40 protein-coding genes and 1 tRNA gene are annotated in these 41,245 nt (G+C 52.1%); 26 read left to right on the plus strand and 15 right to left on the minus strand.

Annotation, left to right across the window (positions count from 1 at the left end; translation table 11 throughout):
- Nucleotides 1-139: 139 nt before the first annotated feature.
- The gene (locus EDI29_RS11500; protein WP_137741021.1) at nucleotides 140-436 is read right to left on the minus strand and encodes a hypothetical protein; all 297 of its coding nucleotides are present in this window, start codon (nucleotides 434-436) and stop codon (nucleotides 140-142) included.
- A 215-nt stretch (nucleotides 437-651) separates the two neighbouring features.
- Between EDI29_RS11500 and EDI29_RS11505 the strand changes: the two genes are divergently transcribed.
- Entirely contained in the window at nucleotides 652-2,706 is a 2,055-nt protein-coding gene (locus EDI29_RS11505; protein WP_137741022.1) for an NADPH-dependent 2,4-dienoyl-CoA reductase, read from the plus strand.
- Nucleotides 2,707-2,847: 141 nt separating this feature from the next.
- On the opposite strand, the gene rlmG is transcribed toward EDI29_RS11505, so the two are convergent.
- Nucleotides 2,848-3,987 (minus strand): 23S rRNA (guanine(1835)-N(2))-methyltransferase RlmG, encoded by a 1,140-nt coding sequence (gene rlmG, locus EDI29_RS11510; protein ID WP_137741023.1) that lies wholly within the window; start codon nucleotides 3,985-3,987, stop codon nucleotides 2,848-2,850.
- 161 nt (nucleotides 3,988-4,148) lie between these two features.
- Here rlmG and EDI29_RS11515 point away from each other — a divergent pair, with 161 nt between their 5' ends.
- From EDI29_RS11515 to sstT, 3 genes are all read left to right on the plus strand, one after another.
- The gene (locus EDI29_RS11515) at nucleotides 4,149-5,147 is read left to right on the plus strand and encodes a Gfo/Idh/MocA family protein (protein ID WP_137741024.1); all 999 of its coding nucleotides are present in this window, start codon (nucleotides 4,149-4,151) and stop codon (nucleotides 5,145-5,147) included.
- A gap of 272 nt (nucleotides 5,148-5,419) precedes the next feature.
- Nucleotides 5,420-6,373 (plus strand): TerC family protein, encoded by a 954-nt coding sequence (locus EDI29_RS11520; protein WP_137741025.1) that lies wholly within the window; start codon nucleotides 5,420-5,422, stop codon nucleotides 6,371-6,373.
- A 340-nt stretch (nucleotides 6,374-6,713) separates the two neighbouring features.
- Nucleotides 6,714-7,961 (plus strand): serine/threonine transporter SstT, encoded by a 1,248-nt coding sequence (sstT, locus tag EDI29_RS11525; RefSeq protein ID WP_137741026.1) that lies wholly within the window; start codon nucleotides 6,714-6,716, stop codon nucleotides 7,959-7,961.
- Between the two features lie 72 nt (nucleotides 7,962-8,033).
- Here the strand turns inward: sstT and EDI29_RS11530 are convergent, their stop codons facing one another.
- From EDI29_RS11530 to uxaC, 4 genes are all read right to left on the minus strand, one after another.
- Nucleotides 8,034-8,564, minus strand: coding sequence for a YgjV family protein (locus EDI29_RS11530; protein WP_137741027.1), 531 nt, complete (start codon nucleotides 8,562-8,564; stop codon nucleotides 8,034-8,036).
- 88 nt (nucleotides 8,565-8,652) lie between these two features.
- Nucleotides 8,653-10,143: a UxaA family hydrolase gene (locus EDI29_RS11535; RefSeq protein WP_107170141.1), complete on the minus strand. Its 1,491-nt coding sequence runs from the start codon at nucleotides 10,141-10,143 to the stop codon at nucleotides 8,653-8,655.
- Between the two features lie 19 nt (nucleotides 10,144-10,162).
- Nucleotides 10,163-11,629, minus strand: a complete 1,467-nt coding sequence (locus tag EDI29_RS11540) for a tagaturonate reductase (protein WP_137741028.1) — start codon at nucleotides 11,627-11,629, stop codon at nucleotides 10,163-10,165.
- Between the two features lie 203 nt (nucleotides 11,630-11,832).
- Entirely contained in the window at nucleotides 11,833-13,242 is a 1,410-nt protein-coding gene (gene uxaC, locus EDI29_RS11545) for a glucuronate isomerase (protein WP_137741029.1), read from the minus strand.
- Between the two features lie 417 nt (nucleotides 13,243-13,659).
- On the opposite strand from uxaC, the gene EDI29_RS11550 reads away from it, so the two are divergent.
- The 10 genes from EDI29_RS11550 to EDI29_RS11595 all read left to right on the plus strand — a co-directional run bounded on the left by EDI29_RS11550 (nucleotide 13,660) and on the right by EDI29_RS11595 (nucleotide 20,896).
- A complete protein-coding gene (locus EDI29_RS11550; protein WP_137741030.1) occupies nucleotides 13,660-14,961 on the plus strand; it encodes an MFS transporter in 1,302 nt (433 codons plus the stop codon).
- A 207-nt stretch (nucleotides 14,962-15,168) separates the two neighbouring features.
- On the plus strand, nucleotides 15,169-15,945 hold the full coding sequence (gene exuR / locus EDI29_RS11555) for a transcriptional regulator ExuR (protein WP_039303063.1): 777 nt from the start codon (nucleotides 15,169-15,171) through the stop codon (nucleotides 15,943-15,945).
- 492 nt (nucleotides 15,946-16,437) lie between these two features.
- Complete coding sequence (locus EDI29_RS11560) at nucleotides 16,438-17,121, plus strand: DedA family protein (protein ID WP_137741031.1); 684 nt, start codon at nucleotides 16,438-16,440, stop codon at nucleotides 17,119-17,121.
- Between the two features lie 2 nt (nucleotides 17,122-17,123).
- Nucleotides 17,124-17,519, plus strand: coding sequence for an EnvZ/OmpR regulon moderator MzrA (gene mzrA / locus EDI29_RS11565; RefSeq protein ID WP_137741032.1), 396 nt, complete (start codon nucleotides 17,124-17,126; stop codon nucleotides 17,517-17,519).
- A gap of 5 nt (nucleotides 17,520-17,524) precedes the next feature.
- Nucleotides 17,525-17,929: a DUF1090 domain-containing protein gene (locus EDI29_RS11570; protein ID WP_137741033.1), complete on the plus strand. Its 405-nt coding sequence runs from the start codon at nucleotides 17,525-17,527 to the stop codon at nucleotides 17,927-17,929.
- Between the two features lie 190 nt (nucleotides 17,930-18,119).
- The gene (locus EDI29_RS11575) at nucleotides 18,120-18,425 is read left to right on the plus strand and encodes an ElaB/YgaM/YqjD family protein (protein WP_005971326.1); all 306 of its coding nucleotides are present in this window, start codon (nucleotides 18,120-18,122) and stop codon (nucleotides 18,423-18,425) included.
- A gap of 13 nt (nucleotides 18,426-18,438) precedes the next feature.
- A complete protein-coding gene (locus EDI29_RS11580) occupies nucleotides 18,439-18,834 on the plus strand; it encodes a phage holin family protein (protein WP_137741034.1) in 396 nt (131 codons plus the stop codon).
- Complete coding sequence (locus tag EDI29_RS11585) at nucleotides 18,831-19,121, plus strand: YqjK-like family protein (protein ID WP_137741035.1); 291 nt, start codon at nucleotides 18,831-18,833, stop codon at nucleotides 19,119-19,121. Before EDI29_RS11580 ends, EDI29_RS11585 begins: the two co-directional genes overlap by 4 nt.
- Before the next feature lie 276 nt (nucleotides 19,122-19,397).
- A complete protein-coding gene (locus EDI29_RS11590; protein ID WP_010298854.1) occupies nucleotides 19,398-19,793 on the plus strand; it encodes a DoxX family protein in 396 nt (131 codons plus the stop codon).
- A gap of 107 nt (nucleotides 19,794-19,900) precedes the next feature.
- Complete coding sequence (locus EDI29_RS11595; RefSeq protein ID WP_137741036.1) at nucleotides 19,901-20,896, plus strand: glutathione S-transferase family protein; 996 nt, start codon at nucleotides 19,901-19,903, stop codon at nucleotides 20,894-20,896.
- 58 nt (nucleotides 20,897-20,954) lie between these two features.
- On the opposite strand, the gene EDI29_RS11600 is transcribed toward EDI29_RS11595, so the two are convergent.
- Complete coding sequence (locus EDI29_RS11600) at nucleotides 20,955-21,851, minus strand: LysR family transcriptional regulator (RefSeq protein ID WP_005971317.1); 897 nt, start codon at nucleotides 21,849-21,851, stop codon at nucleotides 20,955-20,957.
- A 115-nt stretch (nucleotides 21,852-21,966) separates the two neighbouring features.
- On the opposite strand from EDI29_RS11600, the gene EDI29_RS11605 reads away from it, so the two are divergent.
- Both EDI29_RS11605 and zur read left to right on the plus strand, forming a co-directional pair.
- On the plus strand, nucleotides 21,967-22,665 hold the full coding sequence (locus EDI29_RS11605; RefSeq protein ID WP_137741037.1) for a pirin family protein: 699 nt from the start codon (nucleotides 21,967-21,969) through the stop codon (nucleotides 22,663-22,665).
- 106 nt (nucleotides 22,666-22,771) lie between these two features.
- Nucleotides 22,772-23,281, plus strand: coding sequence for a zinc uptake transcriptional repressor Zur (gene zur / locus EDI29_RS11610; protein ID WP_137741038.1), 510 nt, complete (start codon nucleotides 22,772-22,774; stop codon nucleotides 23,279-23,281).
- A 30-nt stretch (nucleotides 23,282-23,311) separates the two neighbouring features.
- On the opposite strand, the gene lexA is transcribed toward zur, so the two are convergent.
- Nucleotides 23,312-23,920, minus strand: a complete 609-nt coding sequence (lexA, locus tag EDI29_RS11615) for a transcriptional repressor LexA (RefSeq protein WP_005971310.1) — start codon at nucleotides 23,918-23,920, stop codon at nucleotides 23,312-23,314.
- Nucleotides 23,921-24,029: 109 nt separating this feature from the next.
- Nucleotides 24,030-24,395, minus strand: coding sequence for a diacylglycerol kinase (locus EDI29_RS11620; protein WP_137741039.1), 366 nt, complete (start codon nucleotides 24,393-24,395; stop codon nucleotides 24,030-24,032).
- A 127-nt stretch (nucleotides 24,396-24,522) separates the two neighbouring features.
- Between EDI29_RS11620 and plsB the strand changes: the two genes are divergently transcribed.
- Nucleotides 24,523-26,991 carry a glycerol-3-phosphate 1-O-acyltransferase PlsB gene (plsB, locus tag EDI29_RS11625; RefSeq protein ID WP_137741040.1) on the plus strand — a complete coding sequence of 823 codons (2,469 nt, stop codon included), beginning with the start codon at nucleotides 24,523-24,525 and terminating at the stop codon, nucleotides 26,989-26,991.
- A gap of 139 nt (nucleotides 26,992-27,130) precedes the next feature.
- On the opposite strand, the gene ubiA is transcribed toward plsB, so the two are convergent.
- The 5 genes from ubiA to EDI29_RS11650 all read right to left on the minus strand — a co-directional run bounded on the left by ubiA (nucleotide 27,131) and on the right by EDI29_RS11650 (nucleotide 31,618).
- A complete protein-coding gene (ubiA, locus tag EDI29_RS11630; RefSeq protein WP_137741041.1) occupies nucleotides 27,131-27,994 on the minus strand; it encodes a 4-hydroxybenzoate octaprenyltransferase in 864 nt (287 codons plus the stop codon).
- Nucleotides 27,995-28,006: 12 nt separating this feature from the next.
- A complete protein-coding gene (gene ubiC / locus EDI29_RS11635) occupies nucleotides 28,007-28,540 on the minus strand; it encodes a chorismate lyase (protein WP_137741042.1) in 534 nt (177 codons plus the stop codon).
- Nucleotides 28,541-28,924: 384 nt separating this feature from the next.
- Complete coding sequence (groL, locus tag EDI29_RS11640; RefSeq protein ID WP_039470609.1) at nucleotides 28,925-30,571, minus strand: chaperonin GroEL; 1,647 nt, start codon at nucleotides 30,569-30,571, stop codon at nucleotides 28,925-28,927.
- Nucleotides 30,572-30,616: 45 nt separating this feature from the next.
- Nucleotides 30,617-30,910, minus strand: coding sequence for a co-chaperone GroES (locus EDI29_RS11645; RefSeq protein WP_005971295.1), 294 nt, complete (start codon nucleotides 30,908-30,910; stop codon nucleotides 30,617-30,619).
- Between the two features lie 237 nt (nucleotides 30,911-31,147).
- Complete coding sequence (locus tag EDI29_RS11650; RefSeq protein ID WP_137741043.1) at nucleotides 31,148-31,618, minus strand: FxsA family protein; 471 nt, start codon at nucleotides 31,616-31,618, stop codon at nucleotides 31,148-31,150.
- 479 nt (nucleotides 31,619-32,097) lie between these two features.
- On the opposite strand from EDI29_RS11650, the gene aspA reads away from it, so the two are divergent.
- The 7 genes from aspA (at nucleotide 32,098) to EDI29_RS11685 (ending at nucleotide 39,374) form a co-directional block, all read left to right on the plus strand.
- Nucleotides 32,098-33,537 carry an aspartate ammonia-lyase gene (aspA, locus tag EDI29_RS11655; RefSeq protein ID WP_137741044.1) on the plus strand — a complete coding sequence of 480 codons (1,440 nt, stop codon included), beginning with the start codon at nucleotides 32,098-32,100 and terminating at the stop codon, nucleotides 33,535-33,537.
- A 122-nt stretch (nucleotides 33,538-33,659) separates the two neighbouring features.
- Nucleotides 33,660-34,961, plus strand: a complete 1,302-nt coding sequence (locus tag EDI29_RS11660) for an anaerobic C4-dicarboxylate transporter (RefSeq protein WP_137741045.1) — start codon at nucleotides 33,660-33,662, stop codon at nucleotides 34,959-34,961.
- 131 nt (nucleotides 34,962-35,092) lie between these two features.
- Nucleotides 35,093-35,425, plus strand: a complete 333-nt coding sequence (gene cutA, locus EDI29_RS11665; protein ID WP_137741046.1) for a divalent cation tolerance protein CutA — start codon at nucleotides 35,093-35,095, stop codon at nucleotides 35,423-35,425.
- Nucleotides 35,401-37,131, plus strand: coding sequence for a protein-disulfide reductase DsbD (locus tag EDI29_RS11670; protein ID WP_137741047.1), 1,731 nt, complete (start codon nucleotides 35,401-35,403; stop codon nucleotides 37,129-37,131). Before cutA ends, EDI29_RS11670 begins: the two co-directional genes overlap by 25 nt.
- A gap of 42 nt (nucleotides 37,132-37,173) precedes the next feature.
- Complete coding sequence (locus EDI29_RS11675; RefSeq protein WP_137741048.1) at nucleotides 37,174-37,749, plus strand: transcriptional regulator; 576 nt, start codon at nucleotides 37,174-37,176, stop codon at nucleotides 37,747-37,749.
- Nucleotides 37,750-37,875: 126 nt separating this feature from the next.
- A tRNA-Phe gene (locus tag EDI29_RS11680) sits at nucleotides 37,876-37,951 on the plus strand.
- Nucleotides 37,952-38,114: 163 nt separating this feature from the next.
- Entirely contained in the window at nucleotides 38,115-39,374 is a 1,260-nt protein-coding gene (locus EDI29_RS11685; protein WP_137741049.1) for a tyrosine-type recombinase/integrase, read from the plus strand.
- Nucleotides 39,375-40,276: 902 nt separating this feature from the next.
- On the opposite strand, the gene EDI29_RS11695 is transcribed toward EDI29_RS11685, so the two are convergent.
- Nucleotides 40,277-40,498, minus strand: coding sequence for a helix-turn-helix domain-containing protein (locus EDI29_RS11695; RefSeq protein WP_010301503.1), 222 nt, complete (start codon nucleotides 40,496-40,498; stop codon nucleotides 40,277-40,279).
- A 120-nt stretch (nucleotides 40,499-40,618) separates the two neighbouring features.
- On the opposite strand from EDI29_RS11695, the gene EDI29_RS11700 reads away from it, so the two are divergent.
- Both EDI29_RS11700 and EDI29_RS11705 read left to right on the plus strand, forming a co-directional pair.
- On the plus strand, nucleotides 40,619-40,879 hold the full coding sequence (locus EDI29_RS11700) for a helix-turn-helix domain-containing protein (protein WP_107170167.1): 261 nt from the start codon (nucleotides 40,619-40,621) through the stop codon (nucleotides 40,877-40,879).
- Between the two features lie 103 nt (nucleotides 40,880-40,982).
- Nucleotides 40,983-41,243 carry a helix-turn-helix domain-containing protein gene (locus tag EDI29_RS11705; protein ID WP_107170168.1) on the plus strand — a complete coding sequence of 87 codons (261 nt, stop codon included), beginning with the start codon at nucleotides 40,983-40,985 and terminating at the stop codon, nucleotides 41,241-41,243.
- The last annotated feature ends 2 nt before the right edge of the window (nucleotides 41,244-41,245 follow it).

A 41,245-nucleotide genomic window follows, 5' to 3' on the forward strand; every position in this document is an offset into this window, starting at 1 on the left:
TGTGGAGAATGAGGAGGAATTGTGTAAGAAAGCGGAAGCATTGCGTTAACACCGCGCCGCGATATTGCTTTGCGACTCTACCCTTGATGCTTTTTTACAGCACCACGGGCTAAATAGCTGAAAAATACCGGCCGTGAAATTATCGAAGCGAGCGCCTAAAGGCCGTGGCCTCTTGTGCCAACACATCAAGATGGGCATGAATGACTTTCATTTTCTGAATCAGCGGATTTCGCTCCGGCGAGCTATCCATCGCGCTCAACTGCGCAGAGAGCCGTTCAATCTGCGTGCAAAGGTAAGCGTCACGCTCTCTCGCCTGAAGCAGTTGCTGATGAAGGGAGTGATGTTCCTGTCGCCACGTCTGCTGCTGACGCTGAACGCTTTGCTCTAACGCCCGAAGCGCGCTATCCAGCCGATATTCCAACTCTTCCACCCGCATAACGATACCTTTGCCCAATAAACCCGCGGATTATAATGTCACACGCCCCTGACAACAAACACTCCAGCACGCGATCCCTTGCCGACTCGTACTTCTCCCTACGATTAGCAATGACTTCACTCACAATAAACAAACATAAATTTCACAACTCACTCAATTACCGCTAGATTGAACACCATAACTCATCAGACCAGTTAACTTCACCGGAGAGTGCAATGACTGCCTACCCTATGCTGCTTGCCCCACTCGATCTTGGCTTCACCACGTTAAAGAACCGCGTAGTGATGGGTTCCATGCATACCGGTTTGGAAGAACACCCGGACGGCGCAGAAAGGCTGGCAGCATTTTACCGTGAGCGGGCGCTGGGCGGCGTGGGTTTGATTGTTACAGGCGGTATTGCGCCAAACGCCAAGGGAGCCGTCGCCAAAGGGGGCGCGACCCTACATAACGAAGCACAGGTGGCGCATCATCAGGTACTCACGCAGGCGGTACACGACGCAGGCGGAAAAATTGCGCTGCAAATTCTCCACGCGGGGCGCTACAGCTATCAGCCCGACCCGGTAGCGCCGTCCGCCATTCAGGCACCGATTAACCGCTTTGCGCCACGGGCAATGAGCACGCAGGATATTATGCAAACCATCGACGACTTTGCTCATTGCGCCGTGCTGGCGCAGCAGGCAGGTTACGATGGCGTGGAAATCATGGGTTCGGAAGGCTATCTGATTAATCAGTTTCTGGTGGCACACACTAATCATCGTGACGATGAATGGGGCGGTGATTTTCAACGCCGCTGCCGTTTTGCACTTGAGATTGTCCGTGCCGTGCGAGAGCAAACAGGGTCTGACTTCATCCTGATTTACCGCTTATCCATGCTCGATCTGATAGAAGAAGGTTCAAGCTGGCAGGAAATTGTGCAACTGGCGCAGGCCATTGAGCAGGCGGGGGCCACTCTTATCAACACTGGCATTGGCTGGCATGAAGCGCGCATTCCAACTATCGCCACGCTGGTGCCACGCGGTGCCTTCGGCTGGGTGACGCAGAAACTGATGGGGAAAGTCCGTATCCCGCTGATTACCACCAATCGTATCAACGATCCCGGCGTGGCGGAACAACTGCTGGCCGAGGGCTGCGCCGACATGGTATCGATGGCTCGCCCTTTTCTCGCCGATGCTGAACTGGTGGCAAAAGCGCAGTCGGGACGCGCCGATGAAATCAATACCTGTATCGGCTGCAATCAGGCCTGCCTCGATCAGATTTTCGCGGGTAAGGTCACATCTTGTCTGGTTAACCCGCGTGCCTGCCACGAGACTGAACTACCTATCCAGCTTGCGCGGGTCAGTAAACGCTTTGCAGTGGTCGGCGCAGGGCCCGCAGGCATGGCCTTTGCCGTCAACGCGGCCGCACGCGGCCATCAGGTCACACTGTTTGAAGCATCTTCCTATATTGGCGGGCAGTTCAATATTGCCAAACAGATCCCCGGTAAAGCGGAATTTTATGAAACGCTGCGCTACTACCGCCGCCAGCTAGAATTGCTTGGCGTCACGCTCCGCCTGAGCACGCAGGCAACGGCCACGGATTTGCTCGGTTTTGATGATGTAATACTGGCATCTGGCATTGTGCCACGTATCCCCGCGATTGCAGGCATCGATCACCCTAGCGTGCTGAGCTATCTGGACGTACTGCGTGATAAAAAGCCCGTCGGTAAGCGAGTAGCCATTATCGGCGCAGGCGGCATCGGTTTTGATACTGCACACTACCTTTTAACTGAAAAGCACCTTCCCAGCCGCCATCATCACCTTAATTCCCCTCCTTCTCAGCCTGAACACAATGATTTTTATGCGGAATGGGGTATCGATAAACAGCTACAACACCGGGGCGGTCTGCTGCCCCATCGATCTGGCGAGCTTCCTCACCAGCGGGACATGACCTTATTACAGCGGAAGGCGGGCAAACCCGGCGAAAACCTGGGCAAAACGACAGGTTGGATACACCGCACTACCCTGCTGCGCCACGGCGTGACGATGCTGGGCGGCGTGGAATATCACCGTATTGATGATGAAGGGCTGCATATTATCCATGACCAGCAAATGCGCTGCCTGCCCGTGGATAACATCATTATTTGTGCTGGTCAGGAGCCTAACCGAAAACTGTATGACCCCTTACTGGCTGCCGGGTGCCATGTTCATCTGATTGGCGGTGCTGATGTGGCACAGGAATTAGACGCTCGCCGGGCAATCGATCAGGCTACCCGGCTGGCGTTAACGCTATAATTTATACCCGTCATACTTCAAGTTGCATGTGCGTTGGCTGCGTTCACTCACCCGAATCACTTACCTGAGTAAGCTCATCGGGATTCCTTCGCTTGCCGCCTTCCTGAAACTCGAATTATTTAGGGTATAGACAAATTCAGCTTAGCGGGACGACCCCGTTTTCACCGCACGCAGCACGGCGAACTTGGTGTTGCTGGCAATGGTTTCACAGTTGCCGAACAGGCGCTTCAGCTTGTGGAAGTAATCCAGATGGCGATTGCCCACAATGCGTAGTTCACCACCAACCTGAAGGCAACGGCGGGCATCCATAAACATCTGCCAGGCGATTTCGTCCGTCACCGCCTGCTGCTGGTGGAAAGGCGGGTTACACAGCACCGCCTGCAACGTATCGCGCCTAACACGGGACAATCCGTTGTTCACTGTGAAGCTACAGCGATCGATATCCTGCGGACAGTTAACCTCAACGTTCATCTGGCTCGAGGCGACGGCCATGTAGGATTCGTCAAAGAAGCCGACGGTAGCCTCCGGGTTGGCTTTCAGTGCGGCCAGCCCAATGACACCGTTGCCACAGCCGAGATCGACGATCTTGCCGTCTATCTGTTCCGGCAAATGCTGCATAAAGAAACGTGCGCCGATATCCAACCCATTACGCGAATACACGTTAGCGTGGTTTTGAATGCGATAGCCGTAACCATCCAGCTCCCACTCAGTAGTAAGTGACTGCTCACTGACTTTGAGCTCCGCCCACTCACAGTGAACCAGACGCGCCTTTTTCCAGGCCAGCGAGGTTTTCGTCGGCCCCATCACGCGCTCAAACAATTGCAGCGTAGAGGTATGAATATCCCGCGCCTTCGCCCCGGCAATAATACGCGTTTGCGGCGTGACGACCTTACGCAACATTCTCAACTGATGTTCCAGCAGCGCGATCGTTTTGGGTATCTTCATTACCACCAGCGCGGGCGCATCGGGTAGCTCAGCCATGCTATCCAGCAGCGTTACCGCATTGGCATCATAGCCGTTCAGTTCCAGATTATGCCGCGTCGCCAGTTGGCTGAGATAAGAGTCGCTGATACTGACAGGTGATTGCGCCTGCAAGCCGCAGGCCAGCGCACCAAACGTATCGTTGAAAATCAGGCGCGGCCCCGGCGCGATCTCCATGCTAGCCAGCTCACGCAGCAGATATTCATCTGCGGCATCCCACGCCTGTAGCGCCGAGTTTTCAGCGACCTGAGGGTAACGCACCAACGTCAGGTTGCACGTTTCCAATTCGAGTTGGCTCATTCGCCTCTCCTACATCATAAAATTTGCGCTGTTTATCCCTTAAAATAGCCCATCAGTAAATGCTTTTCTCTGCCAGAAAAGGAAATGATTGACGTTGCCTTGTCATTTCACCGTGATAATCTGCCTATTCATCACCGATGCCCTCAGGATACCAAACATTTATGATTCGCTTCGCTATTGTAGGCACCAGTTGGATCACCCGTCAGTTTGTTGATGCTGCCCATGAAACCGGCAAACTGAAGCTCACCGCCATCTATTCCCGAACGGCAGAAAAAGCACAGCCGTTTCAAGCCGATTACATGGTGGATACGCTCTTTGATTCACTGGACGCCATGGCGAAATCCGACCTTATCGACGCGGTGTATCTGGCCAGCCCTAACTCACTGCATTGCGAACAGGCGCTGCTTTTCCTGAGCCACGGCAAGCACGTCATCTGTGAAAAACCGCTGGCATCCAACCGCCATGAAGTCGAACAAATGATCGCCTGTGCCAGAGAAAATCAGGTTGTGCTCTTTGAAGCGTTCAAAACCGCCAGCCTGCCTAACTTCGAGGTGATACAGCAGGCACTGCCGAAAGTCGGCAGACTACGTAAAGTGGTGCTGAATTACTGCCAATATTCTTCACGCTACCCACGCTATCTGGCAGGCGAGAATCCGAATACGTTCAACCCAGCGTTCTCCAACGGTTCCATTATGGATATCGGCTACTACTGCCTGGCCTTCGCCGTGGCCCTGTGGGGAGAACCATGCACCACGCAGGCTAGCGCGACGCTGCTGGAAAGCGGCGTAGATGCGCATGGCAGTATTACCCTGAATTACGGCGACTTCGATGTGACCATCATTCATTCCAAAGTCAGCCACTCTGCCATCCCCAGTGAAATTCAGGGGGAAGACGGCTCGCTGGTGATTGAAAAGCTCTCCGAGTGCCATAACGTGAAATTCATCCCGCGCGAAGGCAAGCAGTTGGATCTCAGCCAGCCGCAGCATATCAATAGCATGCTGTACGAAGCCGAAGTCTTTGCCACGTTGGTGAACGACGGCGATATTAACCATGCGGAATTGGCGCGCTCACGCACCGTCGCTGGGCTGCTGACAGAAATTCGCCGCCAAACCGGTGTCGTATTTCCAGCCGATGCCACAGCGCCGGGAAATGCCGAGTAAGACGGTGATAATTATTTGACCAAGATCATCTTTTCACCTATCTTCTGTCAGGCAAAGGGGAGTAACTTTTCCGCCAGCTAATCGTCATTACGATGCGTTTCGCATCCGGTTACTGGGCAACTTTGATGAAAAGCTTGATTCTTGATGAGACAGCTTCATTAACGTTGTAAGTGAGACCTTGCCGGAAGGCGAGGTGCATTTGCAGCTTTAATCATGAGCGGCCAGCGTCCTTCCGATGTTGGCCGTTTTTGTTTCTATTTTAGGAGCTTGCTATGCACACCATTGGCACACCCTGGTTATGGGGCAGCTTCGCTGCCATTGTTATTGTGATGCTGGCCATCGACCTGCTCTATCAAGGGCGTAAAGGGTCGACGGTCATGACGTTCAAACAGGCTGCCGTCTGGTCTATCATCTGGGTCACACTCTCTCTGCTGTTCAACGCCGGTTTCTGGTGGTATCTGGACGGCACGTTGGGCCGCGACGTTGCCAACGCCCAGTCGCTGGCGTTCCTGACCGGTTATTTGATCGAGAAAGCCCTCGCCGTCGATAACGTCTTCGTCTGGTTGATGCTCTTCGGCTACTTCGCGGTTCCCCCACAATACCAACGTCGCGTGCTGATTTACGGCGTGCTGGGTGCCATCGTTCTCAGAACGCTGATGGTGTTTGGCGGCAGTTGGCTGGTCACACAGTTCCAGTGGCTGCTCTATGTGTTTGGCGCGTTTCTGTTGTTCACCGGTCTTAAAATGGCGCTGGCTAAAGAGGGAGACGGGGCAATAGGCGATAAGCCGCTGGTGCGCTGGCTGCGTAGCCATCTGCGCATGACGGACAGCATCGAGAATGAACGGTTCTTCGTGCGCCGTAACGGTCTGCTGTATGCCACGCCGCTGTTTCTGGTGCTGATTATGGTTGAAATCAGCGACGTGATTTTCGCCGTTGACAGTATCCCAGCAATTTTCGCCGTCACGACCGATCCCTTCATTGTCCTAACGTCGAACCTGTTCGCAATTCTGGGCCTGCGTGCCATGTACTTCCTGCTGGCTGGCGTGGCTGAACGCTTCTCGTTGCTGAAATATGGTCTGGCCGTTATCCTGATTTTCATCGGTATTAAGATGCTGCTCATCGATATCTTCCATATTCCGGTAGCCATTTCTCTGGGCGTCGTCGCCAGCATTCTGGTCATTACTATGCTGATCAACGTCTGGGTGAACAAACGCGCCGAGCGTTAATCCTTTCCTTTATCTCCGCACGGTTCCCGCCGTGCGGAGATCATTTTCCTCATTTACTCATTTCTATACGCTGCGCAACGGCCGTAGGGTGACGGACAAGGATGTCCGTCATAAAAAAACGTCGGGAACGTTTTTCAACGTCGCTTGCGACGGCCCGTAGGGTGACGGACAAGGATGTCCGTCATAAAAAATCACATCACCGCTTTTCTCAAAAATAAATTTTCATATACTGATACACGCAAACACATTTAGTTACGGAAAGAAAAAGCCACCCGGCGCAGGCCAGAGGTGTCAGTCCGTGCACACAACCACTTAGCGGAACGGTTACGCCATCAAAATTATGGAAACTCAACACTCTCGTTTTTTGCACTACATTATTCGGGGCAGTCTGGTTCAGCAGATCCTTCTGGGGCTCGCGGCCGGTATTATTCTGGCTTCTCTGTCCACGCAGGCCGCGTTGGCCGCCGGTTTATTGGGAACGCTGTTCGTCGGTGCCTTGAAAGCCGTCGCCCCCATTCTGGTACTGATGCTGGTCATGGCTTCTATCGCCAACCACCAGCAGGGGCAGAAAACCAACATTCGCCCTGTCCTGTTTCTTTACCTCATCGGCACCTTCTCTGCGGCGCTGATTGCCGTCGTGCTAAGCGTTATTTTCCCTTCTACGCTGGCGCTCAACGCACAGGCAACTGACATCACACCGCCGTCGGGCATTGTCGAAGTGCTGGAAGGGCTGTTGATGAGCATCATCGCTAACCCGATTCACGCGCTGCTGAATGCGAACTATATCGGTATTCTGGTCTGGGCCGTGGGGCTGGGCATTGCGTTCCGTCACGGTTCGGACAGCACCAAGAGCATGATTAACGATGCCTCCAATGCGGTTACCATGATTGTGCGCGTGGTGATTCGTTTCGCACCGCTGGGGATTTTCGGTCTGGTCGCCTCCACGCTGGCGGAAACGGGCTTTGGTGCACTGTGGGGCTATGCCCACCTGTTGATGGTGCTGATCGGCGGTATGTTGCTGGTCGCACTGGTGGTCAACCCGCTGATCGTCTACTGGAAGATTCGCAGCAACCCTTATCCACTGGTACTGCGCTGCCTGCGTGAGAGCGGCGTGACCGCCTTCTTTACCCGCAGCTCCGCCGCCAACATTCCAGTGAATATGGAGCTGTGCCGCAAGCTGAATCTGGATGAAGACACCTACTCTGTCGCTATCCCACTGGGTGCCACTATCAATATGGCAGGCGCGGCGATTACCATCACGGTACTGACGCTGGCCGCCGCACATACGCTGGGCATTCAGATCGACGTGCCGACTGCGCTGCTGCTCAGCGTCGTGGCATCGCTGTGTGCCTGTGGCGCATCGGGCGTGGCGGGCGGCTCACTGTTGCTGATCCCGCTGGCGTGCAGCATGTTTGGTATTTCCAACGATATCGCTATGCAGGTGGTTGCGGTTGGTTTCATCATCGGCGTTTTGCAGGACTCGGCAGAAACTGCGGTGAACTCCTCAACGGACGTGATGTTCATCGCCGCCGTGTGTCACGCGGAAGATGCCAAACTGGCGGAAAAAGAGCGTTTGAATCTGCTGTAATTGATTAGGGATTGATAATCAGGCCGCTCGCTTAAAAACGAGCGGCGTTAAAGTGACGAGAAACACCTGAAATTATGCTTTCTTCTCTACGCTGAAAGGATCGATGCCGCGCTTCTGCATACGCCAGAAGCGGATGATGTTAAAGCCGTTCATCAGCAGGAAACTGCCTTCTATTAGCGATCCGCCAATCGATCCCAGCCAGATATTATGCGCAACCCAGCAAGCGGTTGAGCACCACATCACGCAGCGCGTCGTCAGCCCAGAAGTACGGAACAGCGCCCAGGTACTGGCGACCGTGCCTGCTATCGGCAGCAGTTCCATCGCATGCTTCATGCCTGATAAACCAAAGAGCAGCGTGAGTGAGATAAAGACAAACATCACAAGGATATTGTGTGTTTTGAGTGAAATGAGTGTACGTGCCGAGTTCAACAAGGCGCTGGCACCCGCCGCATTTGCCCCCATCAGGAAGAAATGCAGGCCAATGACGGCGCTGTATGCCGAGAGCTGTATTTTGAATTTTTGATCGTTACGGTTGAAAAACATGGTGATGCCGACGACAAACGCCAGTACACCAACAGACTGGGCAATCCAATACTGTGTCATGATCCCTGCCTCTAAAAGTTGTGGCGAAAAAAAACGGCGCCATTATAAAAATGAAACGCCGTTTTATTTTAATTGGAATGGATAATATTTACAACGTCACGCCGCTCTTAAATATCGCTAATTCGCGGAAGTCGTTTACTTCATTCTTCGTACGCTTGCCGTCAGCAATCTCGACAATCAGCTCAACGAACTGGCTCAGCAGCTCATCCATCGGCATGTCGTGGATCAGACGTCCCGCATCGAAATCAATCCAATGTGGTTTCTTCTTCGCCAGTTCGCTGTTGGTTGCCAGTTTTACAGTAGGAACAAATCCGCCGTAAGGCGTGCCGCGTCCGGTACTGAACAGCACCATATGGCAACCCGCTCCCGCCAGCGCGCTGGTTGCTACCGCATCATTCCCCGGTGCGCTGAGCAGGTTGAGCCCCGGAGTATGTAAGCGCTCGCCATATTTCAACACGTCGACGACTTTGCTCTGTCCGGCTTTTTGCGTACAGCCCAGTGATTTCTCTTCCAGCGTCGTGATCCCCCCCGCCTTGTTACCCGGCGATGGGTTCTCGTAAATCGGCTGGTTGTGCGCAATGAAGTACTGTTTGAAGTCATTCACCATGTGCACCGTTTTCTCAAACGTGGCTTCATCACGGCAACGGCTCATCAGAATACGCTCCGCACCAAACATCTCCGGCACTTCGGTCAGCACGGTGGTGCCGCCGTTAGCAATCAGATAGTCGGAGAAACGGCCTAGCAGCGGGTTGGCCGTAATACCAGACAATCCATCGGAGCCACCACATTCCAGACCAAATTTCAGTTCACTCAGCTTGCCTGGCTCACGCTTGTCATGGCGCATTGCTTCATACAGCGTGTGCAGACGCTCCAGACCCGCTTCAACTTCATCGTCCTGCTGCTGGCAGACCATGAACGTGACGCGGTCAGAGTCAAAGCCCCCCAGCGTGCTGCGGAACGCATCAACCTGATTGTTCTCACAACCCAGACCGATCACCAACACTGCACCCGCATTCGGGTGACGCACCATGTTTTGCAGCATCGTGCGGGTGTTCTCATGATCCTGACCCAGCTGTGAACAGCCGAAGGTATGGCTGAACAGGTAAACGCCGTCGATACCTTCCGCATCGTTGGTTTCTTTCAGGAAACGCTGCTGAATCTGGCGGGCAATACCGTTTACACAGCCGACGGTTGGCAGAATCCATAATTCATTACGGATACCGACATCGCCATTTTTACGACGGTAGAGTTGCACCTCCCGATCGCCCATCTGTGCAGGCAGTTCGAGAAATTCAGGTTGGTACTGGTATTCATCCAAATCGCTCAGATTAGTCTTCGCATTCTGGGAGTGAATATGTTCTCCGGGCGCAATGGAAACCAGCGCATGGCCGATCGGCAGGCCATACTTGGTAATCATTTCTCCCGGTGCGATGGTTTCTAGCGCGAACTTATGTCCGCGCACGACAGGTTGCTGAAGTGTCACCGTATAGCTATCCACCGACACCGTTTCACCTTGCTCCACATCACGCAAGGCGACAGCCACATTGTCCAGAGAATGAATTTTTATAATACTTTGCATGGATAACCCTTCTTGCTGATTAGCAATAACCTTCCACAGCTGCGCGCATACCGCGTTCAACGATGGTTTGTAACTGTTCTGTCACCTGCGTAGCAAGCCCAGGAACCTGCGTTAAATCCTGTTCCCAATGGTCCGCATCGCGCAGCACTACATTCACCAACTCAGCCAGGCTGACAGTGTTTTCTTTTACGCCCGCCCACAGCGAGGAATAACGCTCCAGCCAATGAGCGTCGTCCTGCAACGGATAGGTTTGCAGCGCATCGCCTTCACCGCTGCGCTCGCCGCGATAGAAGGCAATCAGAGCCGCCAGCGCAAACGTCAGGCGTGCTGGCAATTCACCGTGACGTTCACGGTAAGTCAGCAACTGCGGCAGAATGCGGGTGCGGAATTTGGTCATGCCATTCAGCGAGATAGATAACAGCTGATGCTGAATGAACGGGTTACGGAAGCGGCTTAACACAGCCTGAGCAAATGAGGTCAGTTCGTCATGCGGTAAATCCAATACCGGTACAATCTCTTCGGCAATGGTCTTTTCCACGAATTTGCCAATCAGGGCATCATCCATCGATTCGCCAACGGTATCCAGACCCGCCAGGAATGCGACTGGCACCAGTGCGGTGTGGGCACCGTTGAGGATCGCCACTTTACGTTCTTTGTACGGCTTGATGTCATCAACGATACGAACGTTCAGATCCAGCTTGTTCAAACGTAACTCTTCCGCCAGCCACTGTGGCCCCTGAATAACGAACAGATAGAAGTGCTCCGCCGTATCCCAGAAGGTATCCTTGTAGCCCATCTCCTGCTCTAGCGCTTCCACTTCGGCACGCGGATAGCCCGTCACAATACGGTCGACCAGCGTTGAGCAGAACGTGTTGTGATCGTTTAACCAAGCGGTAAATGTTGGCGTCAGTTCCCACTGTGCAGCATAACGCAGCACCAGTTCTTTCAACGCCACGCCGTTGTAATCAATCAATTCACACGGTAGCAGCACCCAGCCTTTATCTGCCGCACCGTCAAAATGACAGAAACGCTCATACAGCAGACGCGTTAATTTCGCCGGGAAGCTGACTGGCGGCGCATCGCTCAGGCGATCTTCCGCGTGATAGCTGATACCCGCCTCGGTGGTATTGGAGAAGACGAAACGGATGTTCGGATCGTGTGCTAACGCCAAATAGTCATCGAACTGACGGTATACGTTGATTTCACGGTTTACCGAACGAATCAGGCGTGGTTCACGAACGGCCTCACCTTGCTCATTCAGGCCACGGATAATGGTGGTGTACAACCCATCCTGCGTGTCCAGTGCGGGCGGGAAATCGGAATCGATCGGGCGAACAATGACAATACCCGCATCCAAATCAGTGTGCTCATTCAGCAAATCCAACTGCCAGTCAACAAAGGCACGCAGGAAGTTACCTTCACCAAACTGAATAACACGATCCGGGTGTTGACGACCGGGGAAATTACGACGATTTAACGTTTGCATTAACAGGCTACCTCAGGACGAATCTCACATTCAGGGCACGACCGATAAACCGTCATCCTTGCCCTATATTCATATTCACCAGCACCACATCACCACAGCTGCCGATGACAAAAGACCGAGACACAAAGAGTCGCGGCGTAAGCCCCTTCGGGAATCTTACTGCCGCGCCTCTCGTGCAATTCACACGCTACGACGCGGTGGAATTACAGCTCGATGGCAAAATAGTTTTTAGCGTTATCGAAACTGATGTTTTTCACCATTTCGCCCAGCAGCGGCAGATCGGCTGGCGCTTCGCCATCTTCCACCCAGCGGCCAATCATCTGGCACAGAATGCGGCGGAAATATTCATGGCGGGTATAAGACAGGAAGCTACGACTATCAGTCAGCATACCGACAAAGCGGCTCAACAAACCAAGCTGTGCTAGCTGTGTCATCTGGCGCTGCATACCGTCTTTCTGATCGTTAAACCACCAGCCAGAACCGAACTGCATCTTGCCCGGCATCCCTTCCCCCTGGAAGTTGCCGATCATGGTGCCGAGCACTTCGTTATCGCGCGGGTTCAGACAATAAAGGATGGTTTTCGGCAGCAGGTTTTCTTCATTCTGCTTGCTGAGCAGGCGAGACAATTCCTGAGCCAGCGGACGGTCATTGATGGAGTCGAAACCGACATCTGGCCCCAGCAGCTTGAACTGACGCAGGTTATTGTTGCGCAGTGCACCAATGTGATACTGCTGAACCCAGCCACGACGGGCATATTCTGCGCCCAGCCAAACCAGAACGCCGGTTTTGAATTGTGCCACTTCATGCTCGCTCAGCGTTTCGCCAGCAAGGCGACGCGCCAGAATTTTGTCCAGCGTTGCGTCATCCGCTTCGGCGAACAGCACCACATCCAGCGCATGGTCAGAAACTTTGCAACCGTGCGCCGCGAAGTGATCCAGACGCTTGGTCAGTGCCGTTTGCAGATCGCTGAAGCGACGAATGTCGGTGTCAGAAACTTCACCCAGTTTCGCCATATAGTCGTTGAAGGTCGCCAACTCGATGTTGAACGCTTTATCTGGACGCCAGCTCGGCAGCACCTTGATGGAGAAGCTTGAATCCTGAGCAACGGTTTTGTGGTGACGCAGATCGTCAATCGGATCGTCTGTCGTACCAACCATTTTCACGTTCATCTGCTGCATGATGCCGCGCGCGGTAAAGTCATCGCGTTCCAACATCGCATTACAACGATCCCAAATATCTTTTGCCGTACCTGGAGACAGAAGCGTACCGGTTACGCCAAACGGACGACGCAGTTCCAGATGTGTCCAGTGATAAAGCGGGTTGCCGATGGTGTGCGGCACGGTAGCGGCCCAGGCTTCAAACTTTTCCCAATCGCTGGCATCGCCCGTACACAAACGCTCAGGCACGCCGTTAGTACGCATCGCACGCCACTTGTAGTGATCGCCCTTCAACCAGATGTCATACAAATTTTTAAAGCGATAGTTTTCCGCAATCTGCTCAGGCGGTAAATGACAGTGGTAGTCAAATATCGGTTGGTCGACGGCATACTCATGATAAAGGCGACGGGCAAATTCAGTGTCTAACAGAAAATCTTCACTCAGAAACTGGGGCATGTTTTCTTCCTTACCGTGCTTCTTGTGCACCAAATGGGTTGGTCATTAAAAGATATCACACCAATTATGCGCAATATCTCACAGCATTTGTGAGGTCATGATCGCAAAAATGTAACAAAGCAGTACAATAACTCAGCACTCATGGCCCTATACGGCTATCTCTTCTCTATTTAAACAAATAATTCGTTATTCCGCATAAAAATAATGGTTTTGTGATATCACTCAACTTTTAAAGTTGTATGACAAATTATTGTAGCGCTGCCTTAAGCAGGGATTCAATCGCTATCTCACAAAGAGAAGGGTTTTCCTGTTCGGCACAACAAAAAAACGTGTCGCATTACATCACAAGACACCTCACACCGTGACGCTACTCAAGAGCCACCACTGTGTTTTTTATTGACTCGGAGAGAAATTTAAATGCGTAAAATCAAAGGATTACGCTGGTATATGATCGGCCTGGTGACCATCGGCACCGTGCTGGGATATCTGACGCGTAATGCAATTTCTGTCGCGGCCCCGACGCTACAGGATCAATTGCACATCACCACACAGCAGTATTCTTACATCGTTGCGGCCTATTCAGCTTGTTATACCATTATGCAGCCCATCGCCGGCTACGTACTGGATTTGCTCGGCACAAAAATAGGCTATGCCATGTTTGCCATTCTGTGGGCGATCTTCTGTATGGGAACGGCGCTGGCAAACAGTTGGGGTGGGTTGGCTATCGCCCGTGGCGCGGTCGGTATGGCCGAAGCGGCCATGATCCCTGCGGGTCTGAAAGCCAGCAGCGAGTGGTTCCCGGCAAAAGAGCGTTCAATCGCGGTCGGTTACTTCAATGTGGGATCGTCTATCGGCGCGATGATCGCTCCACCGCTGGTGGTGTGGGCCATTGTGGCGCACAGTTGGGAAATGGCCTTTATTATTACCGGCGCACTGAGCATGATCTGGGCCATTTGCTGGCTCATTTTCTATAAGCATCCGAAAGATCAGAAAAAACTTAGCGACGAAGAGCGCGACTATATTCTTAGCGGGCAGGAAGCACAGCACCAAACCAATAACGCGAAAAAAATGTCTGCCTGGCAGATCCTGCGTAACCGTCAATTCTGGGGTATCGCCCTGCCACGTTTTCTGGCTGAGCCCGCATGGGGCACGTTCAACGCATGGATACCGCTGTTCATGTTTAAAGCCTACGGCTTCAACCTGAAAGAAATTGCCATGTTCGCCTGGATGCCAATGCTGTTCGCCGATATCGGCTGCATCCTAGGTGGCTACTTGCCAATGCTGTTCCAAAAGCATTTCAAAGTGAACCTGATCGTTTCTCGTAAGCTGGTCGTTACCATGGGTGCGGTACTGATGATTGGCCCCGGTATGATCGGGCTGTTCTCCAGTCCTTATGTTGCCATCGCACTGCTGTGCGTCGGTGGCTTCGCACACCAGTCACTATCTGGCGCGCTGATTACCCTGTCATCCGACGTATTTGGCCGCAATGAAGTCGCAACGGCAAATGGTTTGACCGGTATGGCAGCCTGGATGGCAAGCACCATGTTTGCATTAGTCGTCGGTGCACTGGCCGATACGATGGGCTTCAGCCCGCTGTTTGCTGCACTGGCAGTCTTTGATCTGTTAGGCGCTGTTGTCATCTGGACAGTGTTGAAAAACCAACCTGCGTCAGAAGTCGCCGCCGCCGCTGAAACATTGAAAGAAGCTAACCAGCACTGATAATCCCTGCATTATCCTGACTCATCCGGTATGATCGGATACCGGGTGAGCCACCTCCCCAGTTACACATTGTAATAACTGTGACCACAACATTGGTTACTGCTATTATTAAGTGGTATAACAAATCATCCCTCAAAGATTAACGAGATAGACACTCAGGCCCTGACGTGGCACATGGACCGTCATCTATCGAGAGTAGACATCATCATGGCACTCACTGAACCCAGACGGCTATACCAGCAGTTAGCCGCAGAATTAAAACAGCGTATCGAAAGCGGTATGTATCAGGTCGGCGAAAAATTACCGGCAGAACGTTATATTTCTGAAGAAATGAACGTCAGTCGCACCGTAGTGCGTGAAGCTATCATCATGCTGGAAGTCGAAGGGTACGTTGAAGTACGCAAGGGTTCAGGTATTCACGTTATTTCCAACCAGCAGAAGAACCCATTCATTAATAGTGGCGATATTGAATTCGTTGCGGCTGGTCCATTTGAGCTACTTCAGGCTCGTCAGCTCATTGAAAGTAACATTGCTGAATTTGCAGCCACGCAGGTGACCCGTCAGGACATCATTCAACTGATGGAAATTCAGGAATATGCGCGTCAGGAAGATCGCTTCCGTGATTCTCAGTGGGATCTCAAATTCCACGTCCAGGTTGCGCTGGCGACGCAAAACTCCGCGATGGCAACTATCGTCGAGAAAATGTGGAGCCAGCGGATTCACAATCCCTACTGGCGTAAGCTGCATGAGCACATCGACGACAAGTCTATTGAAAGCTGGTGCGAAGAACACGATCGCATCCTTAAAGCGCTGATTCGCAAAGATCCATACGCGGCAAAACTGGCAATGTGGCAACATCTGGAAAATACCAAACAGATGCTATTTCGCGCCACAACGGATGATTTCGAGTTTAACGTCGATCGCTACATGTTCGCCGAAAACCCGGTCGTTCATCTCGACCAGATACACACCGGTAAATCCTAAAACGCGTTTCGCCCCCTTGTTTTGAACGAGGGGTAATATTTTTTCCCCTGCGAGAAAAGGTCAGAAAACGTTGATTTCTGTCAGCGAGTGTAAAATATCGTAGAAACCCCAACTCTTCCTCGAAAAATCCCCCTAAATCGCCGCGGTTGTCGTAATATTTCCCTGTCTCAGCAACACCTATTTTGTTACAGTTAACGCGTCTTTCTTACGCTTAATCCATCGCTTCGGGCGTAAAGTCTGCCAAGACCAAACAATCCCTAAGCCACCTGTTTATCAGGTTCGCAGCGAGAAGTGAGCATCAAGTCAGACACCAGCGTCACTATCGGGCGGAAGAAAACAGAGATCGTCAAAAAAACCATAACCCTGTGCCCCGATATACCCTAAATAACGTGAAGTATGACGGGTATAAAACTGTATTCACTCTTATCATGTCCAGAAGCGTGCGTGATTGTCGCCAAGGCTAAAATGCAACAGCAGTATTAGGAATACCGGATGGAATTAATCAAAGAACTGTTAAACGCACTCTGGCATCAGGATTTCGATATTTTAGCCGACCCGAAGCTGGTATGGACCATCTACATATTGCTGTTTCTGATTATCTTTCTGGAAAATGGCCTGCTCCCAGCCGCTTTCCTGCCCGGCGATAGCCTGCTCATTTTGGTCGGCGTCCTCGTCGCTAAAGGCACAATGAATTACCCTTTTACGATATTTCTCCTGACGACAGCCGCTAGCCTCGGCTGTTGGGCCAGTTATATCCAAGGGAAATGGCTTGGCAATACGGGTGTGGTTCAGGGCTGGCTATCACATTTGCCCGCGCACTATCACCAACGCGCCCATCAGCTCTTCCACCGTCATGGTCTGTCCGCGCTGTTAATTGGCCGTTTTCTGGCTTTTGTCAGAACGTTACTCCCTACCATCGCCGGCCTGTCGGGCCTGAATAACGCGCGCTTTCAGTTCTTTAACTGGATGAGCGGGTTCCTGTGGGTATTTATTCTGGTTACGCTGGGCTTCGCCTTAGGGAAAACAACGGTCTTCCTGAAATATGAAGACGAATTGATGCTCTGCCTGATGATGCTGCCGCTGGTGCTGCTGTTTATCGGCCTGTTTGGATCGCTTTTTGTCCTGTGGCGTAAAAAACGTGACGCTAAAGCTGATAATGCAGAAAAAGGGAGCTAACCGTGTCAATTCACTGGCTATTCTCTACGCTTTCCCTCAGGAAAGTAGGACGCATACTGCTCTTACTGGCCCTGCCACTTATTGCCTTAACGCAGTCCCAATCGCTACGCCTTTCCCAAGACGATGCTATGCTACATATCAAGCCTTATGACGGTGCCGCATTGCCAGATGGCTTTTACGTATATCAGCGTCTCAATGAGAAAGGGATTGCGATCAAAAGCATTACGCCAGAACAAGATAGCCTGATCGTCCGCCTGGCCTCGCCAGAACAGAGTATCGCTGCCAGAGATGTCCTGCGTTTGTCCCTGCCTAAGGTCACCATTACTGCACAGCAAGCGACAACGCCAACCCCATTCTGGCAGCAGAAACTGACACAGAAACAATCTAAACTGGGGTGACGACTATGAAACTATCTCCATCGAAACTATCTCCATCCATTATTGCCTTATCCGTCCTGCTTTCCGGTCATGCGCTGGCCAATACCGCCAATCAGGTAGAGAGCTGTCAGCAGAAAGCGCAAGATATTCAGCGCCAAATCGATGAGGCGCGTAAGCACGGTAACCAGAACCGCATCAATGGATTAGAGAAGGCGCTGGACGGCGTAAGAACCCATTGTACGGATGCCGGGTTAGCAGAGAAACGTCAAGAAGCCATTGCGGAAAAACGTAAAGACGTCGCTGAACGGCAGCAGGAACTGAATGAAAGCCGGCAGAAACAGGATAGCGCAGAGAAGATCCTTAAACGTGAAAGAAAACTGGCTGAAGCCGAGCAGGAGTTGCGCGCGGCGGAAAGTGGCTCATCGCAATAACGCCTCGTCACACGCCTCCGCTAAAATATGGCCCATACAACACGCCGACAATTGTTCATTTTGCATCCAAAAACCAAATCGCTAAAATTTACAGCGAGTTATCAGAATTGTCCGTACCCGTTTAGGGCGGCATAAATCTCAGCTTCAGCTATAGTTAACATTCAGGTTTATAACATGAAGGGTTATTAATATGGCTAAAGATCAAAATTCTGAGTACCTACGCGCCGAATTGAAATCACTGGCGGACACGCTGGAAGAAGTATTAAGCACCTCTAGCGATAAATCTAAAGCGGAACTGGACAAGCTGCGCAATAAGGCAGAGAGCGCCCTGAAAGAAACCCGCAGCCGCCTGAGCGATACCGGTGAGCGCATCGCATCCCAAACCAAAGAAGCGGTTGAATCAGCGGATGACTATGTGCGTCAGAATCCGTGGACAGGTGTCGGCATTGGTGCCGCAGTCGGCGTCGTGCTTGGCGTCCTACTGTCTCGTCGCTAATTAGCAGATTGTTATGACAGATAAACTACAACAAGGCCCCGCAAGCGGGGTCATGGCTTCTGCTCAGCGCATCATCTCCATTATTGTCAGCATGGTGGAAAGTCGTGTCCGATTGGCTGTGATTGAATTAGAGGAAGAGAAAACCAATCTAATTCAGTTGCTCATTATGGTCGGTTTGACGCTGCTTTTTGCCGCTTTTGGCATTATGAGCCTGATTGCGCTGATCATCTGGGGCATCGACCCACAATACCGTCTCTTTGCGCTGGGGTGTATTACTGCCACATTACTTGGACTGGCGCTGATAGGCGGCATATGGACACTCCTGAAAGTCCGTCGTTCTACCTTGCTCAAAGCGACGCGCAAGGAGCTGGCGACCGACAGATCGCTGTTGGAGGAGGAGACTAAGTGAACCAGCGCCAACAGCGAGACAGAGAAAAAGCCCAGCTACTGCGCCGGATACAGCAACAGCGGCTGGATTTATCGGCCGGTAAGACACACTGGCTGGATACCACAGCCCGTTACGATCGCGGCTGGCAAAACCTGATGCAGTGGCGCAAATACTGGATCGTGGGCTCCAGCCTCGTGGCACTCTATGGCGTGCGCCATCCCAGCCGCATGATTCGTTGGGGACGCCGCCTCGTCGGACTGTGGGGGACATTCCGGCTCGTGCGCAAAACATTTGACCCACGTCCGTGACTCTCTCTGTTTCATCGTTTATTTCCCTTCCCCACATTAGACACTTTTCATCTCACTTTTTGCCTAACGCGCTCACGTTATTACAGCGCGTTCTTGACAATTTAACCGAACATCAATTTTTCTGAAATAAAACAACAATTATACTCGCTGGTAGCGCAAATCATCTCCCTATACTATCTGCCCATAACCTGATAGCGGGCTAAATTTTCAGATAACACCTGCTGCAACAAACACAACAGGGCCATATAGCCCACAACAAAATTAATTGGAGAGATGATGAAAAATTTAGAAAGCACTGCACTGCTGGTTGCACGTATCTTAATGCCAATTCTGTTTATCGTTGCAGGTTACGGTAAGCTGGGTGATGCCTATGCAGGCACACAGCAATATATGCAGGCAATGGGCGTACCGACCTTCCTGCTGCCGCTGACCATTCTGCTGGAACTGGGTGGTGGTCTGGCTGTTCTGTTCGGGCTGCTAACACGTACTGTCGCACTGTTCACGGCTGGCTTTACGCTGCTGACCGCACTGATTTTCCACTCTAACTTTGCGGAAGGCATGAACCAACTGATGTTCATGAAAAACCTGACCATCGCTGGTGGTTACCTCCTGCTGGCTGTAACTGGCCCAGGCGCATTCAGCATCGACCGTCTGCTGGGCAAAAAGTGGTAAGACGAGCCTTTTCCGGCCTGTACTACACTTAATAATCGAATAATGAATGAGACGGCAGGCATACAAAGCTTGCCGTTGTCTTATCGTCACTCACTCACGGAGGATTTATGGGACAACTGGTTGACGGCATATGGCACGATACCTGGTATGAAACCAAATCTACCGGCGGTCACTTTAAACGTTCAGAATCTGTATTCCGCAATTGGGTAACGCCTGATGGTTCTCCTGGCCTCACCGGCAAAGGTGGCTTTCTCGCTCAGTCTGGCCGTTATCACCTGTATGTTTCACTCGCCTGCCCGTGGGCACATCGCACGCTGTTAATGCGACAGTTGAAAGGGTTGGAAAATCACATCGCAGTTTCGGTAGTTCATCCACTCATGCTCGATCACGGTTGGACGTTCGGTACCGATTTTGAGGCCGCCACGGGTGACTCGCTCTATCAGCACGACTTTCTCTACCAACTCTACCTACACGCCAAACCGGACTACAGCGGTCGAGTGACGGTCCCCGTCCTGTGGGACACCGAGCAACACACTATCGTCAGTAACGAATCCGCCGATATCATCCGTATGCTGAACAGCGCTTTTGATGGTGTGGGCGCAACAGCCGGAGATTACTACCCGCAAGCGCGACGAGATCAGATTGATGAATTGAACGGCTGGATTTACGACAAGGTCAACAACGGTGTTTACAAAGCGGGTTTTGCAACGAGCCAGTCAGCCTACGATGAATCTGCCACCACCGTTTTCGCCGCGCTCTCCGATCTGGAAGCCATTCTGGCAAAACAGCGTTATCTGACTGGCGAGCAGTTAACTGAGGCCGATCTGCGGCTGTGGACGACATTGATCCGTTTCGATCCTGTCTATCACACGCATTTTAAATGCGATAAACATCGCCTGAGCGATTACCCCAATCTGTTCGGTTTTTTGCGTGATATTTATCAGATGCCCGGCATCGCCGATACCGTCGATATGGCGCATATTCGCCACCATTACTACCGTAGCCACGGCACGATTAATCCACATGGTGTGATTTCTCTGGGTCCAGAGCAAGATCTGAACCAGCCTCACCAGCGTGATAAGTCGTTTGTCAGTTTATACTGAAGTTATAAACGTAGCGGCAGGGTGTGATACCACGCCTTGCCGCAGAAAAGCGTGAAATTTAGGGCTGGTTCAGCAGTTTGGGAATTTCCCGCAGGAACCAGGATTTCGCTTCGCCCATGCTGTCTCGCCGCCACGCCATAATAATCTGGCTTTCCATCTGATGTTCCGGCCCAATCACCAGTAAACGCCCTTCGGCAATATCCTGCGCTACCATTGGATAAGGCATGGTTGCGACACCTAATCCAGCCAGCAGCGCACGCCGTTTATCATCTAGCGAACTCACCGTCAGACGCTGCTGCTTATCCAATAGTTGCACCGTCAGCACCGGGCGTTCACGCGCAGTATCCGCGACGGCAATCCCGCGATATTTCACACGGGTCGCATCCGACAGCGGCTCCGGCTCCTGATGGATAGGGTGCTCTGGGCTAGCGACGTAAACGTTATTCATCGTGTACAGTTTGCGGGTGTTCATTTCGGACGACGCACGAAAATGCATATCTGGCGCAATCACGATATCGGCCCGCCCTTGCTCAAGACGCTCCCACGCCCCTGCCAGCACTTCAGTCAGAATCGATACCTGCGTGTTCGCTTTGAGCGCCAGTTTATCGATTAGGGGAAAAATCCGCTGAGTGGGAATCAAAGCTTCCGTCACAATCGTCAGGTGCGTTTCCCAACCGCGAGCCAGCGCTTCCGCATCCGTGGTGAGTTTATCTGCGGCTTCCAGCAGAATACGCCCGCGTTCCAACAACATGCGTCCAACATTCGTGAACTTAGTACGATGCCCGGAACGATCGAACAGCACAACATCTAACTCTTCTTCCAGTTTCTGCATGGTATAGCTCAGTGCCGAAGGCACCCTACCCAATTCGTCTGCCGCAGCGGCAAAGCTGCCACGACGATCGATCGCATCCATCACCCTCAGGGCTTCCAGCGTCAATGCTCGTTCTCTCGCCATCTTCGTACTCATTCAGGAATTTTGAATATACCGACCAGATTAACTAGCTAACAATCCAACGTCCACACAATTACTATCGGTTTAAGAAATAATTATCTGGGGGGAGGTAAAAATTATGATCACACGAAGAGCAGCCGGGCAATGCGGTCAGGCCGATTATGGCTGGTTGCAGGCACGCTATACTTTCTCTTTCGGTCACTATTTTGACCCACAGTTGCTGGGCTATGCTTCTCTTCGCGTGCTCAATCAGGAAGTACTGGCACCGGGGGCATCATTCCAGCCGCGAACTTACCCACGGGTTGATATCCTGAATATTATTCTTCAGGGCGAAGCAGAATACCGTGACAGCAACGGCGGCCATATTCAGGCTAAAGCTGGCGATGTGTTGTTGCTTGCCACTCAACCAAACGTCAGCTACAGCGAACATAATACCAACCCCAGCAAACCGTTGACGCGCCTACAATTATGGTTGAATGCCTGCCAAACCAGAGAGAACAGCCCGCTGCAACGCATGGGGCTCAATTCATCAAGTCATACTCTGCTCGCGTCACCGGAAGGCGAGCAAGATAGTCTACAACTGCGCCAACAGGTCTGGATTCACCATGTCGATCTCCAGCCGAATGAACAAAGCACGATAGTGCTACAAGGGAATCAGGCCTATCTCCAACTGATTCACGGTTCAATGACGGTGAAAGGCGAGCAGCACAGTGAAACATTACACTGCGGCGACGGTGCTTTCATCAAGGAAGAAACAGCGTTGACGCTACAGGCAGAATCTCCTTTGCGAGCGCTGCTCATCGATCTGGTCGTGTAGTTCCTCTTCCCAGCGTCTTCGCAGGAAAGCGCCACTCGCTCGGCGTTTTTATTCAGCCGTGGTAAGATACCTGTCTTGTTCCTCAATGTGTCAGGGTGATATGACAATGGATTCAACCAAACAGGACAAACTTCTTGCCCAGGCTGAACAGATTTGTCAGCAGCGCGCTGTGCGTCTAACACCACAGCGGTTGGAGGTTCTACGCCTTATGGCACAGCAAGCGGGGGCTATCAGCGCTTATGACCTGCTGGATCTTCTGCGACTCACAGAACCTCAGGCCAAACCGCCTACTGTATATCGCGCACTGGACTTTCTGCTGGAACAGGGCTTTATCCATCGCGTTGAATCAAACAACAGCTACGTGCTGTGCCACCATATCGAAGATCACAGCCATACATCTGCCCTTTTCATCTGCGACCGTTGCGGGCAAGTCACTGAACGTCAAACCGAAGGTGTAGAAGAAACGCTACGCAGTTTGGCGCAGCAGTCAGGATTTACGCTGCGTCACAGCGTTGTGGAAGCACATGGGTTGTGTGGAGACTGTCAGGAAGTGGCATCATGCAAGCAGCCGGATCATTGCGATCACGACCATACGGTTCCAATTAAAAAACGATAGCCCTGAGGGCTATCATTTTTTTGCGAATGGTTAGCTCCAGTCGCTGTTACGAATCACGCCAACCGCTAAGCCTTCTATCGAAAAGCTTTGCTGACGCAAGTCGACAACGATAGGGGCGAACTCTTCATTTTCAGCGAGAAGATGCACCGTATTACCCTGCTTCTTCAGGCGTTTCACCGTCACTTCATCGTCAATACGCGCCACCACAATCTGACCGTTGCGCACATCTTCTGTTTTATGCACGGCCAGTAAATCACCATCCATAATACCAATATTTTTCATCGACATACCGCTGACACGTAACAAAAAGTCGGCGCTGGGTTTAAACATCGCAGGGTCAACCTGATAGCGGCATTCGATATGTTCCTGCGCCAGCAGCGGTTCACCTGCGGCCACGCGACCAACCAGAGGAATACCCGTCTCTTCTTCCATGAGCAGACGAATGCCACGAGACGCGCCCGAGACAATTTCAATCACGCCTTTACGCGCCAGCGCTTTCAGATGTTCTTCAGCCGCATTTGGAGAGCGAAATCCCAGCTGTTGGGCAATTTCCGCCCTCGTTGGCGGCATTCCGGTTTGCGCAATATGATCGCGGATCAGGTCATAAACCTGCTGCTGCCTTGCTGTTAATACTTTCATTCCGCCCCCTGGTTGTTTATACAGTCTTGCTGTGAGTATATACAGGTAAGGCTCAATTGGGAATCGAGATATAGGCAAAGCCCTGAGTTTTATTCATTTATGCGGAGCATCAGGCAAAATGTTGCCAGAGGATACTGCCCCATACGACAGCGGCTAACAAGATGGCAACAAAGACAGCCGCTGATCCGATATCTTTCGCCCGACCGGACAATTCGTGGTGCTCTAAACCAATGCGATCGACCACGGCTTCAATGGCGCTGTTAGCCAGTTCAAACAGCATAATCAACACGACAGATCCGATAAGCAGCAGTTTTTCAACCAGCGTAACCGGCAGTAAACACGCGGTAATGACGCCGACAACCGTCAGTATCGTTTCCTGACGAAACGCTGCCTCATGCTGCCACGCCTGTTTCAGCCCCTTAAAGGAATAACCGGTCGCCTTAATAATCCGGGTCATCCCCGTTGCTTTATTCATTTATCCTCCGCTATTTATGCAAAATAGTTCGCATTTTAACGCGCTCGTGTTGTCTCATCACCACAGATCTCCGGCGCAGTTTCTGGTATCCTTGCGGCGCATTGCTAACAAGAGGCTCCACGTTGTTATGTCAGGTTGGCGTAAAATTTACTATAAACTATTGAATCTCCCACTGAAACTGCTGGTGAAGAGCAAAGTTATTCCCGCAGATCCGGTGGTCGAGTTGGGGTTAGATCCCTCACGTCCTATACTCTATGTCCTGCCTTATAACTCTCAGGCGGATCTCTTGACGCTACGTGCGAAATGCCTGGCATTGGGGTTACCCGATCCTTCGCTATCGTTCGAATTCAATGGCGTCGAACTCCCTAGCCATGTCTTTATTAATGACGGGCCGCGCGTTTTCCGCTACTACGTTCCCAAGCAGAAATCCGTCAAACTGTTCCACGACTATCTGGACTTGCACCGTGCTAATCCAGATTTAGACGTGCAGATGGTGCCGGTTTCCGTGATGTTTGGGCGCTCTCCAGGTCGGGAAGGCCATTCTCAGGCCACACCACACCTGCGATTGCTTAACGGCATCGAGAAATTTTTCGCCGTACTGTGGCTAGGTCGTGACAGCTTTGTCCGCTTCTCCAGCCCGGTGTCGCTGCGCTATATGGCGACCGAGCATGGCACTGACAAAACCATAGCCCACAAACTGGCACGTGTCGCGCGTATGCATTTCTCCCGTCAGCGTTTGGCGGCAGTTGGCCCACGCTTACCCGTACGTCAGGATCTGTTTAACAAGCTGCTGGACTCCAAAGCGATCAAGAAAGCCGTCGACGATGAGGCACGCAGTAAGAAAATTTCCCACGAGAAAGCGCAGCAAAATGCAATCGCGCTGATGGAGGAAATCGCTGCCGACTTCTCTTACGAAGCTGTGCGTCTGTCAGATCGCGTGTTGAGCTGGACGTGGAACCGCCTTTATCAGGGGATTAACGTCCACAACGCCGAACGCGTGCGACAACTGGCGCAGGATGGTCATGGCATTGTCTATGTGCCCTGCCACCGCAGCCATATGGATTACCTGCTGCTGTCCTACGTCCTGTACCATCAAGGCTTAGTGCCGCCGCACATCGCCGCAGGTATCAACCTGAATTTCTGGCCAGCTGGCCCCATCTTCCGCCGTCTTGGCGCGTTCTTTATTCGCCGGACCTTTAAAGGCAACAAGCTGTACTCCACGATTTTCCGTGAATATCTGGGTGAGCTGTTTGCCCGCGGTTATTCGGTTGAATACTTCATGGAAGGCGGACGTTCACGCACGGGCCGTCTGCTAGAGCCGAAAACCGGTACGCTGGCGATGACCATTCAGGCCATGCTCAGAGGCGGCACGCGCCCTATCACGCTGGTGCCGATTTATGTCGGCTACGAGCACGTGATGGAAGTCGGCACCTATGCGAAAGAGCTGCGCGGTGCGGTGAAGGAAAAAGAAGGCTTTATGCAGATGGTGCGCGGTTTGCGCAAACTGCGTAATTTGGGTCAGGGTTACGTGAACTTCGGCGAACCCCTCCCGCTGACAACCTATCTGAATCAGCATGTGCCGCAATGGCGTGACGCGATTGATCCGATTGAGGCACAGCGCCCAAGCTGGCTAACGCCGACAGTGCAGGATATCTCCATGGATATCATGGTGCGCATCAATAACTCTGCGGCAGCGAACGCAATGAACCTGTGCTCTACCGCCCTGTTAGCCTCGCGCCAGCGTTCTCTGACCCGTGAACAAATGCATGAACAGCTAGATTGCTACCTGCAACTGCTGCGCCAGGTTCCTTACCACAAAGATATTACAGCGCCTAAGAAGACAGCGGATGAACTGTTGGAACACGCGCTAGGCATGAACAAGTTTGAAGTAGAGAAGGACAGCATTGGCGACATCATCATTCTGCCGCGCGAGCAAGCCGTTCTGATGACGTATTATCGCAATAACATCCAGCACCTGTTGGTCTTGCCATCGCTGATCGCCAGCATCGTCATCCATCATCGTCGGATTACTCTCGCCGACGTCGTGCAACAAATCACGCTAATCTATCCGCTACTGCAAGCCGAGTTGTTCCTGCATTATTCCAAAGAGCAATTACCGGGCGTGCTGGAAACGCTAGCTAATGAACTGATTCGGCAACAGTTGCTGTGTAGCCGTGACGGCGAGTTAGCCATTAATCCACCACGTATCCGCACCCTGCAACTGCTGTCAGCAGGCGTGCGTGAGACGCTGCAACGTTATGCGATTACGCTGTCCTTGCTGTGCGCGAACCCAGAAATCAACCGTGGAACGCTGGAGAAAGAAAGCCGAAATATGGCACAGCGTCTGTCTGTTCTGCACGGCATTAATGCGCCGGAATTTTTCGATAAAGCGGTGTTCTCCACGCTGGTTGCGACGTTACGCACAGCCGGATATATCACCGACAGTGCGGAAGCAGCACAAGGCGATATCGTGGCAATCTACAACATCCTTGGCGATCTGATCACCCCAGAAGTTAGGTTGACTATCGAAAGTGCCAGCTCATCCGCCGAGATGGAAACAGCCGGTCAGACGGTGGAAGAGGCAAAGCAGGAATAGTCAGGCAGTAACTACGGTAAAATGGCGGACAACGCGCCGCCATCAAGCCGTGGACGCGTTTAGCATAACAAACGAACCCGACATTCCGTCATAAAAAAAGCAGCGAGAAATCGCTGCTTTTTTGTATCTGATGTTCACCTTACAGGCCAAACAGTACGCCAATAAATATCGCCATACCCGCATACTTATTATTATGGAATGCTTTGAAACAAGCATCGCGCTCGCGCCCGGCAGTCAGTATTTGCTGATAGACAAACATCGCGCCAGCTATCAACAGCGAGATATAGTAGGGGGTTCCCAGCCCGGTGAGCTTTCCTAAAATCAGCAACAACGCCAGCATACTAAACTGCAATAACCCGATAATGAGATTGTCAAAACGACCAAATAAGATCGCAGTGGATTTTACACCGATCTTCAGGTCGTCATCACGATCCACCATGGCATATTGCGTATCGTAAGCCACCGTCCAGCAAATATACGCCAAAAACATCATCCAGCAGGTCACGGGCAGGCTTTCACTTACCGCTGCGTAGGCCATAGGGATCGACCAACCGAATGCCGCCCCCAGCACAAACTGAGGCAGATGGCTGATCCGCTTCATAAACGGATAAACCCACGCCAGAGCCAGCCCGGCGACAGACAATAAAATAGTCATCTTATTCAGCGTCAACACCAGACCAAACGCCAACAAGACCAGAACCACGAACAGAATTTTGGCTGATTGCTCGCTCACCTCGCCGCTGGGCAATGGGCGAGAAGCGGTTCGTTTTACATGGCCGTCAAAATGCCTGTCGGCATAATCATTGATAACGCAACCCGCCGCACGCATAAGGAAAACGCCAGCGACAAAAACAAAGAGCGTCCACGGTGCAGGTGTTCCCCCTCCCGCCAGCCATAGCGCCCATAGCGTTGGCCACAGCAGTAACAGAGAACCTATCGGTTTATCAATCCGCATCAAGCGACAATAAGCCAGCCATTTCCCTGCTGTAACACTTCTTTCCAAGGATTTATCTCCTCAAATTACCTGCCAACCTTCATCACCAGGTGTGTAATAAACGGGTGATTCCGGTAAGAAAAGCTCAGTCAACAGTAACGGATACCCCGAAAGACACAGGCGGGAACGCCGCGCCCATAAACCTTCGCAACATCCGGTATGAATATAATCACGCGTCAGCGATTTTTGCTCAAACAGATAACGACCTAACGGCTGATTGCCTATTTTGGTCAACGCTGAGCCTGAACCATCGAGCGTCTGTTGTGGGACAATCGTTCTGCCGAAAAGCCAAGGGCGATCGTCACCATACAGCACGACTTCACGCAGCCAGTAACGTTCATCAAGAGGGAGTTGATCGCGCTCTTCGCCCACTACCTGTGGCGTAATGAAACCCTCACGACAAAGCGTGACCCTCAGTTGGGCACAGTATTTTTCAAGCCGCTGCGTCATGGAACTGGTTTCCATCAGCCAGTCACCAATGTGTTCAGGCAATACCGAAGGGGGTTCAGTAAACCAGGATATGGTGCGCAGAAGCGTTGACGCATCGTCAGACATTATCCCTACTCCAGACAGGGTTGCTTATCGATAAAGCATTCGTAAATAAAGTAAGCGCCCTTATTGTAGCGCAGAATGCTTCCCCCGATAACACGCTATAAACCAATTCATCCCCGATGTGGCAACATTTTGGCAATGTGGCTGGTTACGCGCCAGCCATCGCGATGCCTCTTTAGTCATTCACACAGTCGTTTGGCAGGAGATCAACAAACACAAGTACATTTATCTCAATAATGCATTGAATTGATTGATAGAAAAGAGGCGCATAAAAAAAGCACCACCCAGTCTCGCGACCAGATAGTGCTCTTTGAAGGACAGAAAGACGAACTTCTGTAACCTGACGCCTGTCACCAGAAAATGGCTTCCGGCGACAAAGGTGTCACATTACATCATGCCGCCCATACCACCCATGCCGCCCATACCACCAGCGCCACCTAAGTCAGGTGCATCGCTTTTCGGCAGGTCGGTTACCATACATTCGGTGGTGATCATCAGACCAGCAACAGAAGCCGCGAACTGCAGCGCAGAACGGGTGACTTTGGTTGGGTCCAGGATACCGAAGTCGATCATGTTGCCGTATTCTTCAGTTGCTGCGTTGTAACCGTAGTTACCTTCGCCTGCTTTAACGCTGTTCGCAACCACAGATGGCTCTTCGCCAGCGTTGGAAACGATCTGACGCAGTGGAGCTTCCATCGCGCGCAGCGCAACTTTGATACCCACGTTCTGGTCTTCGTTTTGAGCAGTCAGAGAAGCCAGTTTAGCCGCAACGCGAACCAGTGCCACACCACCACCAGCAACCACGCCTTCTTCTACCGCGGCGCGAGTCGCAGCCAAGGCATCTTCAACGCGTGCTTTCTTCTCTTTCATTTCAACTTCAGTTGCTGCGCCAACTTTGATAACGGCTACGCCGCCAGCCAGTTTAGCCACACGCTCTTGCAGTTTTTCGCGGTCGTAATCAGACGTTGCTTCTTCAACCTGCTGACGGATCTGAGCAACGCGGCCCTGGATCGCAGCTTCTTCACCCGTACCATCGATGATGGTGGTGGTGTCTTTGTTGATCACAACGCGTTTTGCCTGACCCAGATCTTCCAGCGTTGCTTTTTCCAACTCCAGACCGATCTCTTCAGAAATAACAGTACCGCCAGTCAGCGTCGCGATGTCTTGCAGCATCGCTTTACGGCGGTCGCCGAAACCTGGTGCTTTCACCGCAGCCACTTTCACGATGCCGCGCATGGTGTTAACCACCAGCGTAGCCAGCGCTTCGCCTTCAACGTCTTCAGCAACGATAACCAGCGGTTTGCCCGCTTTCGCTACCGCTTCCAGGACTGGCAGCATTTCGCGGATGTTGGAGATTTTTTTGTCAGCCAGCAGGATGAACGGGCTTTCCAGTTCTACAGCGCCAGTTTCTGGCTTGTTGATGAAGTACGGAGACAGGTAGCCACGGTCGAATTGCATACCTTCAACCACGTCCAGCTCGTCTTGCAGACCTGTACCTTCTTCAACGGTGATAACACCTTCTTTACCGACTTTGTCCATTGCTTCGGCAATCATTTTGCCTACGGTTTCGTCGGAGTTAGCAGAGATGGTACCCACCTGAGCAATAGCTTTAGAGTCAGAGCACGGTACAGACAGTGCTTTCAGCTCTTCAACAGCGGCGATAACGGCTTTATCGATACCGCGCTTCAGATCCATCGGGTTCATGCCCGCTGCAACAGCTTTCAGGCCTTCAGTGATGATAGCCTGCGCCAATACGGTTGCGGTCGTGGTGCCGTCGCCTGCTGCGTCATTCGCTTTAGAGGCAACTTCTTTCACCATCTGTGCGCCCATGTTCTCGAACTTGTCTTCCAGCTCGATTTCACGCGCAACAGATACGCCGTCTTTAGTAATGGTCGGTGCACCGAAGGATTTATCCAAAACTACGTTACGGCCTTTCGGGCCCAGGGTAACCTTCACTGCATCAGCCAGTACATTCACGCCGCGCAGCATTTTTACGCGAGCGTCATTACCGAATTTTACGTCTTTAGCTGCCATGGTGTATTTCCCTTAAATTCGTTCAGTTCAGATGATTACGCGCAATTACGCTTCAACAATTGCCAGAATGTCGCTTTCAGACATGATCAACACTTCTTCGTTATCGATCTTCTCTGCTTTCACGCCATAGCCATCATTGAAAATAACGATGTCGCCCACTTTCACATCCAGCGGCTTCACTTCGCCATTTTCCAGGATACGTCCGTGACCTACGGCCAGAACTTCACCACGGGTAGATTTACCAGCAGCGGAACCAGTCAGTACGATACCGCCAGCAGATTTTGACTCAACTTCTTTGCGCTTGACGATCACGCGGTCATGCAATGGACGAATATTCATTGATAGCTCTCCTTTGAGAAAGTCCATATCGGTTTAGGATAAACGCCGACTATGTTTTCATAACGACTATGCTTTTCATAATCGGCCTTGTGGTGTTCTAAGTGGGGGCGTTTCGCTGCCCTTCAAGGGAGAAAATTCATTTTTTTTGCGTTAGGCGGTTACGTGTTACCGATAGCAGATAAAAAATAAGGATTATCAACATGATAATCCTTATCTGCTTTTCAGGCAGTCGCGACGTTAGCGGTCGTCCCGATCGTCTCGGTGTTCAATATTTCCGCGCCCACCGTCTTTACGCTGGTATTCACCTTCAAAGGTGTTCCCGCCAGAAGGCGGTGCGCCGGAACCGGAACGCCGGATGTGTAAGTGAGGCATCAGTTTGAGCGTCAGGCTTTTCTGTACTGGCGGCAGTAACAGCAACAGCCCCAGAAAGTCGGTCAGGAAGCCCGGAATCAGCAGCAAGAAGCCAGCCAGCACCAGTGAAACGCTTTTTACCATTTCAGCCGCAGGGCTTTCACCTGCCGCCATTTTCTGCTGCATCTGCACCAGCGTTTTCATCCCTTGATTGCGTACCAGTGAGACGCCCACGCAGGACGTGAAGACCACCAGCAGCAGGGTCATGGCGACACCCAGCACTTCAGCCACTTGAATAAACAGCGATATCTCGATGTAAGCTAAAAGAAAAATCAGTAATAACGGTAACCAGCGCACCCGGTTCTCCTGTGTTTTTTCACGCGAACTGTCGTTAATAAGAACGTGTGTTAATGAAAACGTGTTAAGCCATCGCGATTGAAAATCCAGATACGCTTTACTGCCAATGGATTAGGTCAAACACGCGCTCTGCTCTGCGATCCGGCACATCATGATTTAGTAAAATGGGTACGCCTTTGCACGTTTTCAAGCCGCCACTCCATGATTATTGTTCTAAAATAATGACTCGTGACTACAATCACAGTTCATTTACCGTAACGGTAGAGAACGTCAGTATAGTGATCTAAACACCTATTTTTCACTGTCACAACGACATATCCTCACGGCAATGGATATATGGTTGGTCAAACATCCCAATACTATTGCCGAGAGAAGACGGTTTATCCGTAGTCACGCTATTTTCCGAAGTAAGGCCATCTGAAAAACCAGCCCACAACGTCTAGTCACCTCGCTAGTCGTACAACAGGATAGGAATTTTCATGTCAGAAAACATCCGTATTGAAGAAGACCTGTTAGGCACCCGAGAAGTTCCCGCAGACGCGTATTATGGCGTTCACACGCTGCGCGCCGTCGAAAACTTCTATATCAGTACCAATAAAATCAGTGATATCCCCGAATTCGTGCGCGGCATGGTCATGGTGAAGAAAGCTGCCGCGCTGGCGAACAAAGAGCTGCAAACCATCCCGAAAAAAATCGCTGACGTCATTATCCGCGCCTGCGATGAAGTGCTGAATAACGGCAAATGTATGGACCAGTTTCCGGTAGATGTATATCAGGGAGGCGCTGGTACGTCGGTCAATATGAATACCAACGAAGTATTAGCCAATATTGGCCTGGAGCTGATGGGCCACCAGAAAGGCGAATACCAGTATCTGAACCCCAACGATCACCTGAATAAATGCCAATCCACCAATGATGCCTACCCCACTGGATTTCGTATCGCGGTCTATGCGGCCATACTGAAACTAACGGATGCGATAGCGAAGTTAAGTGAGGGTTTTGAGCGTAAAGCCAAAGAATTTGAAGACGTTCTGAAGATGGGCCGCACCCAGTTGCAGGACGCCGTGCCAATGACGCTCGGTCAGGAATTTCATGCATTTCACGTACTGCTGCAAGAGGAAATCAAAAACCTGCTGCGCACGGCGGAACTGCTGCTTGAAGTCAATCTGGGCGCGACCGCAATCGGTACGCGTCTGAACACGCCGGACGGCTACCAGCAACTGGCAGTGCAGCGCCTGGCGGAAGTCAGCGGCCTGCCGTGCGTGCCCGCAGAAGACTTGATCGAAGCCACGTCAGACTGCGGTGCCTATGTCATGGTCCACAGTTCGCTGAAGCGTCTGGCGGTGAAACTATCGAAGATCTGCAATGACTTGCGTCTGCTCTCTTCAGGCCCGCGCGCTGGCCTGAATGAAATCAACCTGCCGGAGTTACAGGCGGGCTCTTCGATCATGCCCGCAAAAGTTAACCCCGTGGTGCCGGAAGTCGTCAATCAGGTGTGCTTCAAGGTCATCGGTAACGATACTTGCGTCACCATGGCGTCAGAAGCTGGGCAATTACAGTTAAACGTGATGGAACCGGTCATCGGTCAGGCGATGTTTGAATCGACCCACATTCTGACCAATGCCTGCTACAACCTGCTTGAGAAATGCGTCAACGGCATCACCGCCAATAAGGACGTTTGCGAAGCCTATGTTTTCAACTCTATCGGAATCGTGACGTATTTGAACCCGTTCATCGGCCACCACAACGGCGATATCGTCGGCAGAATCTGTGCGGAAACGGGCAAGAGCGTGCGTGAAGTCGTACTGGAGCGAGGTCTACTAACAGAAGCTGAACTGGATGACATTTTCTCCATCCAGAACCTGATGCATCCGGCTTACAAAGCCAAACGTTATACCGATGAAAACGAGCTTCCTTAACACCAACACTTAATTCTTCTCAGGCACGTCCGTTCACGAAGAACAGCGTGCCTTTATTTTTTGCTGCATACAGCCATAAGAATAAGTTATGAAATTTTTATTATTAATTAAGGAGCATAGTCATGCTTGGTCTTGAGTTACTCATCGTTCTGCTCGCCATCTATTTGGGGGCACGACTAGGAGGCATCGGCATTGGTTTCGCCGGTGGCCTAGGGGTGCTTGTTCTTACGCTGGGGTTTCAGATAAAGCCTGGCCTAATCCCTTTTGATGTCATTGAAATTATCATGGCCGTTATCGCCGCTATCGCTGCCATGCAGGTCGCGGGCGGAATGGATTATCTGGTCAGCCTAGCGGAGAAACTGCTACGTAAGCACCCGAAATACGTCACCTTTCTCGCGCCGCTGGTCACCTATTTCATGACAATTCTGGCTGGTACCGGACACACCGCGTTTTCCACCCTGCCGGTTATCGCCGAAGTCGCCAAAGAGCAGGGAATTCGCCCTTCTCGCCCACTCTCTATCGCCGTCGTCGCCTCGCAAATCGCGATTACCGCCTCACCAATCTCGGCGGCGGTGGTGTTTGTCGCCGGTATTCTTGAGCCGCACGGAGTCAGCTACCTGCTGCTGTTAGGGATTTGTATTCCTACCACGCTCGCCGCGATCCTGCTGACGGCGATTGTGACTAACTTCCTGGGTAAAGAGCTGAAAGACGATCCGATTTATCAGGAACGTCTGAAAAAAGGCGAAACCACGCTGCGCGGTAATAGCCAACATGAGATCAAACCGGGTGCCAAACTTTCCGTGATGCTATTTCTGATCGGCATCGTCGCCGTTGTTCTGTATGCCACGGCGATCAGCGGCACGGTTGGGCTGATTCAGAATCCAGTTCTGCCACGTAACGAAGCTATTGTGGTCTTTATGCTGACCATCGCCACGCTGATTTGCATCACCTGCAAAATCGACACCGCGCGCATCCTCTCCGCCAGCACGTTTAAGTCCGGCATGAGCGCCTGTATCTGCGTGATGGGCGTGGCCTGGCTGGGCGATACCTTTGTTAAAGCGCATATTTCCGATATTCAGGATACCGCTGGCGCGCTGTTGCAAAGCTACCCGTGGATGCTGGCCGTCGTGCTGTTCTTCGCCGCCACGCTGCTTTACTCACAGGCAGCAACAGCAAAAGCACTGATGCCTGCTGCGCTGCTGTTAGGCGTATCTCCGGTCACGGCCGTGGCGTCTTTTGCTGCCGTTTCCGCCCTGTTCGTTCTGCCGACCTACCCGACCCTGCTGGCCGCTGTAGAGATGGACGACACCGGCTCAACGCGTATCGGCAAGTTTGTGTTTAACCACTCCTTCCTGATTCCCGGCGTGATGGCGATTACGCTGTCGGTGATATTTGGCTTTATCCTCGGCAGTATCCTGATCTAAAGATTGCTTTCCAGACAGTCCCTCGCGGATCGGCTTAGCTCGTCGATCCGCCTCATTCCCTTCAAACAATAAAGCAAGGTATAGTGTGGCTCTGGTTGTCTGGAATTTGTTCATCTGACACGGAGGATGTGATGTCTGACCGCCCGCTTTGCGATGCTGTCGTCATATTATGTACCACACCTGACGACGCCTGTGCACAACGGCTTGCCGACTCGCTGCTGGAAGCTCGACTTGCTGCCTGCGTCACCCTGCTTCCCGGCGCACGTTCGCTTTACTACTGGGAAGGCAAGCTCGAACAGCAATCAGAAGTACAAATGCTGATAAAAAGCGATACCTCACATCAGCAAGCGCTGCTGACTCACCTGAAACAACAACACCCTTACGATACGCCGGAGCTGTTAGTTCTGCCGATATCCGGGGGCGATAGCGATTATCTGACATGGCTCAACGCATCTTTACGCTGATTTTCCTGTTATGGACAGCTGTCGGCACACCCAGTGTGGCCGCCTCTTCTTTTGGTCAGAAACTGTTTGGCAACAGCACGACATCACGCTTTCTGCCAGTCGATGGGGCTTTCGCCTTTGAGTTTCAACAGCAGGATAACCAGCTCAACCTGCGCTGGGATATCCATCCCGATTACTACCTGTACCGCGCACAAATCAAGATCGAAGGAAACGGTGCTACGCTTGGTAAGGTGGAGCTGCCGCAGGGCGAAAGCCACAACGACGAGTTTTTCGGTCAGGTTTTTATCCTGCGGGATCGGCTGGCGCTAACGGTACCCATTCAACAGGCCGAAAACGGCGCGACCGTTAAAGTCACCTATCAAGGCTGCGCCGATGCGGGTTTCTGCTATCCGCCGGAAACGCGCGTCGTTCCTCTCAGTCAGGTGCTGGCTAACGCAGGCACAGATACCTCGAATACCGCATCAGCCCAGACGCCACCGCCACAGACCACGCCGATGCCGTTCTCGCCGTGGTGGGCGCTGTTGATTGGTATCGGCGTCGCCTTTACTCCCTGCGTCCTGCCGATGTACCCGCTGATTGCCAGTCTGGTGCTGGGCAGAAAAGAACAGCTGACGCCGCGCCGCACGCTGCTGCTGTCAATGACCTATGTGCAAGGCATGGCACTCACCTACACACTGCTCGGGTTGGTTGTCGCTGCCGCCGGATTACGCTTTCAGGCGGCGCTCCAGCACCCGTACATTCTGATTGGTCTGTCGGTGATGTTTGCTGCGCTGGCGCTGTCCATGTTTGGCCTGTATACGCTCCAGCTTCCGTCATCGGTACAAACTCGGCTGACAGAGTGGAGCAACCGTCAACAAGGCGGCTCCGTCACCGGCGTATTCTGCATGGGCGCGTTGGCGGGGCTCATTTGTTCCCCCTGCACCACCGCCCCGCTCAGCGCCATCCTGCTTTACATCGCTCAGAGCGGCAACATGCTGGCAGGTGGCGGCACGCTTTATCTCTACGCGCTTGGCATGGGCTTACCGCTCATTCTGGTCACACTGTTCGGCAACAAACTGCTGCCGCGTAGCGGCCCGTGGATGCAGTACGTTAAGGAAGCGTTTGGCTTCATTATTCTGGCACTGCCCGTCTTCCTGCTGGAACGTATTCTGGGTGAAACGTGGGGAATGCGGCTGTGGAGCGCGCTCGGCATCGCCTTCTTCGGCTGGGCGCTCATGCTGACATTGCGTAGCAGCAAAGGCTGGATGCGTGGCGTACAGTTGCTACTGCTGGCAGGCATAGTGATCAGCGCCAAACCGCTGCAAGACTGGGTATTCCCTCCAACAGGCGCGGCGCAAACTCACACATCGGCATTGAACTTCGCTCCAGTCGCCAACATTGCCGATCTCAACAGCGCGCTGGCAAAGAGCGCTCAGCCTGTTATGCTCGATCTTTACGCTGACTGGTGCGTGGCCTGCAAAGAGTTCGAGAAATACACGTTCAGCGACCCGGCGGTGCAAAATCATCTGTCGCGCATTACGCTGCTACAGGCGGACGTCACCGCTAACCGCGAAGAACAAAACGCGCTGCTAAAAAAGCTACAGGTTTTAGGGCTGCCGACCATCGTCTTTTTTGACGCTCAGGGGAAAGAGATCCCCGGCTCGCGCGTCACCGGTTTTATGAACGCTGAACAATTTCAGGCACATTTGCAGAAGTTCAGCCCATAAACGACACTTTCTATCCGATTTTGTGCTTCTGGAGGAGACCTAATGCAACGGGAAGATGTTCTTGAACATGCGCTTACTCTACTGGAGCAGCACGGATTTGCCATGACGACGCTGGATATGCTGGCGGAGAAACTGGGGGTTCCGGTAGAGGAACTGACACCATTCTGGCCGGATCGGGAAGCGCTGCTGTATGACGGCCTGCGTCACCATAGCCAGCAGGTCGATACCTGGCGGCGTCAGCTTCTCTTAGACGACGAGAAAAGCATCGAGCAGAAGCTACTGGCGCGCTATCAGGTGTTACACGAGTCGGTGAACAAACAGCGCTATCCAGACTGTTTGTTTATTGCGGCGTGCAGCTTCTTTCCTGATATCAACCACCCTATCCACCAGATTGCGGAACAGCAGAAGTTAGCGTCTTACCAATACACCCGCGATTTGCTGGAAGAGCTGGAAACCGACGATCCCGAAATGGTGGCACAGCAGATGGAATTGATTCTGGAAGGCTGCCTGAGCAACCTGCTGGTCAAGCATCAGGCCGCCAGCATCGCCACCGCCCAGCGGCTGGCAGAAGATGTCTTACGCTTTGCGCTGTGCCGTAAAAACGGTGCACTCACCTGATTTCAGACACAAAATGCGGTAAAGCCCGCATTTTGGCTGAAAAGTCGGCAGTCAGTAAGGTTTTCCATGCTTTCGTTGATAAACCCGTTGACGCCACGCGGCCAATACGGTTTAATGCGCCCCGTTGCCCGGATAGCTCAGTCGGTAGAGCAGAGGATTGAAAATCCTCGTGTCCTTGGTTCGATTCCGAGTCCGGGCACCATATTTTTGTTTTGGGACGTTCCTATACGTCCGGGAACATAGCAAAATCAGTAAGTTGATGGAAATCTGGAGTACCTCAAGGTACTACCAGATTTTTTGACATCCGTAGTTTTTGGGGGCTTAATTGGGGGCCTGTCGGTTCGATAAACTACGGAGCCCCCACCATGCCTCTGACTGATACCGCCATCCGCAACGCCAAGCCGCTCGATAAACCTTACAAACTCAGCGACGCGCAGGGTCTGTACCTGCTGATTAAACCTAACGGTTCCAAGCTCTGGCATCTTAAGTACCGCTTCGGCGGCAAGGAGAAGAAGCTGGCGTTTGGCGCTTACCCGACTGTCTCGCTGGCAACTGCACGTAAACTGCGTGAAGAAGCCCGAACTATTCTCAGCGCAGGGGACGATCCCGGTGTAAAAAAACAGCACGACAAACAGGCGAAGAAAAACGGCAATACCTTTGAGGCCGTTTCACGTCAGTGGGTGGCCGCGAACATTCGCTGGAGTGAGGCACACGCCGTCAAAGTCCTGCGCTCACTGGAATTACACGTTTTCCCGCTCATCGGCAATGTCCTTATCACCGACCTGAAAACCGCCGATTTGCTGATCCCGTTGCGGGTGGCGGAGAAAAAGGGCTGTCTGGAAACAGCGGCACGGATACAACAACGCACGACGGTCATCATGCGTTACGCCGTACAGGAAGGACTGATTGCCAGCAATCCGGCCAATGACCTCTGCGGCGCAATCACCCCGCCGCCGAAAAACCATTACCCTGCCCTGCCGCTGGAAAAGTTGCCGGAACTGCTGGAAAGAATAGAAGGCTATTCAGGCAGACTGCTAACAAGGTTGGCCGTACAGCTTAATTTGCTGATCTTTATCCGCTCCAGTGAATTGCGTTTTGCCCGTTGGACGGAGGTCGATCTGGATAACGCCATGTGGACACTTCCTGCACAGCGGGAGCCCATAGCTGGTGTGCGTCACTCAGAGCGTGGCGCAAAAATGAAAACGCCGCATCTGGTGCCGCTGTCAAAACAGGCGGTAACGATACTGAAGCAGCTAAAACTGTTGTCCGGCAACGGGGAATTACTCTTTCCCGGCGATCACGATGCCCGTAAGCCAATGAGTGAGAACACCATCAACAAGGCACTGCGCACGATGGGCTATGACACACAGGTGGATATCTGCGGACATGGCTTCCGCACGATAGCATGTAGCGCGTTGATTGAATCAGGTCGTTGGTCAAAAGATGCCGTGGAGCGGCAGATGAGCCATCAGGAGCGCAACCACGTTCGTGCCGCCTATATTCACAAAGCGGAACACCTCGACGAACGGACTCAGATGATGCAATGGTGGTCAGATTATCTCGATGCCTGCCAGCATCAGTTCATCCCGGCTTATCGATTTGAGAAGTCGATTAAGGTTGCCTGAGTCAGACAGATGCACGAATAAAATAAGCCGCTTCTGATCGAACGGAGGCGGTTTTCTTATTTCTCTACGCCGCTGTTGTATCAGGGCTGAGGCGGAGCGCAGCAGAGCGAGCACCGAACATCCCTGATAAAACAGCGGAATTTGTCACCATCGCAATTACCCGTGTTTACAGGGACAAACGATATGACAGGCCGCGCTTGTATGGCTTTTTAATGGATGCGAACAGCAGCAGTTAAAAAGTGGCGTGAGGCGAGTAAATTCCATTTCGCAGAAATGGCTAATTTGCGTCGCCCGAACCCACCCGCGAGCGTTTCCCCCAAGGGAAACCGAGCAGGCCGGGGGGAGCCGAATAAATTTTGCCGCCCCAGCGAGCAAAAAGACGCGCCCACGCGTCGGTTTATTTGGGGGGCTTGCCCCGCACACCGTCGTCGCTAAGTCTCCGGCCACAAGCCGGTAGCGAGGCGCGACCAACCCATTTAAAGCAGCGTTTCCCGTTATTTCGCACCGAGCTTGCGAGAAAGAGAAATAACAGGCTAAAACGCGCGTCTTAAAGGGGTTGGTCGCGCGTAGCGTGCGACGGTGTGCCGCCGTTGACCTTGGGGTTTTGGCGTGGCGTCCAGCCGCGACATTACCCCCATGCGACAGGCAATAAGGGCGTCCAGCCCGCATGAACTGGCGCACGCCGTTTTGTGCCTGGAAATGTATTTTCCGGCACAGGGCTGCATTGCTGCCACCGCATTCGCCTCATGCGCTCGCCGCATATACTTGCCCCATACCATGGGGCGAAGTCACGGGGTGAGAGCATGGGGCGAACAACAAAAGTAAACTGTCGCGCTTCGCTTGCCTTCTCCCGAACCGTTACCAACCTAGGTCGATAACGGTTCGGGAGATCCTGTTTTACTTTAACGATCTTCTGATTTGCGGTAACGGGAAGGCCAGATTTCCGCAGGTGAAACCCCCAGCGCTTCCGCAATCAGCTTTTCCCCTTTCGGCCAGTGTTTTGTTAACGCGTTTGCCAACGTGGAAGACGCTAACCCCGCTTCTCGGGAAACGGCCGCCAATGTTGTTCCCTTCTTTCTTAACCCGGCGATGATATCTGCCGGGTGCCAATCCTTATCAATCATCTCCATGATCCTTATTTTGTGGCCTCACATTAAACATCATTTGTTCAGATAGTCTAAACAACTACGATGTTAAGTAATGCTAAACACTAAGTCAATGTATGATCATTGATGGTGTAATGGATGCTGCCTACTCGTCTCAAAGCCGCCCGACTACGGGCTAATCTAACTCAGGAAAAATTGGGAGTTCTTGCTGGCATTGAAGAAGAAACTGCGCGTTCTCGCGTGTCTCAATATGAAGGTGGGATACATCGTCCAACATTTGAAATGATGTGCTCATTTGCAAAGGTACTTAATGTACCGGAATGTTACTTTTACACGGTAAACGATGATTTTGCTAAGATGATTCTGGAGCTTTACCTTAAACATCAGAGTCATTCTTAACGAATGCAAATAAATCCCCGCCTCTATTGTTCAGGAAGTCTAAGCAACCTACATGTAAAGTAGTGCTAAACATGCTATCAATATCCTTATTGATGGTGCCATCATGTTGCCCATTCGCCTTAAAACGGCTCGTTTACAAGCCAATCTCACTCAAGAAAAGCTAGGCGTACTGGCTGGCATTGAAGAAGCCACTGCACGATCACGCATATCCCAATATGAAAGCGGTATACATCGCCCAACATTTGAGATGATGTGCGCGTTTGCTAAAGTGCTTAATGTGCCAGAGTGTTATTTTTATACAGTTGATGATGATTTTGCTGAAGTTATTCTAAAAATTTATAATGAATGGTCGAACGATCATTAAAT

Origin of the sequence: Pectobacterium polonicum (assembly GCF_005497185.1) — a bacterium.
GTDB classification, from domain to species: Bacteria; Pseudomonadota; Gammaproteobacteria; order Enterobacterales; family Enterobacteriaceae; genus Pectobacterium; species Pectobacterium polonicum.

Excerpts from the sequence above, each read along its gene's own strand:
- ubiC (WP_137741042.1), bottom strand. The coding sequence starts at position 28,540 with ATGTCTGACGATGCGTCAACGCTTCTGCGCACCATATCCTGGTTTACT.
- aspA (WP_137741044.1), top strand. The coding sequence starts at position 32,098 with ATGTCAGAAAACATCCGTATTGAAGAAGACCTGTTAGGCACCCGAGAA.
- EDI29_RS11590 (WP_010298854.1), top strand. The coding sequence starts at position 19,398 with ATGAAAAATTTAGAAAGCACTGCACTGCTGGTTGCACGTATCTTAATG.
- EDI29_RS11695 (WP_010301503.1), bottom strand. The coding sequence starts at position 40,498 with ATGATTGATAAGGATTGGCACCCGGCAGATATCATCGCCGGGTTAAGA.
- EDI29_RS11705 (WP_107170168.1), top strand. The coding sequence starts at position 40,983 with ATGTTGCCCATTCGCCTTAAAACGGCTCGTTTACAAGCCAATCTCACT.
- EDI29_RS11570 (WP_137741033.1), top strand. The coding sequence starts at position 17,525 with ATGAAACTATCTCCATCGAAACTATCTCCATCCATTATTGCCTTATCC.
- EDI29_RS11540 (WP_137741028.1), bottom strand. The coding sequence starts at position 11,629 with ATGCAAACGTTAAATCGTCGTAATTTCCCCGGTCGTCAACACCCGGAT.
- EDI29_RS11575 (WP_005971326.1), top strand. The coding sequence starts at position 18,120 with ATGGCTAAAGATCAAAATTCTGAGTACCTACGCGCCGAATTGAAATCA.
- EDI29_RS11620 (WP_137741039.1), bottom strand. The coding sequence starts at position 24,395 with ATGAATAAAGCAACGGGGATGACCCGGATTATTAAGGCGACCGGTTAT.
- EDI29_RS11580 (WP_137741034.1), top strand. The coding sequence starts at position 18,439 with ATGACAGATAAACTACAACAAGGCCCCGCAAGCGGGGTCATGGCTTCT.
- EDI29_RS11515 (WP_137741024.1), top strand. The coding sequence starts at position 4,149 with ATGATTCGCTTCGCTATTGTAGGCACCAGTTGGATCACCCGTCAGTTT.
- EDI29_RS11675 (WP_137741048.1), top strand. The coding sequence starts at position 37,174 with ATGCAACGGGAAGATGTTCTTGAACATGCGCTTACTCTACTGGAGCAG.
- EDI29_RS11550 (WP_137741030.1), top strand. The coding sequence starts at position 13,660 with ATGCGTAAAATCAAAGGATTACGCTGGTATATGATCGGCCTGGTGACC.
- EDI29_RS11535 (WP_107170141.1), bottom strand. The coding sequence starts at position 10,143 with ATGCAAAGTATTATAAAAATTCATTCTCTGGACAATGTGGCTGTCGCC.
- plsB (WP_137741040.1), top strand. The coding sequence starts at position 24,523 with ATGTCAGGTTGGCGTAAAATTTACTATAAACTATTGAATCTCCCACTG.
- EDI29_RS11560 (WP_137741031.1), top strand. The coding sequence starts at position 16,438 with ATGGAATTAATCAAAGAACTGTTAAACGCACTCTGGCATCAGGATTTC.
- EDI29_RS11685 (WP_137741049.1), top strand. The coding sequence starts at position 38,115 with ATGCCTCTGACTGATACCGCCATCCGCAACGCCAAGCCGCTCGATAAA.
- EDI29_RS11595 (WP_137741036.1), top strand. The coding sequence starts at position 19,901 with ATGGGACAACTGGTTGACGGCATATGGCACGATACCTGGTATGAAACC.
- groL (WP_039470609.1), bottom strand. The coding sequence starts at position 30,571 with ATGGCAGCTAAAGACGTAAAATTCGGTAATGACGCTCGCGTAAAAATG.
- EDI29_RS11645 (WP_005971295.1), bottom strand. The coding sequence starts at position 30,910 with ATGAATATTCGTCCATTGCATGACCGCGTGATCGTCAAGCGCAAAGAA.
- EDI29_RS11660 (WP_137741045.1), top strand. The coding sequence starts at position 33,660 with ATGCTTGGTCTTGAGTTACTCATCGTTCTGCTCGCCATCTATTTGGGG.
- EDI29_RS11605 (WP_137741037.1), top strand. The coding sequence starts at position 21,967 with ATGATCACACGAAGAGCAGCCGGGCAATGCGGTCAGGCCGATTATGGC.
- zur (WP_137741038.1), top strand. The coding sequence starts at position 22,772 with ATGGATTCAACCAAACAGGACAAACTTCTTGCCCAGGCTGAACAGATT.
- EDI29_RS11670 (WP_137741047.1), top strand. The coding sequence starts at position 35,401 with ATGGCTCAACGCATCTTTACGCTGATTTTCCTGTTATGGACAGCTGTC.
- EDI29_RS11530 (WP_137741027.1), bottom strand. The coding sequence starts at position 8,564 with ATGACACAGTATTGGATTGCCCAGTCTGTTGGTGTACTGGCGTTTGTC.
- cutA (WP_137741046.1), top strand. The coding sequence starts at position 35,093 with ATGTCTGACCGCCCGCTTTGCGATGCTGTCGTCATATTATGTACCACA.
- rlmG (WP_137741023.1), bottom strand. The coding sequence starts at position 3,987 with ATGAGCCAACTCGAATTGGAAACGTGCAACCTGACGTTGGTGCGTTAC.
- EDI29_RS11600 (WP_005971317.1), bottom strand. The coding sequence starts at position 21,851 with ATGGCGAGAGAACGAGCATTGACGCTGGAAGCCCTGAGGGTGATGGAT.
- exuR (WP_039303063.1), top strand. The coding sequence starts at position 15,169 with ATGGCACTCACTGAACCCAGACGGCTATACCAGCAGTTAGCCGCAGAA.
- sstT (WP_137741026.1), top strand. The coding sequence starts at position 6,714 with ATGGAAACTCAACACTCTCGTTTTTTGCACTACATTATTCGGGGCAGT.
- EDI29_RS11700 (WP_107170167.1), top strand. The coding sequence starts at position 40,619 with ATGCTGCCTACTCGTCTCAAAGCCGCCCGACTACGGGCTAATCTAACT.
- uxaC (WP_137741029.1), bottom strand. The coding sequence starts at position 13,242 with ATGCCCCAGTTTCTGAGTGAAGATTTTCTGTTAGACACTGAATTTGCC.
- lexA (WP_005971310.1), bottom strand. The coding sequence starts at position 23,920 with ATGAAAGTATTAACAGCAAGGCAGCAGCAGGTTTATGACCTGATCCGC.
- EDI29_RS11500 (WP_137741021.1), bottom strand. The coding sequence starts at position 436 with ATGCGGGTGGAAGAGTTGGAATATCGGCTGGATAGCGCGCTTCGGGCG.
- EDI29_RS11520 (WP_137741025.1), top strand. The coding sequence starts at position 5,420 with ATGCACACCATTGGCACACCCTGGTTATGGGGCAGCTTCGCTGCCATT.
- EDI29_RS11505 (WP_137741022.1), top strand. The coding sequence starts at position 652 with ATGACTGCCTACCCTATGCTGCTTGCCCCACTCGATCTTGGCTTCACC.